The organism is Nocardia sp. NPDC088792 (assembly GCF_044750615.1).
GTDB lineage: Bacteria > Actinomycetota > Actinomycetes > Mycobacteriales > Mycobacteriaceae > Nocardia.
In genome coordinates this window covers 337,495-393,312 of record NZ_JBIVKC010000001.1, presented here as the reverse complement: position 1 = coordinate 393,312, position 55,818 = coordinate 337,495, and the positions used below count along the sequence as shown (strand labels likewise).

Below are 55,818 nucleotides of genomic sequence, written 5' to 3'. Positions count from 1 at the left end.
AGATGTGCGGTAACGGTGTGCGGGTGTTCGCCCATTACCTGGTCGCGAACGGTCTGGAGCAGCGCGCGGAATTCGTGGTCGGTTCCCGCGCCGGCGCCCGGCCGGTGATCGTGCACCACGCCGATCCCGTGCACGGTGAGGTCACCGTCGCCATGGGCAAGGTCACCGTGCTCGGCGCCTCCACCGCGACCCTCGACGGTCACGAATTCACCGGTCTCGGTATCGATGTCGGCAATCCGCATCTGGCCTGCGTGGATCCGGACCTGACCCCGCAACTGCTGGCCGCCCTGAACCTGGAGCACGCCCCCAGCTTCGACCGCACCTTCTTCCCCCACGGCGTGAACGTCGAGATCCTCACCGCCCTCGGTGTCGGCTCCGACGGCGAACGCGGCGTGGACATGCGCGTCTACGAGCGCGGCGTCGGCGAAACCCGTTCCTGCGGAACCGGAACCGTCGCCGCGGCCGCCGCCGCCCTGGCCCGCGACGGCTTCGACCTATCCGCGGACACCGGCCACATCCAGGTCCGCATCCCCGGCGGCACGGTCACCGTCGCGATCGACAACGGCGCGGCCACTCTGCGCGGCCCCTCGGTCCTGGTGGCCACGGGCCGTATCGCCGCGAAATGGTGGCAGGACGCCTGAGCTAGGGCGTGATGACGAGGCGCTGTGCGGTGCGCGGCGCTTCGGCCCAGGCCTGTTCGACCTGTGACAGGGGGACCGGGCGGGCGTCGATGTCGAAGGTGCCCTTGGTGATTTCGGCGGCCAGTTCGGGGAGTTCGCCGAGGATTTCGCGGGTGCTGACGGAACCTTGTCCGCTGCCGACGATCTGGAGGCGGGCGGCGCGCAGCGCGGCGGAGGGGATGGGTGCGGTCGCGCCGGCGACCGAGCCGATCTGAATCCAGCTCAGGGGCGCACCGCGATCCGGGCGGGCGGTGATGATGGCGGTCATGGCTGTCGCGGTCGGTTCGCCCCAGACGTAGTCGATGACCACATCGACGTCGGCGGCCGCCTTGCCGATCGCGTCGGCGTCGTGCAGTCCGACGAGGTCGGTGGCTCCCAGCGGGGTGAGCGCCGGCAACTTGGCGGTGTCGCGTGCGGCGGCGACGATTCGGTTGGCGCCCAGGTGTTTTGCGATCTGCACCGCCATGCGGCCCGCGCTGCCGGTGGCGCCGAGGACCAGGACATTCGCGCCGGCCTCGAACCGGACGCGCCGGCGCAGGGCCACCCAGGAGGACATGGCGGGGTTGAGCGCCGCGGCCACCGCGAGGGGATCACTGTCCGCGGGGAGGGCGATGCTGCGGCGGACATCCACGACCGTGCGTTCGGCCATGGTGCCGAAGGTGGTGTCCGGCAGGATGAAGTAGTGCAGCGTGCCGTCGGCGGTCCGGCCGACGCCGTCGATGCCCGGTACGAGGGGGAGTGCGCCGGTGCTGGTGTAGTGCGAGCCGTTGGCCTGGGACCGGACCCGAGGGTGCAGCCCGGCCGCGATCATGTCCACGACCTGCTCATTGTCGTTTTGGGCGACCGGTTCGGCGAAGTCCGCGTATTGCGGGGCGCTGTCGAACGAGGAGACTACGGCGGCTTTCATGTGCGCACCTCTTCCTGATCAATTTTGGTTGGTAATGCAAACTAAAATAGTTTGCGATACCAACCAAGTCAAGTACTCTTCAACCATGGCCGATGCGAGAAACGTGCTACCGGATCCGGAGCCCGGACAGGATGAGTTGGTGGACGCCCTGGTGGAGAACGCGTTCATGACCATGGCGGCGCTGACCCGCATCGGCGCCGAGCACGACATGTCCCTGACTCAACTCCGCGTCCTCGGCATCCTGCGCGATCGCCGAGTCCGCATCACGGTCCTGGCCGACTTCCTCGGCCTCGACAAATCGACCATGACGGGACTGGTCGGCCGCGCCGAGAAGCGCGGCCTCCTGCAACGCGCCCCGAATCCCGACGACGGCCGCGCGGTCGATGTCTTCGTCACCGAAGCCGGCGCCGCCCTCATCGACCGCGCCCGCGCGCAGGTGGATCGCGAGCTCGCACCGCGAATCGACGAGCTCACCCCCGCTGAGCAGCGCCGCCTGCAATCCCTGTTGCAGCGCATGCGTCCTGCGCACTGATCACGCCGCGTCCACCTGCTCGGTGTCGAGCGCCGGGTAATCGGTGTATCCCTCCGCGCCGCCGACATACATGAAGTGGCTGTCGCGCACCGGATTCAACGGTGCGCCGAGCCGCAGCCGCCGCACCAGATCGGGATTGGCGATGAAGGCCCGCCCCAGCGAGATCAGGTCCGCTCCCGCGGCGAGCAGCGCTTCCGCGGCGGCCTTCCCGCCGTCATCCGGCAGCGGCACGCCCCATCCGAGACGCGGATTGGCCATGAGTACACCCGGCCACAGCGCCCGGATCTGCTGGAACAGTGCGCTTTCCGGCTCGGCGAAGACCAGATGCAGATAGGCGAGCCCGCGTTCGGCCAGGGCCGCGACCAATACCGGATAGAGGGCATCGGTGTCGTCCTCTTCGATGCCGTTCGCGTGGCCGTCGGGGGACAGCCGCACGCCGACATGCTCGGGCCCGATGGCCGCGGCCACGGCATCGACCACTGCCAGTGTGAAGCGGATGCGGTTCTCGATGCTGCCGCCGTATTCATCCGTGCGGTGATTGGTGTTGTTGGACAGGAACTGGTGCAGCAGATGCCCGTTCGCACTGTGAATCTCGACGCCTTCGAATCCGGCAGCCCGGGCATTGCGGGCAGCGCTGACGAAATCGGCAATGGTGGACTCGATTCCGTCCCGGTCGAGTTCCCGCGGGGTCACCGATTCCTGGCGTCCGCTCGGTGTGTGAATGTCCTCGGGCAGTCGAATCGGCGACGGCGCAACGGGTGTCAGCCCGCTGTTGTCCGGATGCCCGACCCGCCCGCCGTGCTGGATCTGCACGAACATCCGCCCGCCCGCCGCTCGTACCGAATCGGTGACCCGCCGCCACCCGGCAATCTGCGCCGCGCTGTAGAGCCCGGGAATGTTCGGGTAGGTCTGCCCGGTCCGGTTCGGTGTGGTGGCCTCGGCGATGATGAATCCCGCGCCGGCCCGCTGGGTGTAGTACTCGACCATGAGATCCGAAGGCGTCCCGTCGGCTTCCGCGCGATTGCGGGTCAGCGGCGCCATTACCAGCCGGTGGGAAAGCTCCAGGTCACCGAGCTGGAACGGCGTGAAGATCTGTTCGTTGTTCGTCATGCCGGTAAGGTAAAACCTGACATCAATGTGAGGTGCAAGCGTCGAATCCCGGAGTGCGGCATGCGAATCGGTGAACTGTCCCGGAGGACCGGTGTGAGCGAGCGCTCGCTGCGGTATTACGAGGAGCAGGGCCTGCTGGTCCCCACTCGCACGCCGGGCGGTCAGCGCGACTATCCGGACCTGGCCGTGGATCGGGTGATTCATATCCAGGAGTTGTTCGCGGCGGGCCTGAACAGCAAGAAGATCTTCCACATCCTCCCGTGCATGCGCGACAGCGACGGCGGCGCGAACGAGCGCGCCACGCCCGAGCTGGTCTCGGAGTTGCGGGCCGAACGCGACCGCATCGACGGCACGATCGCCGACCTGCTGCGCTCGCGCGAAGTTCTCGACGAAGTGATCGGCCGAGCGGGGGAACGTTTCGCCGCGAAATAACCGAATGCGGGTTCTCGTTGGTTCGTGGGACCATGGAGGCGTATGAGTAAATCAGAAACGTACGAGTTCACCCCCGCCGACGAGTTCGACGAGGAGATCACCGACGAGGCCGACAGCGGTCAGAACGGGTGGTCCGCCGCGCCAACGGTCGGTGAGTTGCAGCTCGAGGAACGCAGTGCATTGCGCCGCGTGGCCGGGCTGTCCACCGAACTCACCGACGTCACCGAGGTCGAGTACCGGCAGCTGCGCCTGGAGCGCGTGGTGCTGGTCGGCGTCTGGACCGAGGGCAGTGCCGAACAGGCCGAAGCGAGCATGGCCGAGCTGGCCGCGCTGGCCGAGACGGCCGGTTCGGAAGTGCTGGACGCGATGGTGCAGCGGCGCGACAAGCCGGACAAGTCCACGTACCTGGGTTCCGGTAAGGCCGAGGAGCTGCGGGCCGTCGTGCTCGAGACCGGCGCGGACACCGTGATCTGCGACGGTGAATTGAGTCCCGCGCAGCTGACCGCGCTGGAGAAGGTCGTCAAGGTCAAGGTCATCGACCGGACGGCGCTCATTCTGGACATCTTCGCCCAGCACGCCACCTCGCGTGAGGGCAAGGCGCAGGTTTCGCTGGCGCAGATGGAGTACATGCTGCCGCGGCTGCGCGGCTGGGGTGAGTCCATGTCCCGGCAGGCCGGTGGTCGCGCGGGCAGCAATGGCGGTGTGGGTCTGCGTGGTCCCGGTGAGACGAAGATCGAGACCGATCGCCGCCGTATTCGTGAGCGAATGGCCAAGCTGCGCCGTGAGATTCGCGAGATGAAGACGGCCCGCGATACCAAGCGCGCCCGCCGCACGCAGAGCGGTATGCCGCAGGTGGCGATCGTCGGCTACACCAATGCCGGCAAGTCGAGCCTGATGAACGCGCTGACCGGCGCCGGAATCCTGGTGCAGGACGCCCTGTTCGCCACCCTGGATCCGACGACCCGCCGGTCCGCCCTGGAGGACGGCCGCGAGGTCGTCTTCACCGACACCGTCGGTTTCGTCCGCCATCTGCCGACCCAGCTGGTCGAGGCCTTCCGCTCCACGCTGGAGGAAGTGACGGGCGCGGACCTGCTGCTGCATGTGGTCGACGGTTCGGATCCGTTGCCGGATCAGCAGATCAAGGCGGTCCGCGAGGTCATCACCGATGTCCTGCGCGAGACCAAGACGCAGGCTCCGCCGGAACTGCTGGTGGTCAACAAGATCGACGCTCTCGATCCGATGCAGCTGACCCAGCTGCGCGGCTGGCTGCCCGACGCGGCCTTCGTCTCGGCCAGTACCGGTCAGGGCATCGAAGAGCTACGGGACCGTCTGGGCGTCATCCTCGGCGGCCTGGACGTCGAGATCAGCGTCCTGCTGCCCTACAGCCGCGGCGACCTGCTGTCGCGCATCCACGCTGACGGGCGCATCCTCAGCGAGGAGCACGAGGAGTCGGGCACCCGCGTCCGGGCGCGCGTCCCGCGCGCACTGGCGGGCCCCTTGTCCGAGTTCGCGCACGCGGGTGCGGGTGCGGGTGCGTCCGAGCCTGCGGAGTCCTGACCCCGCATTCGCATCCGGGAACTTCGATCATGAGTCGCGCACGCCGCCGGTGAATCCTTCGATTCACTCGGCGGCGTGACTCTTTCGCCCCGAGTCCCACTCAGCCGGACGATTCCGGCAAGTCGCCACTTGCCGCATCATCTTTCGTCACGCTGAGGGAGCCGGCCCGTAGGCACGGGTTGCCCTGGGAATACGTCGAACTTGTGCACTCGGGCGAGTGTGCTGGTCGAGACTCGGCATATGGAAGGCGAATCGGACATGACGGACCTATCGACCGGTGAGCGGCGCGCGGATATCGCGACCATGCTGCTCGACCGGCTCGGTGATCAGCACCTTGGGCTGCGTACCCGGGAGGCGGACTGGACCTGGGACGAGGTGGTGCGGGAATCCGCCGCGCGCGCCGAGCTGGCCCGGACGCTGCGTCAGGACGGTCCGTTCCACATCGGGGTGCTGCTCGAGAATGTGCCCGATTTCGTTTTCTGGCTGGGCGCCGCGGCCCTGACGGGTGCGACCGTTGCGGGCATCAATCCGACGCGCGGTAATGCCCAGCTGGAAGCCGATATTCGCTATGTGGATTGTCAGCTGATCGTCACCGACGCGGTGGGCATGGCGCGGTTGCGGGACCTGGAACTGGGCCTCGAACCGGATCGTTTCCTGCTGGTCGACGATCCCGATTATGCGGCCCGGATCGCGGCGCATCGTGTGGAGCCCACCGCCGCCGCGGGCCCGGAAGCGTTGCTGCTCTTGCTTTTCACGTCCGGCACCACCGGTTCGTCGAAGGCGGTCAAGTGCAGTCAGCGTCGACTGGCGGTCATCGCCTACGCGGCCCGGGACAAGTTCGGTCATCACCGCGGAGATGTCGACTACTGCTGTATGCCGTTGTTCCACGGCAATGCCATCATGGCGTTGTGGGCGCCCGCGCTGTCGGTCGGCGCGACGGTGTGCCTGACGCCGAAATTCTCTGCCTCCCAATTCCTTCCGGACGTCAGATACTTCGGCGCGACCTTCTTCACCTATGTGGGTAAGGCCCTGGGCTACTTGATGGCCACGCCCGGGACGCCGCAGGATGCGGAAAATACGCTGACGCGCGGCTTCGGCACCGAGGCATCGGTGGCCGATCAGGCCGAGTTCCGCCGTCGTTTCGGCGCCGAATTGTTCGAAGGCTACGGTTCCAGCGAAGGTTCGGGTCTGGTCGCCCTGGACCCGGCGGCTCCGGCCGCGGCGCTCGGCCGGCCCGCGCATCCGGGTGTCGCGGTGGTCGACCCGGATACGTTGATCGACTGTGCGCGTGCGGAATTGGACGAGTACGGCCGCGTCCGCAATCCGGACGAGGCCATCGGCGAAATGATCGACAAGGCCGGAGCGCTCGTCTTCGAGGGCTACTACAAGAACGATGTCGCCGACGCCGAGCGCATTCGCAACGGCTGGTATTGGACCGGTGATCTCGGCTACATCGATACCGCCGGATTCCTCTACTTCGCGGGCCGCAAGGGCGACTGGATTCGCGTCGACGGCGAGAACACGTCGGCGCTCATGATCGAACATGTGCTGCGCCGGCATCCGCGGGTGATCGCGGCCGCGGTGTACGGCGTCCCCGATCCGCGTTCGGGTGATCAGGTCATGGCGGCCATCGAGGTCGCCGACCCGGCCGCCCTGGATATCGTCGAGTTCGCCGAATTCCTCTGTGCCCAGGACGATCTCGGCAGCAAGGGCGCCCCGCGCCTGCTGCGGGTGTCGGCGAATCTCCCGGTGACGGGCTCGAACAAGGTGCTCAAGCGGGAGCTGCGGGAGCAGGCGTGGCGTACCGGTGAGCCTGTTTACCGGTGGCAGGGTCGTGGTAAGCCGGAGTACGAACGGATGACGGTCGCCGGCAGGGCGGACCTGGAAGCCGAATTCGTCACTTTCGGCAGGCAGCGTCTGCTATAACCGCTCCTCAGTTCGGCGCTGCCGAGTGACCCTCGTTACGATGACGTGATCGCATGTCTTGCAGGGAGGGTTTGTCGTGTCGCGGGATGGAAGAGACACATCGCAGGGGCTCACTGACGGTGCGCCGCTGCATATTCATTTGACCGAAACGGATCGGCGGATCATCGATCTGCTGATCGCGCCGTCGCGGGCGTGGTTCAGTCCGCGCTTCTACGGCATGGAGAACTTCCCGGAGCAGGGTCCGGTGCTGCTGGTCGGCAATCATTCCCTGGCCGGGGGCACGGATGCGCCGCTGCTGGCGCACGAGATTCTGGTGCGGCACGATCGGCTGGTCCGGGGGCTGGCCGAGAATGTGCTCATCGATGTGCCCGGGCTGCGAGATGTCCTGCACCGCTGGGGAATCGTGCGCGGCAACCGCCACAACTGCACCACGCTGCTGGAGCAGGGTGAGGCGGTCGCGGTGTTCCCGGGCGGCGGCCGGGAGGCCATGCGCGGGAAGGGGCAGAAGTACAAGCTGCTGTGGGAGGGCCGGACGGGCTTCGCGCACATGGCGATTGCGGCCGGTGCGCCGATCGTGCCGATCGCCATGGTGGGTGGCGACGATATCTACGACATCGTCTTCGACGGGGATCATCCGGCGATGCGGCCGTTGCGGGCGGCGGTCACGGGTCTGGGCCTGCGGGCCTCGCTGACTCCGCCGTTGATTCGCGGTCTCGGGCCCACCTTGGTGCCGAAGCCGGAGCGGTTCTACTACGCGCTCGGTACGCCGATCGACACGAGTCCGTGGCGGGATGCGGCCGATCCGCACGAGGCCGCCGAGGAGTTGAAGGCCGTGGTGAAGAAGTCCCTCGAGGGTGAGCTCGAGTTCCTGCTGGCCGAGCGCGCGCGTGACCGCGGTCGCAGTCTGCTGGGCCGCACCTTGTCGGCGGTCGGTCTCTGAGGCGGCTCTGACCGCCGGGTAGGTTTACCGGCGTTCTTTGACTCCGTCCTGCGTGGTCAATGTGGACCAGCGCAGTTCGGACCACTTTTCCGCCCCTCGAAGTGAACGACGGTTCGGGTTCCGGGTACCGTATCGGGTACAGGCGACGAAGCCGTTGTGGTCACTCAGGAGGTTGGCGTGGAGCGCACTCTTTTCGAACCCGAACATGATCTGTTCCGGGAGTCGTTCCGTAAGTTTCTCGATCAGCATGTAGCCGGGCGCCACGAAGAGTGGGAGCAGCAGGGCATCGTCGACCGCGCGGTCTGGCTGGAGGCCGGTAAGCAGGGCTTCCTCGGTATGGCGGTGCCGGAGCAGTACGGCGGCGGTGGCGTGAAGGACTTCCGCTACAACGCCATCGTGACCGAGGAGGTCACCAAGGGCATGTACTCCGGCCTGGGTTTCGGTCTGCACAATGATGTGATCGCGCCCTACCTGCTGGAGCTCGCCAATGAGGAGCAGAAGCAGCGCTGGCTGCCCGGTTTCTGTTCCGGTGAGATCATCACCGCCATCGCCATGACCGAGCCCGGCACGGGTTCGGATCTGCAGGGCATCAAGACCCGCGCGGTCAAGGACGGCGACGACTGGATCCTCAACGGCGCCAAGACCTTCATCACCAACGGCATCAATGCCGACATCGTCATCGTGGTCGCCCAGACCGATCCGGACAAGGGCGCCATGGGCTTTTCGCTGCTGGTCGTCGAGCGCGGCATGCCCGGTTTCGAACGCGGCCGCAACCTGGACAAGATCGGCCTGAAGGCGCAGGACACCGCCGAACTCTCCTTCATCGATGTCCGCGTCCCCGGCAAGAACCTGCTCGGCACCCAGGGCCAGGGCTTCATCCACCTCATGCAGAACCTGCCCCAGGAGCGCCTCTCCATCGCGGTGATGGCGGCCGCCGCCATGGAATCCTGCCTGGACCTCACCTGCCAGTACGTCCGCGACCGCAAGGCCTTCGGCAAACCCATCGGCGCGCAACAGAACACCCGCTTCGTCCTCGCCGAACTCGCCACCAAGACGACAGCCGTCCGCGTCTTCACCGACCGCTGCATAGAACTCCTCAACCAGGAGAAGCTCACCGTCGAAGAGGCCGCCATGGCGAAATGGTGGAGCACCGAAGAACAACTCGACCTCATCACCAAGTGCCTCCAACTCCACGGCGGCTACGGCTACATGCGCGAATACCCCATCGCCAAGGCCTACATGGACGCTCGCGTCCAAACCATCTACGGCGGCACCACCGAAATCATGAAGGAAATCATCGGCCGCAGCCTGAAGTTGGCCTGAACCAAGCGGTTTCGTTTCGAAGGGGTACTCCTCCGGAGTATCCCTTCAGCTTCGCTCGGCGGTTCAGGGGTTTCATCTGAGTGACGGTGACCAGAACAGCGCTATCCGCCTTGATTCCACTCGATCATGGTTTGTTGGTAGGAGTCGAGATTGCCGGCGTAGTCGGCCGTCACCTGCATGGGCCGACTGTGCTGATAGGGCTCCAGCAGAATGGGATTCCCGTCGGCCGTGCACTGCTGTGTGTATGAATACAGGCAGATCATCTGCGCGTTGGAATTCCAGATGGTTCGAATCGTGCCGGCGCCGAGTTGCCTGGCCGCCAATGGGTCTCCGAAGTTGGCGGAGGTCCAATCCCCTAGTTCCAGACTATCGCCGAGCCCGCTGACCAGTTGAAAGTATTCGTTGCTGTTCGGTGCGGGCACGCGTTCCCAGCGTTGATTCGCCGCGATCCGCCGGTGCCGCGACCGCGGCTGTCGCGAGCACGGCGGCAACGATGAACTGTATTGCTCGCAACGCCATCGGTGGTGATATTCGCACGGGTTCCTCCCGACTGTCCGTACGGCCCTATCGACCATCGTCGGTCACGCCGATTACAACGGCCTTTCATGAATCGGCCAGGAAGCCGAGCATGGTGGGGGTGTCTTCGTAGAGGGTGCAGCGGGCTATTCGGGTGTCGCGGACTTGGTAGGAGGTGACTTCGCGGCAGTGGATGGGGTGGCCGGTGCCTCGGACGATGCCTTGAGAGTCGGCGATGACGATTATGCGGTTGCCGGCGTCGAAGATCTGGTCGATGTGGGGGATGGCGTCGATCATGCTGTGGCGGCGGAGGAAGTATTCGAAGAATCCGTCGGGTCCGTAATAGACTCCGCCCCAGGGTAATACGGTGGATTCCTCCAGCGTGAAGTCCGTGACCATGAGGGTCCGCAGTCGGTCCAGGTCGCGGTCGGCGAGGGCGCGGAGCCAGCGCTTCACGATGTCGGTGGCGGGCACGGGATCGATGGTGGGGTGGGGCGGTTTCTGTCGGCTTACAGGCGGGGCCTCTGCTTCGGATTCGCTGTAATGGCAGTGAAATCCCGGTTTCCTAGCGTCGAGCTGCCGGAGAGTCGGCCGATGCGAGGAGGATTCATGTTCAAAGTCGCGGTCGCGACCGTGGTGCTGGTCGCGCTGGGCGGGGTGGGCGCGCCGCTGGCCGTCGCCGACACGAACCCGGCGTACGACCAGTGCGGTGAGGCGGCGTATGTGACCGGCCTCTACACGGATCTGTTCAATGGGAAGCCGCCCGCGGACACCGGGGGCGCCGCCCGCCGGGCCCAGGCGTATGCGGACAACGCGCCGGCCGAACTGACAAAGGATGGCCACGACCTCACTCAGGCCGAGATCGCGGTGCTCAATGGCGCGTCCACCGATGCTTTGCGGACCGACCCTGCCATCCAGGCGTGGGGCGACGTGCTGGATTGGCACACCAGCCACTGCTCGTGACCGGCGAACGGTGGTCGAGGGGTCACGCCGGGCCCGGTTGAGCGGGTTGCCGGGCCCGGCGTGTGCGTTATCGTGTGCACGTGATCCTCTGCAGGATCCTCGGTCCCATCCGGGTCGAGGTCGACGGCGTCGCGGTGGACCTCGGGGGTGCGGTGCCGCGCCGGCTGCTCGCGGTGCTGTCCGCGGCCGGGGGTGCGCCGGTGACGAATTCCGCACTGGCGGAACGAGTGTGGGAGACCGCGCCCGGCGATGAGATCAATGCGATCCGGGTGACGGTGCATCGTCTCCGGGCAAGCTTGGGTGCGCAGGGGCGGGAATACCTGCAATCGGCCGGGGGCGGGTATCGGCTGGTACTGCCGGCGGAGTCGACCGATCACGGGCTGTTCGCGGCATTCGTCGAACAGGGTGGTGAGGAGCTGACGGCTGGGCGGCCGGAGATCGCGGCCGAGCGGTTCGGCGCGGCGCTGGAGCTGTGGCGCGGGCTGCCCTGGACCGAACTCGGTGAGTCCCTGGAGGTATCGGCCGCCCGGACACGGTTGATCGAGTTGCGCGAAGTCGCCCTCGAGGAACTTCAAGCCGCACGATTGGCCCAAGGCGATACCGCCCGCGCGATCGCCGAGCTGAGCAGTGCGGTCGTCGAAGCGCCGTTTCGTGAAAGACGCTGGGAACTGCTGGCGCTCGGCCTCTATCGCAGCGGCCGTCAGGCCCAGGCGCTGGCCGAGCTCCGTCGCGTTCGCGAGTTGCTGGTCTCCGAGCTCGGCGTCGAGCTGGGCCCGGCCCTGCGCACGCTGGAAGAACGCATCCTCGGCCACGACCCGAGCCTGCTGCTGGTCGAGCCTCGGCCCACGGGAGAGGCTGCCGGGCAGCATTCGGCCCGCGCCTCGGATCAGTCACGAAATTCGCTCTCCGGCCACAGTCGTTCGGCGACGCCGCGGGATTCCGCCGCCCGCAACGGGTCGGACACATCACCCGGGTCCGGGAGTTCTCCCGCGGCGCGGGGTGGGTCGGCGATTGTCCGGCCGGCCACCGGATTCGTCGGCCGCCGTGCGGAACTCGAGCTGCTGGAACGGCTGTCGGCCGCCGTGCCCCTGGTCACCATCGTCGGTCCGGCGGGGGTCGGGAAAACGCGGCTCAGCATCGAATACACGGCTGCGCGATCGGAGGGATGGTTCGTCCGGCTGGCGGATGTGCGGGCGCCCGGAGGGGTGGCCGGTGCGGCGGCGGCCGCGCTGGGAGTCGCGGCCGTTGCGACCGATCCGCTGGCCGGATTGACCCACGCGCTGGCCGACCGGACCGGACTGCTGGTGCTCGACAACTGTGAGCATCTGGTCGACGGGCTGGAGGACTTCGTTCTGCCCCTGTTGAACCGGTGCCCCGGCATTCGAGTGCTGGCGACCAGTCGGCGGCCCATCGGGATCGAGGGCGAGCGGGTGTTGCCGCTCGATCCACTGCCGGTCGAGGATGTCCCGGACTCTGCTGTCGAGCTGCTGCTGGATCGGATGCGGGCGCATCGGGCGGGATGGCGGCCGACCGCATCGGATCGGCTTGCGGCGCAGCAGGTTTGCGTGGCCCTCGACGGTTTGCCATTGGCGGTGGAGTTGGCTGCGGCGCGGGCACACACCTTCGGGCTGGCACAGCTCGCCGAACGATTGCGTGAGCGATCGGACGTACTCGGGAACACGGCCCGCGGGTCGCTCTCACCGCATGCGAGTCTCGACGCCGCGATCGAGTGGAGTATCGATCAACTCCCGCCGCTGGACCGGGACCTGCTGTTGCGACTGTGGCCTTTCGATGGCGGATTCGACTGGCAGGCAGCCGATTTCGTGCGCGCGACCGGCTCGGACGGTGCGACCTTCGCCGGGCTGGCCTCGCTGGTGGATCGATCGGTGCTGGCCGCCGAGGTGACCGACGGGCGCGCACGCTATCGAATGCTGGAGACGATTCGCCGCTACTGTCAGCGAGCCGATCCCGCACCGGCGGAAACCCTTGCCGCCCATGCGCAGTGGGTACGCGAGTTCATCGCGGGCCAGACCGCGCTGTTCATGGGGCCGCGATACTCGGAGGCGGTGCGCACGCTGACAGTCGAGATCGGCAATATCCGCGCGGGCATCGGCTACGACCTCGAACACGCTCCGCTGCATGCACTCCGTAGTCTCGGCGCGTTGCGCTACATGTGGGCGACGGTAGGCGTGGTGCCCGAGGGCATCCGGCTCCTGCGGCAAGCGCTGGCCGCCTGCCCGGAGGCGCCGGCGGTGGATCGCGCCCGGGGCCGGGTCGCGCTGGCGCTCACCTCGACGCATATGGGTGCGGCCGCCGAGGCGCTCGAGCACGCCGAAGCGGCGCTCGCCCTCCTCGACGACACGGATCCGGCGCACGACGGCCTGCTCCTGGAAGCGCATCTGCGGCGCTGCAATGCCTTGGCCGACCTGAATGACGTGGCGGCGCTGAGGGTGGCGGCCACCGCCTTCGCTGACGCCTGCACCGGACGCGACGCCCCGGAATACGCCCTGTGGGGTCTCGGTATCGTCCGCTTCCAGGAAGGCGACATGGCGGCCGCGATCGAGATCCTCACGCGTGCACATGATCTCAGTGTCGAGCGGGAATTCATCGCCGGCGCGGGCATCACCGACCTGATGCTGGCCTGGTGCCTGCTGGCCGACCCCGAACGCGAGCTGCCCGCCGTGCGAGAGGCTCTCGACCTGCTGGTCCGGGCGGTCGGCTACTTCGAGCAGCAACCCAACTACTCCGACCAGCTCGCCGCACTCCTGGCCGGAGTGTTCGCACTGGCCGAACTCGGCCGCCGCGATATCGCCGAACCGCTCTACGCCGCCGTCCGTGCCCATGCCGCCCGCCTGGGCACCGATCCTCGCCGCTACCTCGGTTTCGCCGGTCCCGAACTCGCCCGCCGCTTGGACGAGCATGTCGCAGCGGTCCCGGAGCCCGAGCAGGTCCTACCGTGGGACACCATGATCGCGTTCTTCACCGAAACCGTGACGATATTGCCCGCTGCGCAATAGAAGTCGCGGTCCGGTTGTTTCGAATTCTCATCCTTTCAATGGATCGGAGATGTTTTCCCGGCCGTCGTCCGAGCATTCTCGGTACTGGAACTCAGAATCGAGGAACTCCATGACCATTGCGCGCCAACTGTCGATCGGTGGCAAGGATGTACCCGCCCGGATGGGCCGCACCACCGACGTGATCAGCCCCCACACCGGAGCGGTGTTCGCCACCGTCGCCGCGGCGGATACCTCCGATGTGACCGCCGCCGTCGATGCGGCGGAAGCCGCCTTCGCCGACTGGTCTTCGATCGGTCCGGCGGCCCGCCGGGCGATCTTCACGAAAGCCGCCGAACTGCTGGAGGCCGGCACCGAACGAGCCGCGCAGCTGATGGCGGGCGAAACCGGCGCCACGTTCGGCTGGGCGGTCTTCAATGTCACGCTCGCCGCAGATATCTTCCGGGAGGCCGCCGCAGCGGTCACGGCGCCCCGCGGCGAGGTGCTGACCGCACAGCAGGAGGGTGTACTCGGCTTGGCGGTGCGTGAACCGGTCGGCGTGGTCGCGGCTTTCGCGCCATGGAATGCGCCGACGATCCTGGGCGTGCGTGCGATCGCGGCGCCGCTGGCGGCCGGGAATACCGTGGTGCTCAAGGCGAGTGAGTCCGCGCCGTTGTCGAGTGGACTGTTCCTCGCGGACCTGTTGCACAAGGCCGGATTGCCGCCCGGCGTGCTCGGAGTGATCACCAACGATCCCGTCGACGCGCCGCGGATCGCCGAGACGTTGATCGCCGACGACAGGGTGCGCGCGGTCGATTTCACCGGCTCGACGGCGGTCGGCCGGATCATCGGAACCCTTGCCGCACAACACCTCAAGCCCGCCGTGCTGGAGCTCGGCGGCAAGAACTCGGTGCTAGTGCTGGACGACGCGGACATCGATTACGCAGTCGCCGCCGCGGTTTTCGCGGTCTGCGCCAATGCCGGCCAGATCTGCATGTCCGCCGAACGTCTGCTGGTGCACGAATCCGTCGCCGCGGAGTTCACCGCGAAATTCGCCGCCGCGTTGGCCGCCCTGCCCACCGGCAACCCGGAGGACCGGGCGACGGTGGTGGGTCCACTGGTGAGTGCCGCCGCCGCTGCGCGCATTGCCGGCCTGGTCACCGATGCCGTCGCCAAGGGTGCGAAAGTGCTTGCGGGCGGTGGTGATCCGCACGGAGCCTGGTATCCGCCGACGCTGCTGGCCGATGTGCCTTCGGATGCGGAGCTGTATTACGCCGAATCGTTCGGCCCCGTATGCGCCCTCGCCACTTTCGCTACCGACGAGGAAGCGATCACCAAGGCGAACGACACCGGCAATGGCCTGTCCGCCGGTCTGATCACGGAGAACGCGGCGCATGGCCTGCGTGTGGCGCGGCGGCTGCGAACCGGCATCGTGCACATCAACGATCAGTCGGTGGCAGACGAACCCCAGGCCCCGTTCGGCGGCTTCCGGAATTCCGGCTACGGCCGTTTCGGTGGCCGGTGGGGAGTCGAGGCGTTCTGCAACACCCGCTGGGTCACCATCGCCACCGAGCATGCGCGTTTTCCGGGCTGACCGCCCGGCGGTTTCAGTGATACAGCGTGGGTTCTATAACCAGATCGAAGAAAGGGGTGTTCACGCGGACCGGTGTCAGTGCAGTCGGTGTCAGCGTGGCCGGGTCGGTATCCGGACCGGCGAAGACGCAGTGCCCGTTGGGGTTGATGACCAGGGCGCGATTCGGGTCGGCGGGATTCGAATCGTAGACCCCGGCGAGCGCTGCGGCGTCCGGGATTCGCACCCGGGCCGCCCCGCGCAGTTCGACCGCCGAGCCCGGCGCCACCGGAATCAGCTGGTGCACCCAGGGGGCGATGAACGGATGGGCCACGATCGTGGTCGCGTCCGGCTGGTCGCGCACGGTCACATCGGGGAGCTGGATGGGGGAGTAGGCCGGGGTGAGAACCTGATTCTGGCTGACACCGGCACCGTTGGCCACCTGGCCGTAGTCGGGGCCGAACGTGTCAGCGTGGGCGGCGCCTGCGCCGACCACCGTTAATGCGACGCCGATACCAATCGTCACGATCCTCATGGCGCAGATCATGGGCCCGGGCTGGTGGGATCGACACCATTAGGCTCACCACGATCCGAGTCGACTCGTGGGGACAGGAGTCGGCACCGCTGGATCGTTCTCGGTCTCGAAGGAATCGGACATTCGTCGAAAGGCTATTCCGCCAGCCATTTATAGCCGGAGTCGCCGGCGACATCGCAGGTCAATACGACACCGCCCGCGCTCTTGCTCTTCTGCCCCGGGGTGTCGCACGGTTGCCCGGCGAGGGCCCGCGATTCGCCCGGCGGGGCGTGCTTGGTCGTGCTGGTCGAGTCGGAGGCGGTGCAGGAGTACGCGATTCCGTAATTCGAGGTGGTCGCCTTGCCGAGGCAGCCGAACGGCACCGCGCCCGAGGAGCTGAGTTGCATGGCCGAGCCCGCGGTCTGGTCGACGCAGAGCAGTCCGGTCTGGTCCATGCGGCAGTCGTAGTTGTCGAAGGTGAGTCTGCTGCCGTAGTTCAGGATGTTGCCGTCGCCGAGGGTGAACTGCCCGGGATCGCCTTCGAGATGCCCGATGCCGAGGGTGGTGCCGGGGTAGTCGACCCAGCCGCCCACCCATTCGCCTTCCGCGCGTGATTTCGGCCGGGCAGGCGGATTGTCGAGCGTCGCCATACAGGTCAGCCCCTGCCAATACCCGGTGACCACCTTGGGCGTCATGCACCGGATCTTCTTGGAAGGACTGAGGAATGCGATAGCCGAGCCGAGATCATTGACCGTCCCGTCCGTCGCGGTCGCGGTGTGAAAGGTCGAAGCATCGACCGAGGTCCCCGCCTTGACCCACGCGACTACCGCGGAAAGCGGCGCACCAGCGGCCGGCGGCCCCGACGGCGCGGCCGAGGCCGAGGTAGTGGGCGCGGCCGTCGGCTTGACGCTCGGCGCGGCGTTCGTGGCCGGTGCGGTGTGCTTGCCGAAATGCCCGGCGACGAGCACCCCGCCGAGCGCGAGCACGGCCACGGCAAGCGCCGCCACCAGTCCGACGATCACGTAGCGCCCGCTCCGCGAACTGCTCCGCGCGCTCGGTGGCCGGGTGGGCGCCGGTCCGTACCCGGTTACGGCGGGGAACACATCGGTGTCCTGCGTCCATAGATCGTCCGGCCGGCGGTCTCCCGGTGACATTGCGCCCCTCATCCCGATATCTCTTGCGGCACTGCGGAATACCCGAGCCCAGTGGGGGAGCTTACGGGCCGATGACCTCGGAAGACCAGTGGGTGGACGGTCAGTGCGCCGCCGAGTTCGAGCTGGATAACCCGCGACCTCCGTGGCTAGGCTTGGGTGGTGTGGGGTGGATAGAGCTACAGCGTAGAGGTTTCGAGCTGGGGTGCTCGGCGATCGGTCTGCGTGGTCCCGGGGAGCGGGCGGTGGTTCCAAGGGATCCGGAGGCTGCGTTGCGGGGCCTCGATCGTCGGGAAGCGGTGGAATTCAGGCGGATTCGGATGCTGGGCGCTACCGGCACGGTCGTGATGGCCGACAGTGCGCTGGGGGTCGGGGCGCAGCCGGTCTATCAGAATCCGTTGTCGGGGGTTCCGGTGGCGGGGTTGTTCGCGCGAATGCCGACGGCAATGTTGGCGATGTGCATGATCGGTGTGGTCGCGATGGCGCTGGCATGGTTGCTGCTGGGGCGGTTCGTTATCGGCGGCTCCGGTTCGGCGGGTCGAATCAGCCGGGGTCAGCTAGAGGGCACCTTGCTGGTGTGGTTGTTGCCGCTGGCGGTGGCGCCCCCGATGTTCTCCAATGACGTGTATTCCTATCTGGCACAGAGCGAAATTGCGCAACGTGCGGTCGGCAAACAGAAGATCGGACCGGACCTCCGCCTGCTGGTGCCGCGCGGGTTTTCGCCCTGTCCATCCGTGGCGGATCGTTCTGCCGGCGGAGGCGCGTTGACTGGATGTCAGTCAACGAGACAGGAGCGACCATGAGCAGGCCGGCGATCTCCACCGAAGACATTTCGTATCGCAAGTATGTGTCAGTCCTCGATACCTATATGGCATACGTGGATGCCGGGACGGGTGATCCGATCGTGTTCTTGCACGGTAATCCGACGCCGTCGTTCTTGTGGCGCAATATTATTCCGTTTCTGCTGCCGTTCGGTCGATGCCTGGCGCCGGATTATGTCGGCATGGGGAACTCTGGTGCGGCGTCCGATGGGAAGTATCGGTTCTTCGATCAGCAGCGCTATCTCGATGCCTGGTTCGACGGGCTCGGTATCGGCCGGAATGTGATCCTGGTCGTGCACGATTGGGGTTCGGCGCTCGGATTCGCCTGGGCGCGAAGGCATCCTGAGCGCGTCAAGGCCATCGTGTACATGGAGTCGATCGTGCGCCCGTTCCTCTCCTGGGAGGAGTGGCCCGCCGCGACCCGTGCGTTCTTCCAGGGGCAGCGTGGTCCGGAGGGGGAGGATCTGATCCTGCGGCAGAACCTGTTCATCGAATATCTGCTGCCATTGCGCGATATCGATCCGGATGCCATGGAGGTGTATCGCCGGCACTATCGCAATCCTGGCCCCACACGTATGCCGATGCTTGCTTGGACCCGTGATCTGCCGATCGCGGGCGAGCCCGCGGATGTGGTCGCCGTCGTCGACGATTATGCGCAATGGTTGTCCACCAGCGACATTCCGAAACTGTTCATCGATGCCGATCCCGCGGGTTTCCTGATCGGCGCGCAACGCGAGTTCTGCCGGGCCTGGCCGAATCAGCGGACCGTCACCGTCCCCGGCTCTCATTTCGTGCAGGAGGATTCCCCCGACCTGGTCGGCGCCGCTATCGCGCGTTTCGTCGCCGATGTGCGGGCGGGCCGGGTCGCCCGCGAGCCGGCCGAGCCGCGCCTGCGGGGCTGACCGGCGTCGCGGCTAAATACGTTGCCGGCCGGCCGGCGCGACTGGTAGATCAACAAGGATGGAGCGGTTTCTGGTCACCGGCAGTGCGGGCCATCTCGGCGAAGCGCTCGTGCGCACCTTGCGCGCACAGGAATACGAGGTGGTCGGCCTCGATATCCTGGAGTCGCCGTGCACGACGCTCGTCGGTTCCATCGCGGACCGCGAGGTGGTGCGCCGAGCGGTCGACGGGATCACCCACGTCCTGCACACCGCCACCCTCCACAAACCGCACGTCGATTCCCACCGCCGTCAGGACTTCGTCGACGTGAACGTGACCGGCACGCTCACCGTACTCGAGGAGGCCGCGGCGGCGGGTGTCGAGAGCATGGTGTTCACCAGCAGCACCAGCGCTTTCGGTCGTGCCCTGACTCCGGCCCCGGGTGAGCCCGCCGCCTGGATCACCGAGGATGTCCACCCGGTGGTCCGAAACATCTACGGCAGCACCAAGACCGCGGCCGAGGACCTCTGCGAGCTGGCCGCCCGCGATCTCGGCCTGCCCGTGATCGTCCTGCGCACCTCGCGGTTCTTCCCCGAACCCGACGACCGCGACGATGTCCGCACCGCGTACGACGACACCAACCTGAAGGTCAACGAATTCCTCTACCGCCGAGTCGATCTCGCCGACGTCGTGGACGCCCACCTACGGGCCGCCCGCCGAGCCCCGGCAATAGGCTTCGATCGCCACATAATCAGCGCCACCACCCCCTTCACACCCGCCGACCTCGCCGAACTGGCCACCGACGCCCCCGCGGTCCTGGCCCGCCACTTCCCCGAGATCGCCGAGGACTACCAACGCTGGGGCTGGCGCATGTTCCCCACCCTGGACCGCGTCTACGTCAACACCCGCGCCCGAAAAGCCCTGTGCTGGACCCCGAAATACGACTTCCCCGCCGTCGTCGACCTGGTTCGCGCCGGCCGGATCCCCCGCAGCCCCCTCGCCACCGCAGTCGGCGCCAAGGGCTACCACCCCACCCCCACCGGCATCTACACCCCCTGACCCGCTCCTACGGCCGTAAGTTTCCCGCCGACACATTCGCCACCATGCTGGCCGAGGATTTCACCCCGCGCGACATTGCCCAGACCCGGCAGGAGATAAGGGCTTTCGCGGCGGCGATCGACGAATTCCGCCGTAGGCCACCGGAACCACCGAAATCCGGCGTCATCGTCATGGCGGCGACCCGCGCCGCGCGCTACCAGGCGGGCAGTCTCGACGTCCTGCGTGAATATCAGCGCCGATATGCCGAACAGGTCGGCGGGGAGTTCGAGGATGTCGATTCCGAGCACATCGTCCCCGCCGAACGGCCGGAGCAAATCGCCGCCGCGATTCGCCGGCTCGTCCAGGCGTGAGCGCAGGGTGTCAGTGTGCCGCCGTCGCCGGCAGGGGATAGCTCTCGAGTGCGCCGGTATTGGCGGTTTTCGCGCTCATGCGAGTGAAAATGCCGGACATGATGGGGGAGGACAGGATTCGGTAGGTGAAGTTGCGTCGCCGAATCTGCCATTGGGTCGCGGGTGCGAGGAAGCGTCCCGCATTGGCGGCGAACTTCTGTGACTTCTCGACCGTCGGGCGCATGATCTGCTCGTAGCGGGTGTAGGCGAGACGATGGTCGCCATCGGCTTTCGCGAGCTCACCGGCCAGCGTGTAAGCCCCGAGCATGGCGTGCCCGGTGCCATTGCCGCCCGGTCCCGCACACCAGGCGGCGTCGCCGAGTAGCGCGACGCGTCCGGTGGACCAGTGGTCGAGCCGGATCTGGCTGAGCGAGTCGAAGTAGAGGTCCTCCGCGTCCCGCATGGCGGCGAGCAGTGCCGGCGCCTTCCAGCCGACGCTCGCGAAATGTGCTGTCACGATGCGTTTCTGAGCGTCGACGTCACGCCGGTCGTATTCCTGTGGCGGCGCGGCGAATACGAAGCCGATCATGGCGCGGCTGCTGTCCCGGCCGCTGCTGATCGAGAGATAGCGGCTCGGCTCGTTGTGAATCAGGCCGGCGTGGTCGAGCCCGAAGGTATTCGGCATGCTGAATGCGGCCACGTAGTAGCCGAGGTCGCTCCGGAAACGACTCTCATCGCCGAAGGCGAGCCGCCGCACCGCGGAGTGCAGTCCGTCCGCGCCGATGACGAGATCGAAAGTGCGGGCGGCCCCGCGGGCGAAGGTCACATCGACCCCGTTGTCGTGCTGGTCGAGTGCGGTGATCCGGTCGCCGAACAGGTATTCGGCGTGGTTTCCGCTGTGCTCGTAGAGGATTCGCGAGAGATCACCGCGGTCGATCTCGACCTCACCGCTGAACAATGCGGACGGGAAGCGGGTCAGGGTGCGCCCGTCGGCATCGACCACCAGCTGGTCTCCCATACCGGTCTGCTGTGCCCGAATATCGGCGAGCACACCCATGCGTTCCAGGAGCGCCACCTGCTCGCCCCGGAAGTCGACCGCCGCCGCGCCTCCGGTGCGGAGTCCGGCCGCCTGCTCCACCACGGTGACGTGATATCCGAGCTGCCCCAGCCAGTAGGCCAGTGACGGCCCGCCGATACCGGCTCCGGAAATCAGGATGGACCTGGTCATGTGCGCTCCTCGAGGTTCGATCCGGGCTTGGTCCTTAGACTGTACAAATGTCTTATCCTTTTGGTCAATCCATTTGGATAAACCGCTTGGCTAACCGATTGGCTAGCATCGGCGCCATGGGAAACCGGGAGGACCTGCTGGCCGGGGCGATGGAGTGCTTGAAGGAGAAGGGCTGGGCGCGCACCACGGTCCGCGATATCGCCGCCGCGGCGGGCGTCAATCACGCCGCCATCGGCTACCACTTCGGCTCCCGCGACGCGCTGCTGACCGAGGCGTTCATGCGCGCCATGGAGGACTGGGGCCTCGGAATCGAAGCCGAGGCCGAGGCCGCCGTCGACCCGGCCGCCGGCCCTCGTGAACGCTATGAAGCGATCTGGCGTCAGACCATCGCCTCGTTCACCCGGAATCGGAAGCTGTGGCTGGTTTCCATCGAAGCCGGTATCGAAGCGCAACGCTCGCCGCGCATCGCCGAACTCATGACCCGCGCGATGCAGGAGGGCCGAAGCGGGCTCGCCGCAGGACTACTCGGCGTCCCCGAGGACTCCCTCGACGACCGGGATGTGCGTACGATCGGCGCCGTGCAACTGGCCCTGATGTCCGGCGTACTGATGCAGTGGACGCTCGACCCGGATCACGCACCGTCGGAACACGACATCGCCGACGGCCTGCTCGCCTTGTCGGAACGCATAACCGGCACGCCGCAGCCTATGTGATGGCCGCCACATCACTCGCTTGTCACGCTCCTGGCCCGCGCGGTGTCCGAGGGTTGTCCGGATCCGATACAGGAAGCGAAAGGGGAATTGTCGTGCGGGCAATCATCGTGTGCACCTCGGTGTCTCATGGCAATACACGCAAGGTCGCCGAGGTCATGGCGCCGGTGCTGGGGGCTCGCATTGCCGAGCCCGAACAGATCGATCCGGCGGAGCTCGATTCGTACGATCTGGTGGGGTTCGGTTCGGGGATCTTCCTGGGTCAGTTCCATTCGCGGCTGCGGGATTTCGTGCGATCGCTGCCGTCGGCGCGGCGGCGTGGTGCATTCGTGTTCGCCACCAGTGGTTTCGCCGATGCCGGGTTCCAGCGGTTCTCGCGTCCGATGGTCACGCTGCTGGAGCAGAAGGGATTCGAGGTGGCGGATACCTTCTCGTGCCGGGCCTTCGACACGTATCTGCCGTTCAAACCGGTCGGCGGGATCAGGAAGGGCCGTCCGAACGCCGTCGATCTGGATTCGGCGCGCGGGTTCGCCGAGGGACTGCGTGACCGGATCGCCGCCGCGTCCTGAATTCCTTTCAGCCGATGCGGAATGCGCGGCTGGCGGTGTCGACGAGTTCTCGTGCGGTGGCGTGGTCGATGGGTTGTCCCGCGACCATCCACCGGTAGATCAACGGCCCGAAGATGAGATCCCGCACCACTTCCGGGTTGAGGCCGGGCTGGATGCGCCCGGCTCGCTGGCCGCGCTGGATGAGTTCGGTGACGGCGACCGCGGGCGGGCCGAGATGGGTGAGGCAGACCTGCTCGGCCAGTTCCGGATCGTGCCGGGCCTCGGCCTGTAGTGCGAAAAATGTTGCCGCGTAACCGGTCCCGGTGATGGTGGTGGCGAATATGACGGCCAGTGCGCACAGGTCGGCGAGTGCGTCGCCGGTGTCGTCGATGTCGAAGGGCGGCACGGTGGCGGCGAGTGCGCCGGCCGCGAGTGCGGCCTTGCCGGACCAGCGCCGGTAGATGGTCGGCCGGGTCACGCCCGCGGCGGTGGCCACGGCTTCGAGGGTGAGTGCGGCATAGCCGTGTTCGGCGAGCAGTGCGATGGTGGCCGCGGTGATGCGCTGATCGATGTCGTCGCGGCGCGGGCGGCCGCGGCCGGGAGTGTGATCGGGCGGGGGTTGACTCGGCACGCCGCCATCGTACTTAATTTACGAGTCGTATCGTAAATCGAATGGGGAAAGATGAAAGCCTCGAACCAGCTGTGGCGGTCTCGGATCGGCGGGTTCGCGCTGATCGGACCCCTGCTCGTGGGCGGCACCGGGATCCTGTCCGGGACCGCGCACGCCGATGCGACCTGCGGTCCCGCCACCGTGACGACCGCGCTGCCGATGCGGACGCCGCTCCTCGACTGGTCGGAGAACATCGGCTACGACGCCCGGGGCGACCTCTGGGTCTCCCGAATCCTGCGTGACAAGGTCGAACGATTCGACCCGCAAGGGCATTTGCTCGGCAGCGTCGAAGTCCATTCCCCCGGTGCGGTGCGCCTCGGACCGGACGGGCTGATGTATGTGGTCTCAGGGGATTCGCCCCTCAATCTGCTGCCCGGTCCCGCCACGGGCACGGTGCTGCGCTTCGACCCGGCCTCGGACAATCCGGTAGCGCAGGTCTTCGTGACCGGTCTGGGCATGCCCAACGGTCTCGGCCTGGATGCGGCGGGCAATGTCTATGTCGCCGACAGCCGGCTGGGTCTGCGCCGCTTCCACCCGGACGGCGGGCTGGACGCCGACTGGACCGCGCGGGCGCCGCAGAATCTCGACGTCGCCGGCGGTGTGGACGGTATGGAGTTCAATGGCCTTGCGGTGGTGGGGAATTCGCTCTACACCACACTGAGTTCGAGTGTCACCGGCCGGGTGCTGCGGGTGCCGATCGACGCCCCGCACAGTTTCGAGGTGACCGCCGATATGTCGTCCGCGGGCACCTTGATGCCCGACGATCTGGTGGCCGCCGGCGACGGGTTGTACGTGACGACCACGCTCGGGCAGGTGGTCCGGGTCGATCCGGTCTCGCACGGCGTGTGCACGGTCTACTCGGGGGAACCGGTGACCTCGGTGGCGGTCGATCCCGCCGCGCCCTCGGATCTGCTGGCGGGCACCGAATCCGGTGATGTGCTGCGCCTGCGGCCGAACGGCTGAACGCACTGCGGGCGCCACCCGATGGGTAGCGCCCGCAAGGGTGGAGCGAGTGTTCAGCCGCAGAGGCTGCCGGCGGCGACCGCGGCGTCGGCCACCAGGGAGGCCTCGTCCTTCTCGTTCTGGCCGCCGGGGAGCTGGTCGACCAGATCCGCCTTGGTGACGCCGTTTTCGAAGGCCTTGCAGTCGGCGTAGCCGACATCGATTGCGGCCGAGCGCAGATTCTCGTCGGTCAGCTGGTCGCCGTGGGCTTGGAGATAATCCACGAACACCTTTTCCTGCGCCGTGAGCGTGCTGTGATCGGCAGCGCTCGCAATGGCCGGCAGGATGCCGGATGACGCCACGAAGGCTGCGGCCACAATGCCGAAAGTCGCGGCGAGACGGCGGGTTTTGCCCACTGAGGACTCCTCATCGAGATCGGAACGAACTCGGCGAGCCTAACGGTTCGCCGCGGCCCTGACGAGCCCCGTCCCCGAAGGAATGGCGCGGGGCAAGTCGGCGGGCGAGCCTGTCCGCGATTGTCAATCGACCGACCGCCACGGGTATGGCGCTCCACCCGCTGCCGACCTGCAATGAAGGGGAATGTCACGGCCCGGCGACATCGGCGGGCAGTCGCGGCGGGAGGCCGGAAATGATCGAGCGACAGCACGGCGGAGGGCTCGGCTGGCCCCGCCCGGGCGTTCCCCGGCTGCGGCCGAGATTGTCGTGGCTGCGTTTCGTTTTTCCCGGTGTGGTGCAAGTGGTCTGGATCGGCGCCGCGCATCCCCGGCTGCTCTCGACCCTGTTCGCACTGGAAGGCCCCGCGGAGTTCGGGCAGGCGCTGGTGGCCACGCTGGGGCATCGCGATATCGAATTGGTGGTACTGCGTACCACGTGGAATGCCGGGCATTACTACCACTACTCGGTGCATGCCCTGTGGGCTCGAATTCGCGAACGGGGCGAATTCCTGGCGGCCGTGCAGGCCGGGCCGCGGCATCCGCGCTGGAGCCCGCGGCAGGCGGAGCTGCTGCGCGCGACCGACGAGTTGCACGACAACCTGGTCATCGGCGATCTCACCCTGCAACGCCTGCGCCGGCTCGGCTACAGCGACCGCGAGCTGATCGAAATCTGTTTCATAACAGCCCATTACGAACTCATCGGCATGCTGGAGGAGAGCGCGGGCATGCCACCGGAACCCCTGCTGGGACGCCCACCGGTGCAAGACGGCCCACGGCGGCCCCGCACCGGCAAGCGCGCCCCGCATCCGATCCTCGATGCGCGCACACCCTGGACGCCCGGCGGTGACGAGATCCTGGCCCTGCATCGTCCACTGCACACGCTGCTCGGCTGGTACGGGCGTCGCATGGCACGCATCAGCACCCTCGATGCCGCGGAAATCGGTGCGGCACTGGATGGTTCGATCGCCGAGGGTGCGCGGGCGACGGTGGTCGGCCGGGCGGTGACCGAGCTGGACCGCGAGTTCTTCCTCTCCGACGAAACCTGGGCAGACCTGCTGCGGCACTACACGGTTCGCGAGGTCATGGAGCTCTGCGTGCTGGTCGGGCACTATCGGACCTACGAGATGATCGTCGACACCATGCGGCCGGGCGGCTGAGCCCTCCCGAGTGGTTGGATGACCCCATGACCGATGACATCGAGGTTCCCCGCATCGTCAGCGCGTCCCGCGACATCGCCGCCGCCGCGCCCGACATCTTCGAACTGATCGCCGACCCCGCGCAACAGCCGAGCTGGGACGGCAACGAAAACCTGGCCGAAGCCGCTGCGGGACAGCGGGTCCACGCCGTCGGCGACGTCTTCGCCACCACCCTCACCAACGGTTTCGTCCGCGAGAACCACGTGGTGGAGTTCGAGGAGGCGCGCCGCATCGCCTGGCAGCCCGCCGAACCCGGCAAGGTGCCGCCGGGCCATCTGTGGCGCTGGGAGATCGACCCGATCGACCCCACGCACACCCGGGTCACCCACACCTATGACTGGACCACCCTCACCGACGAGAAGCGCATGGTCCGCGCCCGCGACACCACCGAGAAGCGCCTGCGGGCGTCCCTGGACAAGCTCGCCGAACTCGCCGAACACTGACCCGGCATACCCGGCCGCGAGGCCGGTGCAGCTCAACGGAGTTCGGTCAAACGCCGCGTAATCGCCTCGGGGCCGGGCATGGCCGCCATCTCGGCGGCGACTTCGCGCGCGGCCGCGGCCAGGCTCGGGTCGGTGATCAGGCGGGTGATGTGGCTCGCGGTGATGCGGCGGGGCGGCACCGCGAGGCCCGCGCCGCGGCGGGCCACCAGGGTGGCGTTCCAGCCGCGGTCGCCGGTATCCGGTGTGAGCAGTTGCGGCACACCGGCATTCAGTGCGGCGTAGACCGATCCCGCACCGCCGTGGTTGATCATGGCCGTGCAGGTGCGCAGGGCGTCACCGAGCACCGTCCAGCCCACCGTGCGGATATTCCGCGGCAGATCGCGGTGACGTTGGACGCCGCGATCCGGCCGGACGACAACGAATTCGGCGTCCACCTCGGGGGCAGCGCGCACGACCGCGGTGAGGAACGGTGCCGGCCCGTCACCGAGCATGGTGCTGCGCGTGACGAGAATGCGCGGGCGATCCGCCGGCGCCGACAGCCATTCCGGCATGGGCCGCCCCGCGGTCGAGAAGGGCGTGTAGCGCATCGGCCAACCGGTGACCTGCACCAGGCTGGGCGGGGCGATGCTGAGGACGGCGGCGTCGGACCCGGGTGGCATCCGCAGTCGCTCGAGTAGCCGAGCGGTTATCCGGTCGCCGTGGTCGAGGCCGATATTGTGCAGTACGGCGGGGATCCGCAGCCGTGCGGCGGCCGCCGCGGCGACGGCCGCGAAGGGTTCGTGGACGATCAGGCCGGGGGCGAAATGCTCGGCCAGCGCCGTGACCCGGGCCGCCATCCGCTCGTTGACCGGGGCGAAGATCCGCGCCGCTACCTCCGGGTCGGCGCTGCCGAGGAGCGCGTTGCGGGCGGCCAGCGGATGGAAGGCCAAGGCGCGGAGCGGGACTCGCACGCTCATCGGATCGGCGACGGTGTGCACCGGCAGCAGGTCGCGCAGCACGGTCACCACCTCGTCGCCGGAGGCCAGCAGCACCTCGTGCCCGGCGCCGCGCATGGACAGCGCCAGCGGCACGATCGGGAAGGCGTGACCGATCAGCGGGGTGGCGACGAACAGCACTCGCACGTCGGTCACTTCCTTTCCGCCCGAACGTCTTCGGCGCGCTGCCACGCCTGCCGTCAGCGCCCGAGCGCCCCGGCGATGACCGGCCAGCCGGCGGCCAGTTGATCCTGCCAGTACGGCCAGCTGTGCGTGCCCGCGGGCGCGAAATCGTAGGTGGCCGCGATACCGAGATCCTGGAGCCGCTGCCGCAAGGCTTCGGTGCACAGCCGGGCGCCGGATTCGATCGCTCCGCCCTCGATGATGACGTCCGGAAGATCCGGTGTGCCGAGATTCTCGTGAATGCCCGGGAAACCCGTGGCGGCATAGAAGTACAGCGACTTCCCGGCCAATCCAGCGGCGTGCGCGGGGACATCGTGGGCGGCCCAGTCCGGATCCGTGACCGTGCCCCACATATCGTCGGGATCGGATCCGTCGGTGGAGATGATGTACCGCAATTCCGCCTGCCCGACCGCGTCGCTGGTCGCGTAGCAGCCGCTCAGCGCGGCGACGGCCCGGAACAAGCCGCCGGAACGCTCCGCGAGCATGACGGCGGCCTGCGCGCCCATCGAGACGCCCACGACGGCATTGCGGCCGTCGCCCCGGAAGCGCGCGTCCAGCAGCGGCGGCAGCTCGCGGGTGAGCAGGGTTTCCCACCGCTGCCGGCCGTGTACGGGATCGTCACGCTGCCAATCGGTGTAGTAGCTGCCCGCGCCGCCGACGGGCAGCACCACATTCACGTCCTTGTCGGCGAAGAAGTCGACGGCACCGCCCTGCGCGGTCCAATCGTTCTGATCCGGCCGCGCCGAATCGATGCCCTCCAGGAGGTACACGGTGGGGCGCGCGGTCCGGCGTTGCTGTGGCAGCAGCACATCCACCTGCACGATGCGGCCCATCGCCGGAGAGTCGACGAACACCTGCAGCCGGCGATCGGTGACGGTCACGATGTGATCGACGCGCGCCGTCTGCTCGGCGCCGGCCCGGGGCGCGGTGACCGACGCCGCGAGCAGGACCGCGATCAGCACGAACCACTTCATGCGGAATCCGTTCCGTGAAACTGCCAGACCAGCTCGCCCCCGCGCCGCGCGTGCGCGCGTTCCATGAGCGCCCGCAGCTGCCGCGCACCACCCAGAGCCGCTGTCTGCGTGCGATATTCGGCCATGGCCGCGAACTTGGCCTCGGCGTGCCGCCGGCTCACCGGCAGCGCGGTCGCGGTCCACCGTCCGGGCCCGACCGGCAGACCGGCCAGCTCCGCCGCATCCGGCCCGCGGATGAGCAACGACATCGTCTCCAGCTCGAGCCCGGCGCGCGGGCTCGCCCAGCCCGGCGCCGACCGGAATGCGAAGGGGCGCAATCGGGCCACCGGATGCCGCCGCCTGCAGCATTCCGCGAGTGCGTTGAAGTCCTCGTAGAACAGCATGCGCGCCGCTCGCGCCGGATCGCGGGCCGCGCGCAGGGCCGCGGTGGCGGTGATGACGTGGTCGATGTGATTGCCGATTCCCAAGGGGGCCAGCACGATCGTGCCGTCTTCGCGCTGCTCGGCGACTATCGCCCGGTGCACTGCCGCGGTGTCGGGGCTGTATGCGATCGCGCGGGAGGTATGGAACAGGCTCAGCGGCCCGTGCGGCGCGGGTGCGCGAAATATCCGCTCGTGCAGCCCGAGTCGTCGCGCCTCGACGCCCAGCAACGCGAGTGCTCGATCGTCCTCCCGGCGGCGGGAGTCATAGTCCGCGAACGCTTTTCCGCGCCCCCCGGCGGATATCCCGGTCCCGCCGGCGGAGAAGACCGTGACCACTCGCACCGTCCGGCCACTCTCGACGCAACCGGCGACGAGCGCCCCGATCGCCAGTACCGCATCGTCGAAATGCGGCGACAGAACAACAATGCGCCGCGCCTCGCCGAGCACCCGAGCCACCGTCATGAGCCGATCTCCTCCCGCCGAACGAGAGGCGCGGACCGCGAACCTCACTCGGTGAGCACTCCCACCGTACTGTCCGCCCCACCGCGACACGGCCGGAACCGCGAGGCAGCGTCCCGGGATCCGCTCGCGGCCGAGCGGATCACCCCGGACGCCGCGAGACAGGAGTAGCTCTCGCCCGGGATGCGTTTGCGATCGGTGTGGCGCCTCGGCGCGGGTGCGTCCGCGTTCGGCGTGGCGCCTCGGCGCGGGTGCGTCCGCGTTCGGCGTGGCGCCTCGGCACGGGTGCGTCCGCGATCGGAGTGGACCTGCTCGTGGTGCGTTCGGGAGTGGGGTGGACCTGCTCGCGGTGCGTCCGGGAGTGGGGTGGTCCCCGAAACGCAGCGAAGCCGGGTGACGGGATCGGCTGGTGGTTCGATCCCGGCACCCGGCAACGGCCGGCCCGCCGCAGGGCCGCCCGGCTGTCGGTCGGGCGGTCGTGCGGCGGACGCCGAGATCCGGTTCCCGGGTGGGAAATCGGGTCTCGGCCGTGGCGACGCGGGCGGTTGGACCGCGTCGGAGAGGTATCAGGTGACGATGCGCAAGGGGTGCTCGATGAGATCCTCGAGCTGCGCCAGGAACTGTGCGGCGACCGCGCCGTCGATGGCGCGGTGGTCGGCGGACATGGTGACGCGCAGGATCTTCCGGCTCACCACCTGACCGTCCTCCAGCCGCAGTTCGTCGGTGGCGCCGCCGACCGCGAGGATGGCGGCTTCCGGCGGGTTGATGACGGCGGTGAAGTGTTCGATGCCGAACATGCCCAGGTTGGAGATGGTGAAGGTGCCGCCGCCCATTTCGTCGGCGCGCAGCTTACGGTCGCGGGCGCGCTCGGCCTTGTCGCGGCTCTCGGCGGCGATCTCGGACACGCTCTTGCGGTCGGCGTCGCGCACGACGGGCACCAGCAGACCGGCGGGCGTCGCCACGGCGATGCCGAGGTGAATTCCGTGGTGCTGGAACAACTTATCGCCCGCGAAGGACACATTCACCGTCGGATTCGCCCGCAGCGTCACGGCCACGGCCTTCACCAGCAGATCGTTCACGCTGACCTTGCCGCCGGTCTCCGCCAGGGTCTTGTTGACCTGAGCGCGGAAGGCGAACAGCTCGGTCACATCGATCGCGCTGGTCAGATAGATGTGTGGCGCCTGCTGCTTGCTCTCGGTGAGCCGCGTGGCCGACACCCGCTGGATCGTGGTGAGCGGAATCTCGTCGTAGGTGCCCGAAGCCGGTGCGGGGTAAGCGGTTCCGGCCGTCGGGGCGGTGGGAGTCGGCGCCACACCGGCACCGTTCACGCCGCTTGCGCCACCGGCCACACCGGATCCGGCGTCGGCCGACACGGTTCCGGGCAACGTCGCATGGTCGGCAGCTGACGCACCGGATCCGCCTGTGCTGTAGGCGGATTCGACATCCTGCTTCCGCACCCGGCCACCGGGGCCGGTGCCTGCGACCGTCGCGATGTCCACACCCAGCTCGCGGGCGACCTTGCGGGCCAGCGGCGACGATTTCGTCCGCCCACCGTCGCCGGGCGTGGAAGCGGCGGGCGCACCGGCGGTTCCGGCCGGGGTGGCACCGGCGTTCGCGCCACCCGATGAGCCCGCGGGCGCGCCGGCGGCTCCACCCGGGACCGCATCGCCGTTCGTGGTGACAGGGTTGCCGGGCTGCGCAGCCGGGGGTGTCGGTTGCGCAGCCGCGGCGGTTTCGGCTGCCGGGTGAGAGGCCGGGGCCGAAGTCTGTGCCGCCGGGGCGGCAGGCTGGGCCGCGGGAGCAGCCGCAGCGCCGCTGCCGTCGCCGACGATGGCGATGGGCTCGCCGATGGGCACGCGTGCGCCGGCCTCGGCGATGATCTGCTCGAGGACGCCGTCGTCGTAGGCCTCGAGTTCCATCAGCGCTTTATCGGTCTCGATCTCGGCGAGCACCTCGCCGCGCGTGACCTTCTCGCCGACCTGCTTGAGCCAGGCCGAGATGACGCCGTCCTCCATGGTGTCGGAGAGCCGGGGCATGGTGATTTCAGGCAAGGTTCTTGTCCTCGGTCTCAGCGCCGCTTGCCCACGGCCGCCAGTGTTTCCACGGCGGCGGTGTACAGCGAGTCGGCGGACGGCAGGGCGAGTCGTTCCAGCGGCTTGGCGTAGGGCAGCGGCACTTCGGCCATGGCCACGCGGCGTACCGGCGCGTCCAGGTAGTCGAAGGCGCCGTCGGAGATGGAGGCCGCGACCTCCGCGCCGATGCCGTAGGTCAGCCAGTCGTCCTCGCCGATGACGGCGCAGCCGGTCTTCTTGACCGAGGCCACCAGGGTGTCGCGGTCCAGCGGCCGCAGGCTGCGCAGGTCGATGACCTCCGCCGAAATCCCTTCGGCGGCCAGCTTTTCGGCGACCTGGGTGCACACCGTCGCCATGCGGGAGTACCCGATGAGCGTGATGTCGGTGCCCGCGCGGGTGATCGCGGCCTTGCCGATCTCGGCGGCCGGCAGGTCGTCCGGCACTTCGCCCTTGGTGTTGTAGAGCGACAGGTTCTCCAGGAACAGCACCGGATCGTCATCGTCGATGGCGGCCTTGAGCAGCGCCTTGGCATCGGCCGGCGTGCTGGGCGCGACGACCTTCAGGCCGGGCACGAACGCGTAGTACAGCTCGATGTTCTGCGAATGCGTCGCGCCCAGCTGCTGTCCGCCGCCACCCGGGGTGCGGATGACCATGGGCACATTGGTCTGCCCGCCGAACATGCCGTAGATCTTGGCGGCGTGATTGACGATCTGGTCCAGTGCCAGCAGCGAGAAGTTGATCGTCATGAGTTCGACGACCGGGCGCAGGCCGAGCATGGCCGCGCCGATGGCCGCGCCCACGAAACCCTCTTCGGCGATGGGGGTGTCGCGCACCCGCTTCTCGCCGAATTCGGTCAGCAGGCCGGCGGTGATCTTGTAGGAGCCTTCGAAGACGCCGATCTCTTCCCCGATGAGGAAGACGTCGTCATCGCGCCGCATCTCCTCGCGGAGGGTTTCGCGCAGCGCTTCACGATAGGTCATGACAGCCACGGTGATGTCCTTAGAAGGTGAAGAGCGGATCGGCGGGCAGGCGACGGGAATCGCCCGCGACCGGCGTCGCATAGTTGTAATCGAACAGGCTGGCCGGATCCGGATGCGGGCTGGCATCGGCGAATTCGACGGCCGCCACGACCCCGGCGGTGACCTCGGCCTCGATGGCGGCGGCCGAATCCTCGGTCAGCACACCGGCTTCCAGCAGCGCTTCGTGCCAGATCACGATCGGATCGTTCTCGCGGGCCACCGAAACGGCCTCGCTGGTGCGGTATTTCGCCGGGTCGACCACGGAGTGACCCTTGAGCCGGTAGCTGACCGCCTCCAGTAGCGCGGGCTTGCCCTCGCGCCGGGCGGATTCGATGAGATCGCTCGCCACCTCGCGCACGGCCAGCACATCGGTGCCGTCCACGCGCTCACCGCGCATGCGGTAGGAGGACGCGCGCTTCCACAGATCCGGTTCGGCGGAGGACTTCTCGACCGTCGTGCCCATGCCGGTCTGGTTGTTGATCACCAGGAACACGATCGGCAGATTCCACAGCGCCGCGATGTTCAGCGACTCGTGGAAGGCGCCGATATTCGTGGTGCCCTCACCCATCTGGCACACCACGACATCGTCGCCGCCGCGGTAGTCGATGGCCAGCGCCGCGCCCACGGCCAGCGGAACCTGGCCGCCCACAATGGCGTAACCGCCGAGCAGCCGGGTCTCGGTGTCGTACATGTGCATGGAGCCGCCCCAGCCCTTGGAGGTGCCGGTGGAGCGGCCGTACAGCTCGGCCATGACGCGGCCGGGCGCGATGCCCTTGGCCAGCGCGTAACCGTGCTCGCGGTAGTTGGTGAACAGGTAGTCGGTGGGCCGCATGGCCGCGCCGACGCCCACCACGGTGGCTTCCTCACCCAGGTTCAGGTGGCAGTAGCCGCCGATCTTGGCCTGCTGGTAGGACTGCGCGGTGCGCTCCTCGAAGCGGCGCACGAACAGCATGTCGCGGTACAGGGTGCGCAGGTTCTCGGGATCGGCCGCGGCGATCCGGTTCTCGAACGAGTCGTGCTCCTCGGCGGTCCGATCCACCAGGAGATCGGTGGGCGAGGGCAGGCCGTTCGCGAGGGCCCCGGCCGGCACGCCGTCGGCGATCTCGGACCGGACGGCCTCGGCGGATTCCGCCGAGACGCCTTCTGCGGGTACAGCCTTCGCGTTATTGGCCGGGCGGCCGTCGGTGGGCCGGCTGCCCTTGCGGGCGGGCTTGCGCGGGGTTGCGGTGGTCACGATGGTGCTCCTCAACGCTTCCGGGGCGGTGCGACGTGTACCGGCAGGCCGAGCCCGGTCAGGGCCGCCTCCATGCCGATCTCGCCGAGAGTGGGGTGGGCGTGAATGGTGTCGGCCAGTTCCTCGAGGGTCGCCTCCAGCGAAATCGCCAGTGCGCCTTCGGTGACCAGATCACTGGCCGACGGGCCGATGATGTGCACGCCGAGCACTTCCTGATGCGCGGCGCCCGCCACGATCTTCACGAAGCCCTCGGTCTCACCGAAGGTCTTGGCCCGGCCCAGGGCCGCGAACGGGAACTTGGCGGTGATCACCTCGTGCCCGGCGGCGCGGGCGGCGTCCTCGGTGAGGCCGACGCTCGCGATCTCCGGGTGCGTGAAGGTCGCGGCCGGGATCACCGTGTAGTCGATATGGGCGTCGTGGCCGGCGATCACATCGGAGGCGGTCAGGCCCTGATGCGAGGCCACGTGCGCGAGCAGCGCCTTACCGGTGACGTCGCCGATGGCGTAGACGTGCTCGACCTCGGTGCGCAGCTGCTCGTTCACGGGGATGAAACCCCGTGCGTCCGTGACGATTCCGGCGGTGTCGAGGCCGAGCTCGGCGGTGTTGGGGCGGCGTCCCACGCCGACCAGCACCACATCGGCGTCGATCTCGCGCGCCTTCGGGCCGCCGACGTTCACGCGCAGGGCGTCACCCGCCTGGGCGATGCCGGTGACGGTCGAACCGGTCAGCACGGTGATGCCGCGCTTGCCGAACGAACGGCCCAGGGCGACGCCGATCTCCTTGTCCTCCAGGGGAACCAGGCGATCCTGCATCTCCACCACGGTCACTTCGGAGCCGAAGGTGTGGAACAGGCTCGCCCATTCCGCGCCCACCGCGCTGCCGCCGATGACGACCAGCCGCTTCGGGACCTCGGTCAGTCCGAACGCTCCGTCGGAGGTGATGACGCCCGGCAGGTCCGCGCCCGGCACGGGCAGCAGCGCCGGCACCGAACCGGTCGCAATGATCACGTCTTTCGCGCTGATCGTGCGGGTGGCGGTGGCCGTCGGCGCGGCCGCGTAGCGCGGTCCGCCCGGGAAGATCGGCGACTGACCGGCCTCGAACACCTGCACGGTGGTAGGCCCGGTGCTGGAAACCTTTGAAGTGAATCGCGCATGACCCTCGACGACAGTCACGCCATTGGCCTTCAACAGGCCGGCAACACCATCGGTGAGCTCCTTGACGATGCCGTCCTTGCGCTGGCGCACGGCGGCGAAATCGAAGCGCACATTATCGGCGTGAATACCGAAATCGGCTGCGTCCTTGACGGTTTGGAAGATCTCGGCGGACCGCAGCATGGCCTTGGTCGGAATGCAGCCCCAGTTCAGGCAGACCCCGCCCGGACGCTCCTTCTCGACCAGGCCGACTTTCAAGCCGCGCTGTGCCGCACGGATGGCCGCAACGTAGCCGCCCGGCCCGCCGCCGACCACCAGTAGATCGAAATCCGGCACTCGTGGTGCTCCTCATCCTCGATGATTACGACCCACGCCGGGTTGTGGCGTGGGTCATCCTCCACGAGTTTCGCGGTCACCAATTGCACAAACAATGCCCTCGAAGTCCAGAAATCCAGGGTCGAGACTGGGCGCAGTGCCCAATCCGGTGAGCGGGACTACTGGTTGCCGGCGCCTCGCTCGCGCAGCGGATCGCCGAGTTCCAGCGCGGCCAATGCGAGGGAAAGCTCCAGGTAGGAGCGCTGCCCCTCCAGTGGACGGCCCAGCAGAGTGGTGATGCGCTGCAGGCGGTTGATGACCGTGTTCCGGTGGCAGTGCAGCCGCGGGGCGGCATTGGCGGCCGAGCAGTTCTCGGCCAGCCAGATCGCGAGCGTGCGCAGCAGAATGTCGCGTTCCTTCACCGGCAATTCGAGCACCGGGCCCAGCGTGCGGGTCACCAGTAGTTCGGTCAGGTCGGGGGAGCGGAGCAGCAACGCTTCCGGATAGCGCTCGTCCAGCGAAACCAGTACGCCCGCGGCCTTATCGGGCACGGTGTCGAGCGCGAGCAGGGCCAGGGCGTGCGCGGCATCGATGCCGGCCAGCCCCGGCACGGCGGGGGAGACCGCCGCCCGTCCCCGCACCTGCGGCCGAAGCTGTTGCAGCACAGTGTCGATGGTGCGATGCTCGAGTGCGATCAGCCCCACCGTGGAATCCGCGCGATCATGCCACGCGGAACGAATTCCCATGGCAGCCAACGCCGTTTCCGATCCGGTGCGCAGCGGATGCGCCTCCCCGCGCGCCACCACCACGACATAATCGCCGTGCACCGGCAGGTTCAGCTCGCGGCTCGCACGCGCGGCGAACAGCCCATCGTGCGCCCGCCCGGCCAGCACATCCTCGATCAATCCATGGCGCCGGCGTTCGTCCCGCCGCACCCGATCCAGCTCGGTATTGCGATACGAGGTCACCAGCGCCGACGACATCCCGTCGATGACCGCCCACATGGCCGTACCGGTCTCCCGGAACTCACCGGGCGCCACCTCGCCGGCCTTGTCCAGCAGCGCCTCCCACACGATCCGCCCGCCGAGCCGGAAGGTGCGCTGCATGGCTTCCAGGGGTACGCCCTGCTCGGCGCGCTGTTTACCGATGGCCGCGGCGACATCGTCATGCTCGGCATCGGCGGCTTGCCCACCGAGCAGATCCAGGATCCGGGTCAGGAACCGCTGGCACCCATCGCGCAGATCTCCGCGCGTGACCGCCGAATAGTCCGTCCACTCCGGGTTGTCGGTGAAGACGGCAGCCATCAACCGCCGGGTCAGTTCGGGGATTTCCTTCCGGAGGGCCGCGGCCAGTTCCGGTGAGCTCGCCGCGGGCCCGCTTCTCCTGGGTGCCGCCACATCGACCCACGTTACGCGGTGCCGTGATCAGAGGCTGTCGAGGTAGGTGCGGCCGAGGGTCGAGACCAGGTCGACGAGGCGGGCGACGATATCGTCGGCGGTGCAGTCGAGGATGCCCGACTGCCAGGCGTCGATGAGTTCGACGAAGCCGCCGACGCTGGCGATCGCGTCGATGTGCAGGGCCGTCTCATCGGCGTCGGGCCGGACGTAGGTGCGGGCGGCGGTCACCACCAGATCGGCGGTGAGTTTCAGTGCGGCCCGGCGGGAGGACTCCAGGGCCGGACTGCCCGCGTGGTGCATGAGCAGAATGCCGCCGTAGGCCGGATCGGCCGAAATACGTTCCAGCACAGCCGAAGCCGCGAGCCGGATGATGTCCGCCAAGGGCCGGTCGGTGTTCTCGGTGAAGATCGAGGTGAGGGCCGCGAGCATATCGTCGCGCACGGATTCCCAGGCGGCGACCAGCAGTTCGTCCCGGTCGGCGAAGGCCTCGTAGAAGTACCGGTCGTTGAGCGAGGTGCGGGCGCACACCGCGCGAATGGTGACCGCGGTCCAGCCGTTCTCACGCCAGAGTTCCAGCGCCGCGTCGATGAGGCGTTGCCGGCGCTCGGTACGCCGTTCGACGGCACTGCGCCCGCCCCAGGTTCGTGCTGTGGTCACGGTTCCCATCTTGACAAGCGCGAACGGCGACCACAAACTGGTGACAGCCGCAGACAATTGGGACGCATGTCACCAGTTTGTCATGGCTTCCGGTACAGAGTCGTATCGCCCCGAGGAGGGCCGGCATGGCGATTCCAGCGCATGCCCACACAGCCGACACGGCGTCACCGCCGCCCGTGGCGCCCAGCCGACGCACCAGTACCCCACTGGCGACGTACGAGACGCTGGTGATCGGGCTCGACCATCGAGCCGGAATCATCGGCCGCGTCAAGAACGCCGACATCATGCGATTCCGCGCCGGCACCCGTCGCTATGCCGTGCTGAATCACCCCGACTACGTGGATCACGTCCTGCACGCCGGGCGCCTGCACTACGAGAAATCGTTCGAATACGAGATGCTGCGCGCGATTCTCGGCGTCAGCCTCTTCACCGACGAAGGCGAATCCTGGCAGCGGCACCGCACCCTGCTCGGTCCCATGTTCGCCCGCAGGCACCTCAACGGGCTCATCGACCTCATGATCGAACCGATCCGCGTCCGCCTCGATGCCCTGGACACCGAACCCGGCCGCGTCGAGATCGACATGGTCTCAGAGATGGTCCAACTCACCCTCAACGTGGTCGGAAACGCCTTGTTCGGCACGCAGTTCGGCCGCATTGCCGTACGCATGTCCGACATGGTCACCGGCGGACTGCGATTCGCCGAGCGGCTCGAGCGTGTCTTCGTCATCGCCGCCCCGCCGCGGCAACTGTGGCGGGCGACCGCCGCCGTCGCGTTCACGCCGATACCGCTGCCCCCGCCGTTCCGCAAGATCCAGCGCATCGTCCGCATCCTGGACAGTGAGGTGTGGGCGCTGGTGCACGACCGCGCGGCCCACCGCACCGACAGCCCGGACCTGCTGAACCTGATGCTCGAAACCGCCGACGAACACGGCCCGCTGCCACTGCGGCGGGTGCGTGACGAAGCATTGACCTTCATGCTGGCGGGGCACGAGACGACCGCCAATGCGATGTCCTGGATGTGGTACCTGCTGGCGCTCAATCCCGGAGCGCGCGAACGACTGCTCGCGGAGGTGGACACGGTACTGGCGGGCAGGCCGCCCACGGTGGCCGATCTGCCTCGATTGCCTTGGACCGCAGCCTGTTTCCAGGAAGCCATGCGCTACTACTCACCGGCCTGGGTGATTCCGCGCGTCGCCGTCGAGGACGATGTGGTGGGCGGTCACCACATTCGCCGCGGCACCACGGTCATCATGCCGACCCACCACATCCATCACGATGCACGGTGGTGGCCGGACCCCGAGGAATTCGATCCCGCCCGCTTCCTCCCCGGGGCCGGCCGCGACCGGCCACGCTCGGCGTATCTGCCGTTCGGCGGCGGCAAGCGCATGTGCATCGGCTCGAGTTTCGCGCTCATGGAAGCGGTGCTGATCACCGCCATGTGCAGTCAGCGCTACGTCTTCGACCTGGTTCCCGGACATCCCGTGGAACCCGAGGCCACGCTGACCCTGCGCCCGCGGCACGGATTGCGAATGATCGCGCGCCGCAGGCGGATCGGGCCGTGAGTCAGGCGCGTTCCAGGATGGTCGTGACCAGCATGGTGTGATCCTCCAGCCGGCGCTCGACCGACCAGCCCAGATCCGCGAACGCCTGCTCGTACTCGTGCCGCGTCCACAGCCGGACGCCGGTCACCGCGTGGTAGATCTCGTAGGTCGGCGAGAACCACGGCTGCTGCGTCCAGTTCGGGGCTTCCAGCAGGTAACCGTCGCCGATGACGAAGCGGCGCAGGTTGGGAAACCAGTCCATCCAGCCGCGCAGTACCGCGGCTATGCCATCACCGTCGCTGGCGAGCTGATGCAGCAGGAAGAACGACATGGCGGTGGTGACCGCGCCGCGGTCGACGGCCGCCAGCCAGGCGGGCGGTTCCGCGTCGGGCTGCACGGAACCGGCGAGCAGGGTGATGCGGTCGGACAGGCCACGGTCCGCGAGTTCGCTCGTCGCGGTGTCGATCACACCGTCCTCGATGTCCACGCCGAGGAAGCTCTCCTCCGGCGCCAGCCCGGCCAATGCGGTGACCCGGCCGGCGTCGGCGCAGCCGAGATCGATGGTGCAGCCCGGGATATCGGCCGCGATCGATCGCCCGATGGCCTCGAAGATCTCCGGCCGGCGGCGCGCGATATCGGTGCAGCCGCGCGCCACCTCGTCGGGTTCGGTTGCGGCGGGAATGTATTCGCGATGCGGATTGGCCGACAACTGCCGGAAGGTGGGTTCCCATCCGCGCACCGCGACCCGCACGAAGCCGCGATTCTTGCCGACATCGTGCCCGGTGTGGGTGAGGTGGTACCGGCGTCCGCGCCGGATCAGGAATCCGGCCCGCACCAGCCCGTCGGCGACGGTGTCCTGGATACCGGTGGTGGGTGCGATACTGTCGCCGCCCAGAAGGGTGACCCACCACCCCCAATCGTCGGCGGCGACAATGAGCTGACCGGCGGTCTGCCCTTCGATAACGTCTCTGATGGTGAAATCGCCAATGGCGGAATGCTGCACGAGCGGGGACACTGCGGTCATGATCGATCTTCCTGGGGTGCGGCGACGGCGATCGCCTGGATTTCGATGAGCAGCCCGTCGATGGGCAATGTGGTGACGGTGGTCGTCCGCGCCGGTGCGGCCGTCGGAAAACTGCTGCGGAACACGCTGTTCCAAGCTGGAAACCAGCACCGATCCGCGAGATAGCAATCGAGTTTCAGAATCAGGCCGCGGGAACTGCCCGCGGCGGCCAGAGCACTGTCGAGCTGCCGGAACACTTCCGCGGCCTGCTCGTCGAAGGAATCCGTAGTGGGGGCTAGGGTAACCGGGTCGACGGCCGCGAGACCGGACGTGAAGATCAACCCGGAACCACTGCGCGCCGAAGGGAATGGAGTACTCATGCGGCCGCCCGCAGAATACGGTCGCGGTCGATGTCCGCGATTGTGGCTGCGCCGGACAGGATCATGAGGGTGCGGAGTTCCTCGGTCAGGAGTTCCAGCACTCGGTCCACGCCGGGCTGACCGGCGGCGGCCAGGCCGTAGATGGCGGCGCGGCCGATGATCACGGCATCCGCGCCGAGGGCGAGCGCGAGGTAGATATCGCTGCCGGTCCGAATTCCGCTGTCCAGCAGGATCGGGACGCGCGGGCCGGCCGCGGCGCGGATGGCGGGGAGCATGTCGAGGCTGGCCGGGGCGGGATCCACTTGGCGGCCGCCGTGATTGGAGACGACCAGGGCGGATGCGCCGATGTCGAGAGCTCGTTCGGCCGCGGCGGGCGTCAGAATGCCCTTCGCGATCCAGGGCAGTTCGAACTGGCTCGCGGCAGTGGCGAGCTCGGCCCAATCCCACACCACGCCGCCGCGTTTGAGGAGTTGGCCGAAGACCTCCGCCACACCGGGTGCACCGTCTTCGCCGGTGAGATTGCCCGCGAAGTGGCGTTGATCGGGGTCGAAGCGGTTGCCCATGTTCCGGGTGCGAAAGCCGCCGACCGGGCAGTCCACGGTGACGCAGAGGGCCTCGAAGCCGAGCCGCGTCACGCGTTGCGCCACCAGCGCGGCGTGGGCGAAGGGATGTATCTGCGCGATGCGGGCCGCGCCGGGGGCGGCGGCCCGGACCTGTTGATAGGAGTAGCTTCCCGCCTCCGGGGCGATGGACAGGGCGCCCCGGGCCTGTGCGGCGCGGGCCACCGCGAGATGCCCGTCCGGGTGATACAGGGCGTCACCGCCGAACGGGGCGGTCAGGATCGGCGTCTCGAGTGACAGGCCGAGCAGTTCGGTGCGCGTGGACGGTGTTCCGACGCCGCTCATGGGTTCGGGCAGGATCCGCCAGCGGTCGAAGGCGGTCCGGTTCTCCCGCAATGTGATCTCCTTGCCCGCACCACCTTCCACGAAGTCGAAGACGTCCGCGGACAGCGCGCCCGCCGCCGCACGGTGGATTTCGTCGAGCGTGCCGAAGGCGACGCGAGTGGGGTAGAAGCTGTCCAGCTGGGCGGTCACGCAGCACCTCCGGCAATGGGTTCTCCCGCGATGGCGACCGCGGGAGCGGTCCTGGTTATCGAATGACGCCTGCCGTATCCGAGGTAGAGCGCGATCCCCGCGGCACTCCAGACCACGAACCGCACCCAGGTGAGCGCCTCGAACGTGGTTGCCAGCCAGATGCATCCGCCGATGGCGAGCAGCGGCACGAACGGCATCAGCGGCGTCCGGAACGGCCGCGCCCGATCCGGATCGGTGCGGCGCAGAATGAGCACGCCCAGCGCCACGATGAGGAAGGCGAACAGCGCCCCGATATTCACCAGCTCGGCGACGGTGTCGATGTTCAGCAGCCCGGCCACCACCGCGACCACCGCACCGATCACCAGGCTCAATCGCACGGGGGCGCCGCGGGAGTTGGTGCGGCACAGCGACTTCGGCACCATGCCGTCCCGGCTCATGGCGAACACCAGCCGGGTCTGCCCGTAACACACCATCAGCAGTCCCTTGGTCAGCGCGATCACCGAGGCCACCAGGATCACCTTGCCGATCCAGCCCGCCCCGATGGCGGCCAGCGCGGTCGCGACCGGCGCGGCATTGTTCAGGCTGGAATACGGTGCGACACCGGTCAATACGGCACTCACCGCGACATACAGCGCGGTGGCGATGACGACCGAGCCGATCATGCCCCACGGCAGATCCCGCCGCGGATTGCGCGTCTCCTCGGCGGAGGTGGCGACGATATCGAACCCGAGGTAGGCGAAGAACGCCAGCGCCGCCCCGGCCGCGATCCCGTGCACACCGAACGGCAGGAACGGCGACCAGTGCCCCGCGTGCAGATGCGGCGCTCCGATCACCACCACCAGCGCCAGCACGCCGATCGTCAATGCCACCAGTGTTTTCACCACGACCGCCGCGATTTTCACCTCGAAAACCAGCACGACGACCAATGCGGCGACAATCAGCACCGCCGGCAGATTCACCACCCCGCCGCTGCCCGGACCCGCCGTAATGGCCTTCGGTAACGTCACCCCGAACAGTGAATTCAGTGCCGCACCGAATAATCCGGACCACCCGATGGCAATGGCGGAGGCCGCCACCGCGTATTCGAGCAGTAGATTCCAGCCCACCAGGAAAGCCGGGATCTCACCCATGGTGGTGCGCGTGTAGGTGTAGGCGCTGCCGGATACCGGCGTCATCGACGCGAGTTCGCTGTAGCACAGCGCCACCAGCACGCAGATGGCTCCGGCCAGCACGAACGACAGCATGATGGCAGGCCCGGCCTTGGTGGCCGCGGCCACGCCGGTGGTGACGAAAATGCCCGCGCCGACAATGGATCCCACGCCCATGGCGATGAGGTCGAGCCGGGTCAGACTGCGTTTGAGGGAGCCGTCGGCCACGGGCGGCGTGGCCGCGGAGGAACCGATTCGGGTGGGTGCTGCCATTTCTGGAATCCATTCACGGGGAAGGAATTTCGGTTGTATGCATTCCAGTGAAGCGGCCGCAGTTTGTGTTCCGGTGAACTCACGTAACGAGTCGGTTTCGTCGATTTCCGAATTAACCTGGGATGGTGGCAATATCGGCGCACGCGAATTCCGCGCGAGGGATCCTCGCGCGAAATGTGTACGGCGAATTATGCGATTGTGGAGATCCGATCGGGGTTGGCGTCCGCGGCGCGCGTCATTGCGCGCCGACGGACGAGGGTGGTGGCCACCGCCACCGCGAGCAGCACGACCGCGGCGGCCAGTACCGCATCGCGCATCGATCCGAGGTTGGCGATGACGCCCAGGCCGACGGTGGTGACGGCGGCGCACAGGTACGCCACCGTCGCGAATCGTGAGGAGGCCCGGGCATGCTGATCGGGAGGCGTTGCGGCACTGACGATCCGGAGTCCCGAGCGATACGCGATGCCCTGCCCGAACCCGGCCACCACGCCGCCGGAAAGCAGCAGCGGCAGGCTCGGCAGCCAGGACACGGCCGCCGCGATGAGAACTCCCGCGATGATGATCGCCTGCGCCGAAACAGGTTCGGCCGGCAGGGCATTCGGTGGGAGCAGCTGTTGCGCCAGCCAAGCGCACACCAGGTAGAGCGTCACCGGCAGCGCCAGCAGGGTGAGATTGGTGGTCTTCAACAGTTCCGCCCCGTAGCTGGGCAGCAGCGCGACCACCAGCCCCGCCGAAACCCATGCGGCAATTCCACTGAGGTACCCGGCAATTCGCGGTTCGTCGGCAGTCTGCCGCGCGACCGGATGGCGTCCCGCGGTGCTCGGCCGGACCGTGCGATCCGCCAGCACGGCGAGCGCGATCAGACCGAGGAGCGCCGCGTGCGCAAGGTACACCGTGACGCCGGGCGCGGGCAGATACTGTGCGACCGCCGCGGCGGCAACCGTGCCGAGCGCGGAACCGAGGACGGTCGCCGCGGCCAGCGCGGTCCGCCCGCTCTCCCCGCGCCGCTCCAGGATCAGCCCTGCGAGCGAGCCGGTCACCAATCCCACCGACAGCCCCGCGCACACGCGCGCGATGGTCACCGGCCAAGCCGAATGCGCCGCGGCCATTCCGGCATCCGCCGCGATGCCGAACGCACTCCCGACGCCGATCCGCCACCACCATCCCTGCCGCGCGCGTGGTGTTCCCAGCAGCGACAGGGTAGGTGTCAGCGCGAACAGGTAGGCCGCGAAGATCACCGTGATGAGCAGTGGCGCGAGCCCCCAGGCATGCCGGTAGTACGGCATCATCCCGGTGGCCAGATTGGGTTGCGCCATGATCAGAACCAACAGTGCGCCCGGTGCCGCGGCTCGCATCCCGCCCCCTAACTGAGGAGATCTTCTCTGTTAGAGCATAGTTAAATGAGAAGAACTTCTCTACTCGAGCACTGCCGGTCGGCGCGGAGTCGGGTTCCCGCAGGATGGAGGATGTGCCCGTGAACACCCGCAGCGACGCCCAGCGCAGCCGAGTGCTGCTGGTCGACGCGGTCCAGAGCCTCCTGCACGCCGGCCGCGTCGGCTTCTCCATCCCCGAACTGGCCGCCGAGGCGGGCGTGGGCGTGGCCACGGCCTACCGTCATTTCGCCACACCGCAAGACGCCATGCAGGCCTTCCATCGCCGAGCCATAGAGCAGCTCCTCGAAGCCCTGACCGCCCTGGATCCGGACCCCGACCCCGTCCGCCGCTTCCACGACTGCTGCACCACCTGGATCGAGCAGGCCATGCAATGGGGCCCCGCCGTCCGCTACGTCCGCAGCAGCAAGGGCTTCATCGAACGCCTCTCCGCCGGTGACGAATCCATCGTCGCCATGCACGACACCCTCGCCGCCATCCTCGAATCCCTGTCCCGCGCAGGCAAAACCACCGAGTACGACCTCACCTACGCGGTCCTACTCTGGATCACCATCTTCGACGAACGCGTCATCTACGACCTCACCGAACACCGCTCCTGGACCGCCCCTCAGGTGGCCGATCATCTCACCCGGGCGGTGGCCGGAGCCCTCGGGATCGCCATGTGAATTTGGGGGTTGTCCACCGACCCCGCTTGGGTATCATACGAACGTATTAGAGATTGAACGGCCTTGTTCGGCATGTTCAATACGTTCGTATGGAGGGTGGGAAGATGTTCGGATTGCTGGATCTGCTGGGCTTGCTGGCGCCGGTCGCGGGTGCTGCGCTGGCGGTCTTCTATCGGCGGCGGCTCGGCGGGGCGTTTCCGTTCGCGCTGCTGGCCTCGGTATTCGCGCTCATCGCGTCCGGGATCGCGATGGTGTCGGATCGGGTTCGGTGGTTCGGCGGTGGCGCCGAGGGGATCGTCGAACGGATGGAAATCGGTGCGGGACTGCGGAATCTGTTCCTCATCGCGGCGTGGGTGCTGCTGCTGGTCGCCATCGCGCGGTCGCGGGGGACCGCGGCGCCGGGAGCCGGGGTGCGGCGATGAGCGGGACCACGCTGTTCTCGGTGAGTGAGGTCGTGGTGGTGGTGCTCGCCGTGGGCACGATTCTGTTCGGTGCGCGATTGGCCCGGCGGCATCCCGCCGCGGGGTGGGCGACGGTGGCGGGTGCGCTGGTCTGGCTGGTCGCCGAGGGCGTGCACTGGCTGCAGGCGGACGCGATCATGCCGCGGTTGGCGGGCGAAGGGCACGGCGGGCTGCGGGTGATCGTCAGCATGCTGGGCGAGGCGGTGTATTTCGGGATCGGCGGGATCGGCATACTGCTGCTGTTCTTCGCGACGGTCGTCGATCGTGCACCCCGCGCCGACGGGCGCCCCGAACCGGCGGTCATGGCGCGTCAGGTGCTCACGCAGGCCTGGCGCTACTACAACAGCCGCAATCAGGGAAGGCGAAATGGCCGCTAGCAGAGCCACACCCGATAAAGCCGAGCGTCGCACCCAACTGCTCGAGAGTCTCGCCGACGCCATCGCCGAATCCGGTATCGAGGGTGTCAGCATCCGCGATCTGGCCGCCCGCGCCGGCGTCTCCATCGGCACCGTCCAGTACTACTTCTCCACGAAAACCGAACTCCTGCTGGCCGCCTGGCACCACGTCAGCGCCCAGGCCGGCGAGCGCTACCGGCAATCCGGCATCGCCGACCTCCCCGCTCCCGAACAACTGCTGAGCTTCAGCGAACTCCTCATCTCGCCGACGCCGGAACACCGCCTCTCCCACGTCTGGCTGGCCCTGGTCTCCCGCGCCGCCCACGACCCCGAGATCGCCGCCCTGCACCGCGCCCAATGGCAATCCACCGCCGACCTCCTGTCCCGCATCCTCACCGGCGCCAACCCGGCCCGCGAACCCGAATCCGCCGACGCCGCAACCGAACTCCTCGCCCTCCTCGACGGCCTCTCCATCTCCGTCCTCACCGAACCCACCCGCGTAACCCCCGAACGCGCCCGCCGCATAGCCCGCACCTGGGTCCGCACCTGGCTGGACGGCTGAGGTCGATCAGGGCGCAGGGGTTTCTTCGGGTTGGGGGAGGGTGAACTCCTCGTGGATTTCCTTGGGGCCGAAAGGCCAGATCTTTTCGAGGCGGGACCAGATGGCGAAGGAGATCAGGCCCAGGGCTACCCAGGCGAGGGACCATTCGATGGGGTGGATGCCGGGGTTGGCTTTGTCGGCGTAGCAGTAGATGACCGCCCAGCCGATCGCCGCGATCACCAAGGGGAGGGGGAAGAGGAGCATGCGGTAGGGGCGGGAGAGGGTGGGCTGGCGGCGGCGGAGGATCAGGAGGGCCGCTATCTGGGCGAAAGACTGGACTATGACCATGACCGTCGTCAGGAGGGCGATGAGGACGGTCAGCGGGGGATGGGTGGCGGAGGTGCCGACGTGGCGGGCCAGGACGAAACCCGCCGCGGTGATCGCGCCCATGACCAGGAGGCCGAGGACCGGGAAGTCGTGGCGGGGGTGGAGTTTGGCGAAGGAGCGGAAGAAGACCTTGTCGCGGGCGGCGTCGAAGGGGACTCGGGAGCCGCCGAGGAGACCGGTGACGACCGAGGCGAAGGCGGTGATGAGGATCAGGACCGTGACCACGTCGGCCGCGCCCTTGCCGAGCGTCTTCTCGAGGACCGCGGAGGCGACCGACTGGGAGGCGACATTGTTCGGGTCGAGCATGTCGTGCCAGGGGATCACGCCGAGGACGCCGATCTGCATGCCCAGGTAGATCACCATGACGGCGAGGATGGAGTACACCACCGAGCGGGGCAGGACCCGGCCCGGATCCTTCAGTTCCGCACCGAGATACGCGGTGGTGTTGTAACCGAGGTAGTCGTAGATGCCGATGGTGAGGCCGGAGGCGAAGCCCAGCCAGAAGGAGCCGTGACCGAGGTCGACGGCGTGGGCGGGCCAGGTGAAGGCCATACTCGGATGGAAGTGGGTGAAGGCGGCCAGGATCACCGCGACCACCGACACGATCATGACCGCCCACATGACCACGGTGATGCGGCCGATGCTCTCCACGCGCCGCCACAGCAGCAATACCACCAGCGCGACCACGGCCAGGCCGACGATATCGCCCTGCCCGGTGGTCATGGACGGCCACAGATAGGTCAGGTACTGCACCAGCCCCTGCACACCGGTCGACATGATCAGCGGAATGAAAAGTATTGCGGTCCAGACGAACAGGAACGGCATGAGCCGTCCGCTGCGATACTGGAAGGCCTCGCGCAGGTAGATGTAGGTGCCGCCGGCGCCGGGCATGGCCGCGCCCAGTTCGGCCCACACCAGCCCGTCCGCCAACGCGAGCACGGCGCCCGCTAGAAACCCGATGACGGCCTGTGGTCCGCCGAAGGCGGCGACCATGAGCGGGATGGTGACGAACGGGCCGATGCCGACCATCTGACTCATATTGATGCTGGTGGCCTGGAACAGGCCGATGCGGCGGGGAAGCGGGCCGGACATGGCGTCCTCCGGAAAGCACTGGTGCGTATGGATTTCGTAAAGTTAAATTCCTTTACTATCTCAGTCAAGGGGTGGCGCCGATTGTTTACAGTCGGCACGGCAGGATGGCAGGCGATGGACGAACTCCCTTGGAACCGGCAGCGTTTGCGCAGCAACAACGAGTGGCTGCTGCTCGAGCAACTGCGCACCGCAGGGCCCTGCTCGCGCGCGCAGCTGGCCCGCGACACCGGACTGTCCAAGCCGACGGTGTCCAGTGCCCTTGCCGAGCTACAACAACACGGCCTGGTCCGTGAGGTCGGCACCGTCGCCCCCGGGCGCGGGCGCACGGCCGTTCTGTACGAGCCCGACCCCACCGCCGGGTATGTGCTCGGCATCGATGTGGGCCGCGCCCGCCTGCGCATCGCCGTGGCCGATATGTCCGGAAAGGTGCTGTCCCGCAAGGATGTCGCGAACCGCGCCCGCACCGCGACTTCGCTCGCCGAGGTGGTCGCGGGCGCGGTGAACGAGACCCTCGCGGCCGTCGACGTCCCCGCCGAGCGAGTCGTGCACGCGGTGCTCGGCAGTCCGGGCGTCTTCGACCCCGAGGACGGGCGGGTGCACTACGCCGTCAACCTCCCCGGCTGGGGCCGCGCCGGCCTGCTCACCGAGATCCGCGAAAGACTCGGCGGCCCGGAGCTTTCCATGCACAATGACGCGAACCTCGCCGCCCTGGGCGAATACGCGTTCGGCGCGGGCCGTGAGAGCCGCCTGTTCGTCTACGTCCTGGTGGGCACCGGTCTCGGCGTGGGAATCGTCTCGCACGGCGAACTTTTCACCGGAGCGCACGGCGCGGCCGGCGAGGTCGGCTTCCTCCCCGCCGCCTTCGGCGACCCGGCGGCAGGCTCCTCCCGCCGCGGCGCACTGGAAGAGGCCGTCTCGGCCGACGCGGTCGTCCGCGCGGCCCGTGAGCGCGGCATGAGCGGACGCCTCACGGCCAAACGCGTTTTCGACGCGGCCCGGGCCGGCGACCCGATCGCCGCCACGGTGGTGCGCGAGGAAGGCGAGCGCATCGCACTGGTCGTCGCCGCGGTCACCGCCGTACTCGATCCCGACGTGATCGTGGTCGGCGGCGGCCTCGGCGGCAGCGCGGACCTTCTGCTCGACCAGGTCCGCGCCGCCCTGCAACGCACCACCCCGCTGCGCCCGGCCGTCTCACCCAGCGAATTGGGCGATGACGCAGTCCTCTTGGGCGCGATCGCCACCGCCCTCCGCGTGGCCCGCCCGCAGGTTTTCGACCGCCGCACCCCCACCGGCCGCTAACTGTCCGAGCGAACAGTCAGCGGCCCACCGGGTTCTGCCTATGCCGAATGTTCGCTAGGCCAACGGCATGGTGGCGGTGTTGGAGTGGTCGATGTATTCGGTGCGGAGCAGTTGGTGTGCGTGCCCGAGTTCGGCGATGGCCTGCCGCCAGCGGGAGTCGGATTCCCCGGAGTAGGGGTGCCGGCCCACGGACAGCAGGGCGCGCGTGGCGGCCGTGGCGTGGTTCGCCACCGCCAGCAGCGCGGGGATGGGGGCGGCGGTGGTGTGGCCGGCCAGGTCGCGGATGCGGGTGTGCAGGGCCGCGGCGTATTTGGCGGCCTGGTCCAGCGGATCGAGCTCGCTGGGGTCGGCGGGGGTGCCGGTGCGGGCGCGCTGCAGTTCGGTGCTGATGCAGCGATGCAGTGCGGTGAGGAGGGCGGCATGTTCGGCTTCGGGGGTGAGCGCCGCGTTCTCGGCGTCGAGCGCGGGGAATTGGTCGGTGCGGAACTGGTCGGTCTCGATGTGCAGCAGTGCCAGTACGGCACGCAATTGTGCGATGGTGACCACGTCTAGGCCTCTTCTGGAGTGGTGGTTCGGGGTGCTGGGGACGCCTCTTGTCACCGGCCTCCGGTAGCCGTGAACCCTCGACACGGCTACCGGCGGCAGGAAGTTTGCCACGACTTCACTACAACCTGGGTACGACTCGACCGCATGGCATGAAATGTCAGTTGATGAGTTCCCGACCGCGCGAGAAGCAATCGTGCAGCATTCAAAAAAGCCCCCGTCCGGACGGGAATTCCGTCCGGACGGGGGCCTGGGTCGTATGCGACCCGATGCTCCAATGTCACTACTTCGAGAAGCGCAATGGCGTCAGTACATCACGACGTGCAATAAGGCGACGCCCGCGGTGAGCGCCGCGCCGCCGACGGTCCAATTGGTGCCGGCGGGCTGGGTGCTGAGTACCACCACGGCGTACCGCAGCGGATCGAAGGACGGACCGACCAGGCCGGTCGTATCGAGCGTGGTGCTGGCGTCCATATCCATCCAGCCCTGTTTGACCGCCCAGGTATAGCCGGGGAAGGCATCGGGAATACCGAAATACTGGTTGGTTCCGTCTGCCGCGGTCGCGGTGGCGCCACGCAGCGCGTTCATGATCAGATCCCGCGACGGCTCCGGCACCGAATTCTCGATGTACTGGTAGATCGTCACGACATCCCGTGGCGTGGTGAGCGTTTCACCCCACTCCCCGTCATCGCCGGGCGCGGTGGTGCCGCTCAGCCCGATCAGGCCGATCATGCGATTGACGATGTCATCGGAACCGTTCTGTACCCACAGATCATCGGCGATATCGTCATCGCTGGTGGACAGCATCTGCTGGATCTGACCCGAGGTGCCCGGATCCGGCTGCCAGTTCTGGCTTTTCAGCGCGTCGATGGCGATGAGCAGCTTGACCACGGACGCGGTGTAGAACTGCTGACCCGAATTGAGGTCGGCGACAGTGTCTCCCGTGCGCATATCGACCACGTCGATGCCCGCGGTGGTGCCCGGCGAGATCGCCTGGATGGCGCCCTGCATCTGCTGCGCGAGGGTGGCGGCCGAAACCTGTGCCTGCCCAGGGCTTATCGGCGGTGTCGCGATCTCCGGAACGTTCGCTACGGCGGTATTCGGCAAGTTGACGCCTCCTTGATCGTGGTTGTGCACGACGGCGGATGCCTGTGGTGATGCGATCAGCGCCACGGTGGTGGCGGTGGCAAGGCAACTGGTTGTGACCCACATCCACCGCGGTCGCGGTAAACGGGCCTTAATTCGGGTCATAACCAATTAATTGGCATCAAGCTCGAGACCTGGAGGCTTCGTACCTGTCAGTTTTCTGTAAATGATCGCCCTTTCTGATCTCGGTTCAGCTTCGATCTGAAAGAGCTATCGTTCAGCGAACTAGCATCACTGGTGGGTCGGGATTTATCCCGATGGAGACAGTGATGAAAACAAGTCGAGAAGCTCTCCGGAAAGCCCTCGTAAAGTGCCTAGCTCCCGTGGGAATTGGCGCTCTCATCTCCCTTGTGCCAGTGATCGCACCGATCGCCCAAGCCGATACCGACTACGGCGGCGGTTGCGTCCTGTACACGAACAACATTGCAGCAACAGTGGATTCGCTGCGTTTCCGATGTGACCCCGGACAGCAGGACGCCCTCTTCCGCGACGCCCCGCGCGGCGATGTACCCGTCGGAACCATGGACGGCTGGGTGATAAGCCCCCGCGACATGCAGTCGTGGACGCCCGCGGTGTGGATCGGCAAGTCGTTCTACACCGGTCCCGGCGGCGGCTACCTACTGAACCGCGTCACCCCGGCCGGCATCGAGGCGTGGCCCGCCAATGTCTACTCCGGGCCGTCGGTCCTGGACGGGCAGCCCGCCTGGATCCTGGACTACGCGCCCTCGCCGACCCCGCAGCTGATCGACGAGATCCGGGAGATCACGCCCGGCGTCTGGTTCGGCTACTCGTACCAGCGCGGACCGGGCGGATACGCCTACCAGCTGAGCTTCGCCCTGGCCTGAGCCCGAATCCGGGTCGGCCTCCGGGAGAACCCGGAGGCGCGAGAACACCTGTGCCGCATAGGTTCGACAGCATGCCCACCACTGCGAAGCCACCCACCGTCCCCGCCTATGTGAACTGGATCGTGCTGCGCATGCTGCACTCGCCGCTGCATCCGATCTTCAGCAAGACCCTCATGGAGATGACCCTGACCGGCCGCAAGTCCGGCAAGCAGTACACCGTCGTGGTCCGCTACCTGCGCGACTTCGACGACATCGTCTGCTTCACCGACAGCAAATGGTGGCTGAACCTGCGCGGCGGCGCTCCCGTGGAGATGCTGATCGCCGGGCGCACCGTCCCCGGTACGGCCGTCGCGGTGACGGACCGTACGACGGTCACCGCGGCCCTCGCCGAATTCCTGGACAGCACGCCCGGCGATGCGAAGTACTACGGCGTCCGCCGCAACCCGGACGGCACACCCATCGCCGATGACATCCGCGCCGCCGCCGAATACACGACCATGGTCCGCATCACCCCCAGCTGAGGCGAAGGGGGTGCGGGGCGGCGTTCAGTTCGTGCGGTACACCTTGCGGGCGGTGGTGAGCAGCGGGATCTGCAGCGGGAGACGCAGCAGCGCAACGGCTTTGACGGGAGCGGGGCGATCGCTGGCCAGGTAGTCCCGGGCCATCTGCAGATTGCCGGGGAAGACGGCGAGGAAGAGCAGGAAGGCGAGTCGGCCGCCGAGGCCGCGGGTGCGGCGCGGCAGGAGCAGCGCGCCGGCGGCGAGCTCGACCACGCCCGAGGCGTAGGTGTAGGTGCGGGGTTCGCCGGGAAGTTCCGGCGGGATGATGTCATCGAAGAACTTGGGTGCGACGAAATGGACTGTGCCCATACCCAAGAGGAGCGCGGACAGGGCGAGAGCCCGCGGCCGGGCGCTCTGCGGTGTGGAGTTCGGGGCCGGATCTGCTGCCATCGCTGCATCGTAGCCGTCGGCCATCCGGTACAGCAGGGGCCGCCCGGCGAATTCCGCAGCGGCCGGACGGAATTGGCCGACCCGGCGATTCGCGGCACGCCGCGCCGCCGTGGGTTCTTCGAAGTGAATATTAAATCGGCGTTACGTGCCTACCATCTACGCATGTCAGCCACGCAAGACGGCTCGACGATGATCGAGGGCCGGGTCGTGCGAAAGACGTCCAGCGCCCTGCAGCTCACCTTCCACAGCGGGCCCGGGCACCCGCTGGCGGTGGCGGTGCGGGGCACGGACCGTCATCGGATCACCTACGCCGACGGATCGGTGGTGTGGGTGCGATCCAGTGATGTCGCGGCCACGGTGCTCAGCCGCGGCGACGGCAGCGCGATCGGCACCATCGCCCTGGCCGACACCTCGACCGCCGTCGGGTCCACCGCCGGAACCCTTTTCCATTTCGTCCCCGATCCAGAGGAGCCCGCGACTCCGGAAATGTTCCACCTGCGCCTGCTCGACCGCATGGGCGCGGAGATCGGCCGCCTGGACGTGGTGCGCACGGTCCGCGGCTGGGCCCTGGGCCGCATCGCCAAGGAGCTCAACGACACCTACATCTGGTGGGACCGGGACGGGCAGCCGCTGCCCGTCCCCATCCTCGGCACCCGGCTGCTCATGAGCCGGCAGCTGGACCGGGTGGAGTGCGATGTCCTGCTCGGCGCCTGCGTGGACATCGCCCTCGGCTTGCGCCCGTATGTGGCGGCTATGCGATGAACCCGCGGGCGGGCGTGCGGTGCGCCCTCAGTCCGCGACCTTGATGACCAGCTTGCCCAGGTTCTTACCGGTCAGCAGGCCCTGGAAGGCCGCGACGGTGTTGTCGAGCCCGTCGACGACGTCTTCGAGGTAGACCAGCTGTCCGTCCGCGATCCACTGCGTGGCGGCGGCCTGGAATTCGGCTGCCTGGCCGAGGAATTCGGTCTGGATGAAGCCGCGGATGCTGAGGCTCTTGCGCAGGATGGTTCCCATGAGCATCGGCAGGCGATCCGGGCCTTCGGGCAGACCGGTCGCGTTGTAGTTGGCGATGAGCCCGCACACCGGAACCCGGGCGAACTTGTTCAACAGCGGCAGCACCGCGTCGAACACCGCGCCGCCGACATTCTCGAAATACACGTCGATACCGTCCGGCGTGGCCGCCGCGAGCTGCTCGGCGAAATCCGGGGCGCGATGGTCGATGGCCGCATCGAACCCGAACTTGTCCCGCAGCAGCGCCACCTTCTGCGGCCCGCCCGCGATGCCCACGGCCCGCGCGCCCTTGATCTTCGCGAGCTGCCCGACCGTGGCGCCGACCGGCCCGGTGGCGGCCGCGACGACCACCGTCTCGCCCGGCTTCGGCTGCCCGATGGTGAGCAGCCCCGAATACGCCGTGAAGCCGGGCATGCCCAGCACGCCCAGTGCGGTGGTGAGCGGCGCGGCGGCCGGATCCAGCTTGCGCAGGTAGTTCACGTACTCGACCGAATGCGTCTGCCACCCGCCGTAACCGAGCACGATATCGCCGGGTTGCAGTGCGGGATCGGTGGATTCGAGCACCCGGGACACGGTCGCGCCGCACATGGTCTCGTCGATCTGCACCGGCGGGGCGTAGGAGGGCGCATCGCTCATGCGGCCGCGCATGTAGGGGTCGAGGGACAGATACAAGGTCTGCAGCAGCGCCTGACCGGGCTGCGGGGGATCCAGTTCGGCGGTTTCGGTGCGGAAGTTCTGCGGTTCCGGCATGCCCGTCGGTCGGGATGCCAGGACGATGCGGGTGGTCTTCATCGTTGATACGACCTTTCGCTCGGCGACAGCTCATTCTGGAACATCGGCGCTCCAAGTATCGAAGCTGGTCATGATATGGCGGCGCACAATGCGCCAATCCGGGACCAGGCCCGCGGCGGAGGGCACCGAGGTGGTGAGCAGCACGCCCGCGATGGTGATGATGGTGATGCGCATCCAGTCGCGCGCGCCGGGCCGTTCGGCGAGTTCGCCGAGCACCTGCCGCGCCACCGAGAAGACGGTGTTCTCGATGTGCTCGACGAGATGTGCGACGGTGGCGGCCATTTCGGGATCGGTGCGGGCGGCGGCCAGGAATTCGAAGGCCACGCTCACCGGGGCCACCTGGGCGAGGGTCCACAGCTCGTCGACCAGCACGGCGACCCGTTCCCGATCCGAACCCGTGACCGTGGCACAGGTTTCGACGACCGCCTGCGCGGTCTGATCGGCCAGCCGGCGCAGGGCCGCGTCCAGCAGTTCGGCGCGGGTGGGGTAGTAGTGCTGCACCGCGCCCTGGCTCAGGCCGGCGCGTTCGGCGACGCCGCGCGTGGTGGTGGCGGCGTGGCCGTTCTCGATGAGGCTGGCGATGGTGGCATCGAGTACGGCGGTGCGGGTGTCCTCGCGCTGTTCGGCTCTGGTGCGGGCCACCCGTTCCCCCTTGCCGGGCTCGATAGCCCTGCCGCGCTTGATGTTTCCCGTCGTGACCGGCACCCGCCCACGATACCGTTCCGGCAACAGACCAGTCGCACGACTTGTGAAGTCGCCCGACTGGTCAATACCCTTGTCACACAGCCGAAAGCGAACACGACGAGGTGATCGGCCATGGCAACACAGGACATCCGGATCTGGCGACGCGGTCCGGCCCCCATTCCCGCCGGCTCCGGCGACAACCGTCCTGGACACCCTGCTACGCCTCACCCGACCGGCCATGCGCGCCTTCACCTTCCGCCCCTTCGGCGACGCCATGGCCCGCCGGGTAGCGGCCCCGACGCCCTCGCCACGAGCGCCCGTCGCATCCAGGCCCTCGCCGCCTGACATCCCCTCTAGGGACCCGCGACGCCCCGCGAGAGGGATCTGGTGGTGATGGCTTCTCGCGAAATGTCACCGCCATGTCCCGCTCGCGGGGCGGGGCGTATGGACTGGACGGTTGAATATGCTGGGGGATGGGGGTTTTCGGACAGGGATTGCGTTCGGGTAGCGGGGGTGTGGTCGCGGACGGGAGAATTCTCGGGTCTGGGCCGCAGCGTTCGTAGGGGTGTTCATTGTTCGATCGCTTGCGTGCGCGCGTCGCGTCCGACGGACTGCTGTCCGTGCTGCGCGATATCGGATTCGTCAGTCTCGGCAACTATGGGCAGTTCCTGGTCACCGCGGTGACCGTGCCGCTGACGGCGCGGATGCTGGGGGTGAACGGGGTCGGGCTGCTGGCCATCGGGATGTCGGCCTATTTCCTCGGGTCGCTGCTGGTGGATCTGGGGATCAATTCCTTCATGGCGGCGCTCATCGGCGAGGAGGGGCTGGACGAACTGCGGGGCAGTTACCTCGCGGTGCGGGCGGGCATCCTCGGGGTGATCGCGGTGCTGCTGCTGGCGGGGCTGGCCTTCGGGGCCGGCAGTCAT

Annotated in this window: 58 protein-coding genes (2 of these 58 cut by a window edge); 29 read left to right on the top strand and 29 right to left on the bottom strand. The window is 67.8% G+C overall.

The genetic code is table 11. From position 1 onward, the window contains the following. A protein-coding gene (gene dapF, locus ACIP5Y_RS01925; RefSeq protein ID WP_400349061.1) for a diaminopimelate epimerase crosses the window boundary here: on the top strand, positions 1-641 show its 3' portion. It extends 253 nt beyond the left edge of the window; only the last 641 of its 894 coding nucleotides appear in the window; its start codon lies off the left edge, out of view; its stop codon occupies positions 639-641. 1 nt (position 642) lies between these two features. Here the strand turns inward: dapF and ACIP5Y_RS01920 are convergent, their stop codons facing one another. Next, complete coding sequence (locus tag ACIP5Y_RS01920) at positions 643-1,587, bottom strand: zinc-binding dehydrogenase (protein ID WP_400346712.1); 945 nt, start codon at positions 1,585-1,587, stop codon at positions 643-645. Positions 1,588-1,672: 85 nt separating this feature from the next. Here ACIP5Y_RS01920 and ACIP5Y_RS01915 point away from each other — a divergent pair, with 85 nt between their 5' ends. Then, positions 1,673-2,119 carry a MarR family winged helix-turn-helix transcriptional regulator gene (locus tag ACIP5Y_RS01915; protein ID WP_400346710.1) on the top strand — a complete coding sequence of 149 codons (447 nt, stop codon included), beginning with the start codon at positions 1,673-1,675 and terminating at the stop codon, positions 2,117-2,119. On the opposite strand, the gene ACIP5Y_RS01910 is transcribed toward ACIP5Y_RS01915, so the two are convergent. Further along, the gene (locus ACIP5Y_RS01910) at positions 2,120-3,229 is read right to left on the bottom strand and encodes an alkene reductase (RefSeq protein WP_400346708.1); all 1,110 of its coding nucleotides are present in this window, start codon (positions 3,227-3,229) and stop codon (positions 2,120-2,122) included. Between the two features lie 60 nt (positions 3,230-3,289). Between ACIP5Y_RS01910 and ACIP5Y_RS01905 the strand changes: the two genes are divergently transcribed. The 5 genes from ACIP5Y_RS01905 to ACIP5Y_RS01885 all read left to right on the top strand — a co-directional run bounded on the left by ACIP5Y_RS01905 (position 3,290) and on the right by ACIP5Y_RS01885 (position 9,407). After that, on the top strand, positions 3,290-3,661 hold the full coding sequence (locus ACIP5Y_RS01905) for a MerR family transcriptional regulator (RefSeq protein ID WP_400346706.1): 372 nt from the start codon (positions 3,290-3,292) through the stop codon (positions 3,659-3,661). Between the two features lie 42 nt (positions 3,662-3,703). Continuing rightward, positions 3,704-5,218 (top strand): GTPase HflX, encoded by a 1,515-nt coding sequence (gene hflX / locus ACIP5Y_RS01900; RefSeq protein WP_400346704.1) that lies wholly within the window; start codon positions 3,704-3,706, stop codon positions 5,216-5,218. 258 nt (positions 5,219-5,476) lie between these two features. Continuing rightward, positions 5,477-7,144 (top strand): AMP-binding protein, encoded by a 1,668-nt coding sequence (locus ACIP5Y_RS01895; protein WP_400346702.1) that lies wholly within the window; start codon positions 5,477-5,479, stop codon positions 7,142-7,144. Between the two features lie 139 nt (positions 7,145-7,283). Continuing rightward, positions 7,284-8,084 (top strand): lysophospholipid acyltransferase family protein, encoded by an 801-nt coding sequence (locus ACIP5Y_RS01890; protein ID WP_400346701.1) that lies wholly within the window; start codon positions 7,284-7,286, stop codon positions 8,082-8,084. 177 nt (positions 8,085-8,261) lie between these two features. Beyond that, positions 8,262-9,407: an acyl-CoA dehydrogenase family protein gene (locus ACIP5Y_RS01885; RefSeq protein ID WP_400346699.1), complete on the top strand. Its 1,146-nt coding sequence runs from the start codon at positions 8,262-8,264 to the stop codon at positions 9,405-9,407. A gap of 101 nt (positions 9,408-9,508) precedes the next feature. Here the strand turns inward: ACIP5Y_RS01885 and ACIP5Y_RS01880 are convergent, their stop codons facing one another. Next, positions 9,509-9,829 (bottom strand): hypothetical protein, encoded by a 321-nt coding sequence (locus tag ACIP5Y_RS01880; RefSeq protein WP_400346697.1) that lies wholly within the window; start codon positions 9,827-9,829, stop codon positions 9,509-9,511. 181 nt (positions 9,830-10,010) lie between these two features. After that, complete coding sequence (locus ACIP5Y_RS01875) at positions 10,011-10,397, bottom strand: nuclear transport factor 2 family protein (protein WP_400346695.1); 387 nt, start codon at positions 10,395-10,397, stop codon at positions 10,011-10,013. 135 nt (positions 10,398-10,532) lie between these two features. Between ACIP5Y_RS01875 and ACIP5Y_RS01870 the strand changes: the two genes are divergently transcribed. The 3 genes from ACIP5Y_RS01870 (at position 10,533) to ACIP5Y_RS01860 (ending at position 15,473) form a co-directional block, all read left to right on the top strand. Further along, the gene (locus tag ACIP5Y_RS01870; protein ID WP_400346693.1) at positions 10,533-10,886 is read left to right on the top strand and encodes a hypothetical protein; all 354 of its coding nucleotides are present in this window, start codon (positions 10,533-10,535) and stop codon (positions 10,884-10,886) included. Positions 10,887-10,966: 80 nt separating this feature from the next. Then, positions 10,967-13,903, top strand: coding sequence for an AfsR/SARP family transcriptional regulator (locus ACIP5Y_RS01865; RefSeq protein WP_400346691.1), 2,937 nt, complete (start codon positions 10,967-10,969; stop codon positions 13,901-13,903). A gap of 109 nt (positions 13,904-14,012) precedes the next feature. Further along, positions 14,013-15,473, top strand: coding sequence for an aldehyde dehydrogenase family protein (locus ACIP5Y_RS01860; protein ID WP_400346690.1), 1,461 nt, complete (start codon positions 14,013-14,015; stop codon positions 15,471-15,473). A gap of 13 nt (positions 15,474-15,486) precedes the next feature. Here ACIP5Y_RS01860 and ACIP5Y_RS01855 read toward each other — a convergent pair whose 3' ends face one another. Further along, on the bottom strand, positions 15,487-15,984 hold the full coding sequence (locus ACIP5Y_RS01855; RefSeq protein WP_400346688.1) for a hypothetical protein: 498 nt from the start codon (positions 15,982-15,984) through the stop codon (positions 15,487-15,489). A gap of 134 nt (positions 15,985-16,118) precedes the next feature. After that, entirely contained in the window at positions 16,119-17,117 is a 999-nt protein-coding gene (locus ACIP5Y_RS01850) for a hypothetical protein (protein ID WP_400346687.1), read from the bottom strand. A 71-nt stretch (positions 17,118-17,188) separates the two neighbouring features. Here ACIP5Y_RS01850 and mptB point away from each other — a divergent pair, with 71 nt between their 5' ends. Genes mptB through ACIP5Y_RS01830 form a run of 4 tightly spaced genes read left to right on the top strand, consistent with a single transcriptional unit; the run spans position 17,189 to position 20,223 of the window. Continuing rightward, on the top strand, positions 17,189-17,917 hold the full coding sequence (gene mptB / locus ACIP5Y_RS01845) for a polyprenol phosphomannose-dependent alpha 1,6 mannosyltransferase MptB (RefSeq protein ID WP_400346684.1): 729 nt from the start codon (positions 17,189-17,191) through the stop codon (positions 17,915-17,917). Then, the gene (locus ACIP5Y_RS01840) at positions 17,914-18,837 is read left to right on the top strand and encodes a haloalkane dehalogenase (protein WP_400346683.1); all 924 of its coding nucleotides are present in this window, start codon (positions 17,914-17,916) and stop codon (positions 18,835-18,837) included. Before mptB ends, ACIP5Y_RS01840 begins: the two co-directional genes overlap by 4 nt. A 58-nt stretch (positions 18,838-18,895) precedes the next feature. Continuing rightward, positions 18,896-19,873 (top strand): NAD-dependent epimerase/dehydratase family protein, encoded by a 978-nt coding sequence (locus ACIP5Y_RS01835; RefSeq protein ID WP_400346681.1) that lies wholly within the window; start codon positions 18,896-18,898, stop codon positions 19,871-19,873. Positions 19,874-19,917: 44 nt separating this feature from the next. Then, positions 19,918-20,223, top strand: coding sequence for a hypothetical protein (locus tag ACIP5Y_RS01830; RefSeq protein ID WP_400346679.1), 306 nt, complete (start codon positions 19,918-19,920; stop codon positions 20,221-20,223). A gap of 10 nt (positions 20,224-20,233) precedes the next feature. Here the strand turns inward: ACIP5Y_RS01830 and ACIP5Y_RS01825 are convergent, their stop codons facing one another. Next, entirely contained in the window at positions 20,234-21,430 is a 1,197-nt protein-coding gene (locus tag ACIP5Y_RS01825) for an FAD-dependent monooxygenase (protein WP_400346677.1), read from the bottom strand. 116 nt (positions 21,431-21,546) lie between these two features. Here ACIP5Y_RS01825 and ACIP5Y_RS01820 point away from each other — a divergent pair, with 116 nt between their 5' ends. Together ACIP5Y_RS01820 and ACIP5Y_RS01815 are read left to right on the top strand one after the other, a co-directional pair. Beyond that, positions 21,547-22,143 carry a TetR/AcrR family transcriptional regulator gene (locus tag ACIP5Y_RS01820; RefSeq protein WP_400346675.1) on the top strand — a complete coding sequence of 199 codons (597 nt, stop codon included), beginning with the start codon at positions 21,547-21,549 and terminating at the stop codon, positions 22,141-22,143. 92 nt (positions 22,144-22,235) lie between these two features. Then, a complete protein-coding gene (locus ACIP5Y_RS01815) occupies positions 22,236-22,709 on the top strand; it encodes a flavodoxin family protein (RefSeq protein ID WP_400346673.1) in 474 nt (157 codons plus the stop codon). Positions 22,710-22,716: 7 nt separating this feature from the next. Here the strand turns inward: ACIP5Y_RS01815 and ACIP5Y_RS01810 are convergent, their stop codons facing one another. After that, complete coding sequence (locus ACIP5Y_RS01810) at positions 22,717-23,319, bottom strand: TetR/AcrR family transcriptional regulator (RefSeq protein ID WP_400346672.1); 603 nt, start codon at positions 23,317-23,319, stop codon at positions 22,717-22,719. Positions 23,320-23,370: 51 nt separating this feature from the next. Here ACIP5Y_RS01810 and ACIP5Y_RS01805 point away from each other — a divergent pair, with 51 nt between their 5' ends. Further along, a complete protein-coding gene (locus ACIP5Y_RS01805; RefSeq protein WP_400346670.1) occupies positions 23,371-24,321 on the top strand; it encodes an SMP-30/gluconolactonase/LRE family protein in 951 nt (316 codons plus the stop codon). Positions 24,322-24,374: 53 nt separating this feature from the next. Here ACIP5Y_RS01805 and ACIP5Y_RS01800 read toward each other — a convergent pair whose 3' ends face one another. Beyond that, positions 24,375-24,716, bottom strand: a complete 342-nt coding sequence (locus ACIP5Y_RS01800) for a DUF732 domain-containing protein (protein WP_400346668.1) — start codon at positions 24,714-24,716, stop codon at positions 24,375-24,377. 233 nt (positions 24,717-24,949) lie between these two features. Here ACIP5Y_RS01800 and ACIP5Y_RS01795 point away from each other — a divergent pair, with 233 nt between their 5' ends. After that, positions 24,950-25,912 (top strand): hypothetical protein, encoded by a 963-nt coding sequence (locus ACIP5Y_RS01795; protein ID WP_400346666.1) that lies wholly within the window; start codon positions 24,950-24,952, stop codon positions 25,910-25,912. A gap of 26 nt (positions 25,913-25,938) precedes the next feature. After that, positions 25,939-26,394 (top strand): SRPBCC family protein, encoded by a 456-nt coding sequence (locus ACIP5Y_RS01790; protein ID WP_400346664.1) that lies wholly within the window; start codon positions 25,939-25,941, stop codon positions 26,392-26,394. A gap of 32 nt (positions 26,395-26,426) precedes the next feature. On the opposite strand, the gene ACIP5Y_RS01785 is transcribed toward ACIP5Y_RS01790, so the two are convergent. The 9 genes from ACIP5Y_RS01785 to ACIP5Y_RS01745 form a co-directional block, all read right to left on the bottom strand. Next, a complete protein-coding gene (locus ACIP5Y_RS01785; RefSeq protein WP_400346662.1) occupies positions 26,427-27,524 on the bottom strand; it encodes a glycosyltransferase in 1,098 nt (365 codons plus the stop codon). 44 nt (positions 27,525-27,568) lie between these two features. Continuing rightward, positions 27,569-28,525 (bottom strand): alpha/beta hydrolase, encoded by a 957-nt coding sequence (locus ACIP5Y_RS01780; RefSeq protein WP_400346660.1) that lies wholly within the window; start codon positions 28,523-28,525, stop codon positions 27,569-27,571. Further along, positions 28,522-29,409, bottom strand: a complete 888-nt coding sequence (locus ACIP5Y_RS01775; protein ID WP_400346658.1) for a PIG-L deacetylase family protein — start codon at positions 29,407-29,409, stop codon at positions 28,522-28,524. The genes ACIP5Y_RS01780 and ACIP5Y_RS01775 overlap by 4 nt, the downstream gene beginning before the upstream one ends. A gap of 563 nt (positions 29,410-29,972) precedes the next feature. Then, entirely contained in the window at positions 29,973-31,457 is a 1,485-nt protein-coding gene (locus ACIP5Y_RS01770; protein WP_400346656.1) for a dihydrolipoamide acetyltransferase family protein, read from the bottom strand. 17 nt (positions 31,458-31,474) lie between these two features. Beyond that, entirely contained in the window at positions 31,475-32,458 is a 984-nt protein-coding gene (locus tag ACIP5Y_RS01765) for an alpha-ketoacid dehydrogenase subunit beta (protein ID WP_400346654.1), read from the bottom strand. Positions 32,459-32,477: 19 nt separating this feature from the next. Then, positions 32,478-33,731 carry a pyruvate dehydrogenase (acetyl-transferring) E1 component subunit alpha gene (gene pdhA / locus ACIP5Y_RS01760; RefSeq protein ID WP_400346652.1) on the bottom strand — a complete coding sequence of 418 codons (1,254 nt, stop codon included), beginning with the start codon at positions 33,729-33,731 and terminating at the stop codon, positions 32,478-32,480. 11 nt (positions 33,732-33,742) lie between these two features. Continuing rightward, entirely contained in the window at positions 33,743-35,218 is a 1,476-nt protein-coding gene (gene lpdA, locus ACIP5Y_RS01755) for a dihydrolipoyl dehydrogenase (protein WP_400346650.1), read from the bottom strand. A gap of 158 nt (positions 35,219-35,376) precedes the next feature. Next, positions 35,377-36,594 (bottom strand): PucR family transcriptional regulator, encoded by a 1,218-nt coding sequence (locus tag ACIP5Y_RS01750; RefSeq protein ID WP_400346648.1) that lies wholly within the window; start codon positions 36,592-36,594, stop codon positions 35,377-35,379. A 27-nt stretch (positions 36,595-36,621) separates the two neighbouring features. Further along, positions 36,622-37,251 carry a TetR/AcrR family transcriptional regulator gene (locus tag ACIP5Y_RS01745; RefSeq protein ID WP_400346646.1) on the bottom strand — a complete coding sequence of 210 codons (630 nt, stop codon included), beginning with the start codon at positions 37,249-37,251 and terminating at the stop codon, positions 36,622-36,624. A gap of 125 nt (positions 37,252-37,376) precedes the next feature. Between ACIP5Y_RS01745 and ACIP5Y_RS01740 the strand changes: the two genes are divergently transcribed. After that, on the top strand, positions 37,377-38,813 hold the full coding sequence (locus ACIP5Y_RS01740) for a cytochrome P450 (RefSeq protein ID WP_400346644.1): 1,437 nt from the start codon (positions 37,377-37,379) through the stop codon (positions 38,811-38,813). 1 nt (position 38,814) lies between these two features. Here ACIP5Y_RS01740 and ACIP5Y_RS01735 read toward each other — a convergent pair whose 3' ends face one another. The 5 genes from ACIP5Y_RS01735 to ACIP5Y_RS01715 all read right to left on the bottom strand — a co-directional run bounded on the left by ACIP5Y_RS01735 (position 38,815) and on the right by ACIP5Y_RS01715 (position 44,006). Continuing rightward, positions 38,815-39,816: a hypothetical protein gene (locus ACIP5Y_RS01735; RefSeq protein ID WP_400346642.1), complete on the bottom strand. Its 1,002-nt coding sequence runs from the start codon at positions 39,814-39,816 to the stop codon at positions 38,815-38,817. Beyond that, positions 39,813-40,175, bottom strand: a complete 363-nt coding sequence (locus tag ACIP5Y_RS01730; protein ID WP_400346640.1) for a RidA family protein — start codon at positions 40,173-40,175, stop codon at positions 39,813-39,815. The genes ACIP5Y_RS01735 and ACIP5Y_RS01730 overlap by 4 nt, the downstream gene beginning before the upstream one ends. Then, positions 40,172-41,269 carry an alpha-hydroxy acid oxidase gene (locus ACIP5Y_RS01725; RefSeq protein WP_400346638.1) on the bottom strand — a complete coding sequence of 366 codons (1,098 nt, stop codon included), beginning with the start codon at positions 41,267-41,269 and terminating at the stop codon, positions 40,172-40,174. The genes ACIP5Y_RS01730 and ACIP5Y_RS01725 overlap by 4 nt, the downstream gene beginning before the upstream one ends. Then, on the bottom strand, positions 41,266-42,690 hold the full coding sequence (locus ACIP5Y_RS01720; protein WP_400346637.1) for an amino acid permease: 1,425 nt from the start codon (positions 42,688-42,690) through the stop codon (positions 41,266-41,268). Before ACIP5Y_RS01720 ends, ACIP5Y_RS01725 begins: the two co-directional genes overlap by 4 nt. 188 nt (positions 42,691-42,878) lie before the next feature. Beyond that, entirely contained in the window at positions 42,879-44,006 is a 1,128-nt protein-coding gene (locus ACIP5Y_RS01715) for a hypothetical protein (RefSeq protein ID WP_400346636.1), read from the bottom strand. Positions 44,007-44,164: 158 nt separating this feature from the next. Here ACIP5Y_RS01715 and ACIP5Y_RS01710 point away from each other — a divergent pair, with 158 nt between their 5' ends. The 4 genes from ACIP5Y_RS01710 to ACIP5Y_RS01695 all read left to right on the top strand — a co-directional run bounded on the left by ACIP5Y_RS01710 (position 44,165) and on the right by ACIP5Y_RS01695 (position 46,164). Next, positions 44,165-44,746: a TetR/AcrR family transcriptional regulator gene (locus ACIP5Y_RS01710; protein ID WP_400346634.1), complete on the top strand. Its 582-nt coding sequence runs from the start codon at positions 44,165-44,167 to the stop codon at positions 44,744-44,746. 104 nt (positions 44,747-44,850) lie between these two features. Next, positions 44,851-45,168 carry a hypothetical protein gene (locus tag ACIP5Y_RS01705; protein WP_400346632.1) on the top strand — a complete coding sequence of 106 codons (318 nt, stop codon included), beginning with the start codon at positions 44,851-44,853 and terminating at the stop codon, positions 45,166-45,168. Further along, the gene (locus tag ACIP5Y_RS01700; RefSeq protein WP_400346630.1) at positions 45,165-45,584 is read left to right on the top strand and encodes a hypothetical protein; all 420 of its coding nucleotides are present in this window, start codon (positions 45,165-45,167) and stop codon (positions 45,582-45,584) included. The genes ACIP5Y_RS01705 and ACIP5Y_RS01700 overlap by 4 nt, the downstream gene beginning before the upstream one ends. Next, complete coding sequence (locus ACIP5Y_RS01695; RefSeq protein WP_400346628.1) at positions 45,574-46,164, top strand: TetR/AcrR family transcriptional regulator; 591 nt, start codon at positions 45,574-45,576, stop codon at positions 46,162-46,164. The genes ACIP5Y_RS01700 and ACIP5Y_RS01695 overlap by 11 nt, the downstream gene beginning before the upstream one ends. A 6-nt stretch (positions 46,165-46,170) precedes the next feature. Here ACIP5Y_RS01695 and ACIP5Y_RS01690 read toward each other — a convergent pair whose 3' ends face one another. Continuing rightward, positions 46,171-47,622 (bottom strand): APC family permease, encoded by a 1,452-nt coding sequence (locus tag ACIP5Y_RS01690; protein ID WP_400346627.1) that lies wholly within the window; start codon positions 47,620-47,622, stop codon positions 46,171-46,173. Positions 47,623-47,736: 114 nt separating this feature from the next. Here ACIP5Y_RS01690 and ACIP5Y_RS01685 point away from each other — a divergent pair, with 114 nt between their 5' ends. Then, entirely contained in the window at positions 47,737-48,921 is a 1,185-nt protein-coding gene (locus ACIP5Y_RS01685; protein ID WP_400346625.1) for an ROK family transcriptional regulator, read from the top strand. Positions 48,922-48,975: 54 nt separating this feature from the next. Here ACIP5Y_RS01685 and ACIP5Y_RS01680 read toward each other — a convergent pair whose 3' ends face one another. Continuing rightward, positions 48,976-49,467: a hypothetical protein gene (locus tag ACIP5Y_RS01680; RefSeq protein ID WP_400346623.1), complete on the bottom strand. Its 492-nt coding sequence runs from the start codon at positions 49,465-49,467 to the stop codon at positions 48,976-48,978. A 303-nt stretch (positions 49,468-49,770) separates the two neighbouring features. Beyond that, positions 49,771-50,571, bottom strand: coding sequence for a hypothetical protein (locus ACIP5Y_RS01675; RefSeq protein ID WP_400346621.1), 801 nt, complete (start codon positions 50,569-50,571; stop codon positions 49,771-49,773). Positions 50,572-50,966: 395 nt separating this feature from the next. Here ACIP5Y_RS01675 and ACIP5Y_RS01670 point away from each other — a divergent pair, with 395 nt between their 5' ends. Then, positions 50,967-51,455: a hypothetical protein gene (locus ACIP5Y_RS01670; RefSeq protein WP_400346619.1), complete on the top strand. Its 489-nt coding sequence runs from the start codon at positions 50,967-50,969 to the stop codon at positions 51,453-51,455. 71 nt (positions 51,456-51,526) lie between these two features. Next, positions 51,527-51,976, top strand: a complete 450-nt coding sequence (locus tag ACIP5Y_RS01665; protein WP_400346617.1) for a hypothetical protein — start codon at positions 51,527-51,529, stop codon at positions 51,974-51,976. 24 nt (positions 51,977-52,000) lie between these two features. Here the strand turns inward: ACIP5Y_RS01665 and ACIP5Y_RS01660 are convergent, their stop codons facing one another. After that, positions 52,001-52,405 carry a hypothetical protein gene (locus ACIP5Y_RS01660; RefSeq protein ID WP_400346615.1) on the bottom strand — a complete coding sequence of 135 codons (405 nt, stop codon included), beginning with the start codon at positions 52,403-52,405 and terminating at the stop codon, positions 52,001-52,003. 162 nt (positions 52,406-52,567) lie between these two features. On the opposite strand from ACIP5Y_RS01660, the gene ACIP5Y_RS01655 reads away from it, so the two are divergent. Beyond that, positions 52,568-53,167, top strand: a complete 600-nt coding sequence (locus ACIP5Y_RS01655; protein WP_400346613.1) for a hypothetical protein — start codon at positions 52,568-52,570, stop codon at positions 53,165-53,167. Between the two features lie 27 nt (positions 53,168-53,194). Here the strand turns inward: ACIP5Y_RS01655 and ACIP5Y_RS01650 are convergent, their stop codons facing one another. Next, positions 53,195-54,208 carry an NADP-dependent oxidoreductase gene (locus tag ACIP5Y_RS01650; RefSeq protein ID WP_400346611.1) on the bottom strand — a complete coding sequence of 338 codons (1,014 nt, stop codon included), beginning with the start codon at positions 54,206-54,208 and terminating at the stop codon, positions 53,195-53,197. 30 nt (positions 54,209-54,238) lie between these two features. Next, positions 54,239-54,913: a TetR/AcrR family transcriptional regulator gene (locus ACIP5Y_RS01645; protein WP_400346609.1), complete on the bottom strand. Its 675-nt coding sequence runs from the start codon at positions 54,911-54,913 to the stop codon at positions 54,239-54,241. A 563-nt stretch (positions 54,914-55,476) separates the two neighbouring features. Between ACIP5Y_RS01645 and ACIP5Y_RS01640 the strand changes: the two genes are divergently transcribed. Further along, positions 55,477-55,818: the 5' portion of a lipopolysaccharide biosynthesis protein gene (locus ACIP5Y_RS01640; RefSeq protein WP_400346608.1), read on the top strand. It continues 915 nt past the right edge of the window; the window shows 342 of its 1,257 coding nt (coding positions 1-342); its start codon is at positions 55,477-55,479; the stop codon falls past the right edge of the window.

Coding starts and splice junctions, on each gene's coding strand:
- ACIP5Y_RS01920 (WP_400346712.1), bottom strand. CDS start 1,587: ATGAAAGCCGCCGTAGTCTCCTCGTTCGACAGCGCCCCGCAATACGCG.
- ACIP5Y_RS01915 (WP_400346710.1), top strand. CDS start 1,673: ATGGCCGATGCGAGAAACGTGCTACCGGATCCGGAGCCCGGACAGGAT.
- ACIP5Y_RS01910 (WP_400346708.1), bottom strand. CDS start 3,229: ATGACGAACAACGAACAGATCTTCACGCCGTTCCAGCTCGGTGACCTG.
- ACIP5Y_RS01905 (WP_400346706.1), top strand. CDS start 3,290: ATGCGAATCGGTGAACTGTCCCGGAGGACCGGTGTGAGCGAGCGCTCG.
- hflX (WP_400346704.1), top strand. CDS start 3,704: ATGAGTAAATCAGAAACGTACGAGTTCACCCCCGCCGACGAGTTCGAC.
- ACIP5Y_RS01895 (WP_400346702.1), top strand. CDS start 5,477: ATGACGGACCTATCGACCGGTGAGCGGCGCGCGGATATCGCGACCATG.
- ACIP5Y_RS01870 (WP_400346693.1), top strand. CDS start 10,533: ATGTTCAAAGTCGCGGTCGCGACCGTGGTGCTGGTCGCGCTGGGCGGG.
- ACIP5Y_RS01860 (WP_400346690.1), top strand. CDS start 14,013: ATGACCATTGCGCGCCAACTGTCGATCGGTGGCAAGGATGTACCCGCC.
- ACIP5Y_RS01855 (WP_400346688.1), bottom strand. CDS start 15,984: ATGAGGATCGTGACGATTGGTATCGGCGTCGCATTAACGGTGGTCGGC.
- ACIP5Y_RS01850 (WP_400346687.1), bottom strand. CDS start 17,117: ATGTCACCGGGAGACCGCCGGCCGGACGATCTATGGACGCAGGACACC.
- mptB (WP_400346684.1), top strand. CDS start 17,189: ATGACCTCGGAAGACCAGTGGGTGGACGGTCAGTGCGCCGCCGAGTTC.
- ACIP5Y_RS01840 (WP_400346683.1), top strand. CDS start 17,914: ATGAGCAGGCCGGCGATCTCCACCGAAGACATTTCGTATCGCAAGTAT.
- ACIP5Y_RS01835 (WP_400346681.1), top strand. CDS start 18,896: ATGGAGCGGTTTCTGGTCACCGGCAGTGCGGGCCATCTCGGCGAAGCG.
- ACIP5Y_RS01830 (WP_400346679.1), top strand. CDS start 19,918: ATGCTGGCCGAGGATTTCACCCCGCGCGACATTGCCCAGACCCGGCAG.
- ACIP5Y_RS01825 (WP_400346677.1), bottom strand. CDS start 21,430: ATGACCAGGTCCATCCTGATTTCCGGAGCCGGTATCGGCGGGCCGTCA.
- ACIP5Y_RS01820 (WP_400346675.1), top strand. CDS start 21,547: ATGGGAAACCGGGAGGACCTGCTGGCCGGGGCGATGGAGTGCTTGAAG.
- ACIP5Y_RS01805 (WP_400346670.1), top strand. CDS start 23,371: ATGAAAGCCTCGAACCAGCTGTGGCGGTCTCGGATCGGCGGGTTCGCG.
- ACIP5Y_RS01795 (WP_400346666.1), top strand. CDS start 24,950: ATGATCGAGCGACAGCACGGCGGAGGGCTCGGCTGGCCCCGCCCGGGC.
- ACIP5Y_RS01790 (WP_400346664.1), top strand. CDS start 25,939: ATGACCGATGACATCGAGGTTCCCCGCATCGTCAGCGCGTCCCGCGAC.
- ACIP5Y_RS01780 (WP_400346660.1), bottom strand. CDS start 28,525: ATGAAGTGGTTCGTGCTGATCGCGGTCCTGCTCGCGGCGTCGGTCACC.
- ACIP5Y_RS01775 (WP_400346658.1), bottom strand. CDS start 29,409: ATGACGGTGGCTCGGGTGCTCGGCGAGGCGCGGCGCATTGTTGTTCTG.
- ACIP5Y_RS01765 (WP_400346654.1), bottom strand. CDS start 32,458: ATGACCTATCGTGAAGCGCTGCGCGAAACCCTCCGCGAGGAGATGCGG.
- ACIP5Y_RS01740 (WP_400346644.1), top strand. CDS start 37,377: ATGGCGATTCCAGCGCATGCCCACACAGCCGACACGGCGTCACCGCCG.
- ACIP5Y_RS01735 (WP_400346642.1), bottom strand. CDS start 39,816: ATGACCGCAGTGTCCCCGCTCGTGCAGCATTCCGCCATTGGCGATTTC.
- ACIP5Y_RS01730 (WP_400346640.1), bottom strand. CDS start 40,175: ATGAGTACTCCATTCCCTTCGGCGCGCAGTGGTTCCGGGTTGATCTTC.
- ACIP5Y_RS01720 (WP_400346637.1), bottom strand. CDS start 42,690: ATGGCAGCACCCACCCGAATCGGTTCCTCCGCGGCCACGCCGCCCGTG.
- ACIP5Y_RS01715 (WP_400346636.1), bottom strand. CDS start 44,006: ATGGCGCAACCCAATCTGGCCACCGGGATGATGCCGTACTACCGGCAT.
- ACIP5Y_RS01705 (WP_400346632.1), top strand. CDS start 44,851: ATGTTCGGATTGCTGGATCTGCTGGGCTTGCTGGCGCCGGTCGCGGGT.
- ACIP5Y_RS01700 (WP_400346630.1), top strand. CDS start 45,165: ATGAGCGGGACCACGCTGTTCTCGGTGAGTGAGGTCGTGGTGGTGGTG.
- ACIP5Y_RS01695 (WP_400346628.1), top strand. CDS start 45,574: ATGGCCGCTAGCAGAGCCACACCCGATAAAGCCGAGCGTCGCACCCAA.
- ACIP5Y_RS01690 (WP_400346627.1), bottom strand. CDS start 47,622: ATGTCCGGCCCGCTTCCCCGCCGCATCGGCCTGTTCCAGGCCACCAGC.
- ACIP5Y_RS01685 (WP_400346625.1), top strand. CDS start 47,737: ATGGACGAACTCCCTTGGAACCGGCAGCGTTTGCGCAGCAACAACGAG.
- ACIP5Y_RS01665 (WP_400346617.1), top strand. CDS start 51,527: ATGCCCACCACTGCGAAGCCACCCACCGTCCCCGCCTATGTGAACTGG.
- ACIP5Y_RS01660 (WP_400346615.1), bottom strand. CDS start 52,405: ATGGCAGCAGATCCGGCCCCGAACTCCACACCGCAGAGCGCCCGGCCG.
- ACIP5Y_RS01655 (WP_400346613.1), top strand. CDS start 52,568: ATGTCAGCCACGCAAGACGGCTCGACGATGATCGAGGGCCGGGTCGTG.
- ACIP5Y_RS01650 (WP_400346611.1), bottom strand. CDS start 54,208: ATGAAGACCACCCGCATCGTCCTGGCATCCCGACCGACGGGCATGCCG.